Below are 55,916 nucleotides of genomic sequence, written 5' to 3'. Positions count from 1 at the left end.
GACCTTGGTGTAGGCCAGGGACTGGCCGATGCCGTAGTACTGGCCCTCCTGGCGTTGCAGGCTGGTGCGCAGCGAGGCCAGTTGCGACTGCAACTCGTACAGCTCCTCGATGATCGGGTCGCTCTTGAAATACTGCTTGAACGTCTTGGTGTCGTCCCATTCCTCGGCCGGCTTGCCGACGATCCGGCATTTGTCGTCGCCGCAGCCGCGGCAGGTGACCTCCTTGAAGATCACCTCGCGGCCCATGAACGAGGAGGAGTAGCTGCAGGCATAGCCGAGCAGGGTCCAGCACACCGGGTCGTCCATAGGCCCCAGCTCGCTCTGGCAGATCTCCACTTCGAAGGAGTCGATCCACTCCACCTCGACATAGAAACGCCCGGCCTGGATGTCGATATCCACTTCGGTGGGGACCGCCTTGACCATGCCCTTGAGCGAGTGCAGTTGTGGACCGGCGAGGAAGATATCCTGTTCGCTGCAATGCGGACGCAGCTTGCGCGCCAGTTCGGCATCGCGCAGGCCGGACTGATAGCCCAGGCGCAGGAAGAAGCCCTTGGCCCGCTCGATACCGAGAATGCCCACCAGTTCTCGACGAAAGCTGGCCATGGCCGAGACTTGCAGCAGCAACATGCGCTGTTCGCCGAACCAGATCTTGCCTTCCAGGCTTTGAAAACGGATCTGTTTGCTCAGATCCTGAAAGTCCGAGTGTTGCAGTTGTGGCTTGTACCTGATTGCCATGGCAATAGGGCCCCATGATTGTTTTTTTAAGGGGAGAACCACCTCGAGCCGGTTAGCAGGCTGTCCATTCGACCTCTGAAAACGGCTGAAGATGTCTGCAAATAACCTGCTTTTCCCTGCATTTTCCGTCAATGGAAGGGTCCGGGGTGGTTGGCGGCCGAGGTCTGGGGCAGGGCCTCGTGGCTCGACTCGGCAGCCACCATATCCAGATCCATGCGCGTCTGGAAGTCAACCAATTGATGAAATTGACGCTGCTCGCCCCGTCCCGACGCAGCCCCTTCCCGGCGGCTGAGCATTTGCTCAAGCCGGCCCGTGGCGTTTGATCAAATCATCAAAAATCCCCCGATTGGCTTGACCATCACGCGCCGAGCGGTGCGCCTTTTGTCGTCATTAAATTATATATTTCTTTATAAATCATTGAGTTATAAGTTTTTTTTGAGCATTGGCACAGCCGTTGCGTTAGGCCTAGCACCCGCCACCAAGGGAGATGGCCCGAACATGAACACGCTTGAGCCCCGCTTTGAAGACCTGCCGCGTTACATCCGGGTGCGCAGCGAGCCTGGTGCCCGCTTCGTCGAGTTCGACTTCGCCATCGGTTACCCGGACCTGTTTGTCGAACTGATCCTGCCGCAAGCCGCGTTCACCCAGTTCTGCCAGCACAACCACGTGGTGGTGATGAGCCAAGCGATGGCCCAGGCAGTCGACGACGACATGGTCAAGTGGCGCTTCGGTGAAGTCGGCAGCCGCATGCCGGGTAAACACGACTAAGGGTTTGCCCACGGCAGCCACACACAACAACAACAGGTACGGTCGAGATGAGCATAGAAATCAAGACGAATACGGTGGCGCCGATCCGCCAGACCTTCAGCCATATCCGCAGGCGCTTCGGCGACAAGCCGGCCAGCCGCTATCAGGAGGCCAGCTACGATCTTGAGTCCAAGATCAATTTCCATTACCGCCCGCAGTGGCAGCCGGACAAGCTGCTCAACGATCCGAGTCGCACCTGCCTGGTGATGCGCGACTGGTATGCGGTCAGCGATCCGCGGCAGTACTACTACGGCACCTATGTGCAGACCCGCGCACGCATGCAGGAAACCACCGAGCATGAGTACGCCTTCTGCGAGAAGCGCGAGCTGTTGGCGCGCCTGAGCGACGAGCAGCGGGCGCGCATCCTGCGGGCACTGGTGCCGCTGCGTCACGCCGAACTGGGCGCCAACATGAACAATAGCGGCATCGCTGCCGACGCCGTCGCCTCCACCGTGACCCAGATGCACATCTACCACGCCATGGATCGTCTGGGCATCGCCCAATACCTGTCGCGTATCGGCCTGTTGCTCGACGGTGGCGGTACCGCGGCCCTCGAGCAGGGCAAGCAGCTATGGCTCGACGACCCGCTCTGGCAAGGCTTGCGCCGCTACGTCGAGGACAGCTTCGTGATCAAGGACTGGTTCGAGCTGAGTCTGGCGCAGAACCTGGTCAGCGATGGCCTGCTGTTCCCGCTGATCTACCAGCAGTTCGACGAAACCCTGAGCGCCGAAGGCGCCGGCGATGTCGGCCTGCTCACCGAGTTCATGCGCCAGTGGTTCGCCGAGAGCAGCCGCTGGGTCGATGCCATGGTCAAGACCGTGGCCGCCGAGAGCGAGAGCAATCGCCTGCAGATCGAAGCCTGGGTCGAGTACTGGCTGGCCCGTGCCATTGAGGCGCAGACACCGCTGGCCGAGATCAGCGCCGGCGGCGCCGCATTCGCCAGCGTGCGTCAGGACTTCCTCGCCCGGCTGAAAAAGCTCGGCCTGAACATTCAATAAGGATTCAGATCATGTCGCTCGTTTACCTCGTCCTGCAGGACAACGACAACGCCCGCTACCTGGTGGATGGCATCACCCATGACAACCCTCATGCGGTGGTCCAGCACCAGCCCGCGATGATTCGCATCGAGGCCGAAGGCCGTCTGGAGATCCGTCGCGACACCATGGAAGAGCGGCTCGGCCGCGCCTGGGACGTGCAGGAAATGCTGCTGGACGTGATCACCATCGGCGGCAGCGTCGACGAGGACGACGATGCCTTTGTCCTCGAGTGGAAAAATTAGGAGCCAAGCCATGACCGCTAACAAGAAAAAACTCGGCCTCAAAGACAAATACCGCTACCTGACCCGCGATCTGGACTGGGAGCCGAGCTACCAGGACAAGAAGGACATCTTCCCTCACGAGGACTTCGAAGGTATCAAAATTACCGACTGGGACAAGTGGGAAGATCCTTTCCGCCTGACCATGGATTCCTATTGGAAGTACCAGGCCGAGAAGGAGAAGAAGCTCTACGCCATTCTCGACGCCTTCGCCCAGAACAACGGCCAGCAGACCATCTCCGATGCGCGCTACGTCAACGCGCTGAAGCTGTTCCTCAGTGGTATCTCGCCACTGGAGTACCAGGCCTATCAGGGCTTCGCCCGAGTCGGCCGGCAGTTCAGTGGCGCCGGTGCGCGGGTGGCCTGCCAGATGCAGGCGATCGACGAGCTGCGCCACGTGCAGACTCAAGTGCACGCGATGAGCCATTACAACAAGCACTTCAACGGCCTGCATGACTTCGCCCACATGCACGATCGCGTGTGGTTCCTCTCGGTGCCCAAATCGTTCTTCGACGATGCGCGCACGGCCGGACCGTTCGAGTTTCTCACTGCCATCTCGTTCTCCTTCGAGTACGTGCTGACCAACCTGCTGTTCGTGCCGTTTATGTCCGGCGCGGCCTATAACGGCGACATGGCTACCGTCACCTTCGGCTTCTCGGCGCAGTCCGACGAGGCCCGGCACATGACCCTGGGCTTGGAAGTGATCAAGTTCATGCTCGAGCAGCATGAGGACAACGTGCCGATCATCCAGGGCTGGATCGACAAGTGGTTCTGGCGTGGCAACCGTCTGCTGTCGCTGGTCGGGATGATGATGGACTACATGCTGCCGAACAAAGTGATGTCCTGGGCCGAAGCCTGGGAGGTCTACTTCGAGCAGGCTGGCGGCGCGCTGTTCAAGGACCTGGAGCGCTACGGCATCCGTGCGCCGAAGTACGTCGAGCAGTCGACCATCGGCAAGGAGCACGTCTCCCACCAGGCTTGGGCGACCTTCTACCAGTACAGCCAGGCGACCAACTTCCACACCTGGATGCCCAACGAGGAGGAGATGGACTGGCTGTCGGCCAAGTACCCGAACACCTTCGACAAGTACTACCGCGAACGCTTCACCCTCTGGCGCGAGCAGCAGGAAAAGGGTGAGCGCTTCTACAACAACACCCTGCCGCAGCTGTGTCAGGTGTGCCAGATTCCGGTCATTTTCACCGAGCCGGACGACGCCACCAAGCTCAGCCATCGCAGCCATGTGCACGAGGACGAGCGCTACCACTTCTGCTCGGATGGCTGCTGCGACATCTTCAAGAACCAGCCGGAAAAGTATGTCCAGGCCTGGCTGCCGGTGCACCAGATCTACCAGGGCAACTGTGGCGGTGCCGACGTCGAATCGGTGGTCCGCGACTACTACAACATCAACATCGGCGAGGACAATTTCGAGTACCTAGGCTCGCCCGAGCACCAGCGCTGGCTGGAGTGGAAGGGCTTGAATCCGGCCGTCGCCCCGCTGCCCAAGGCGAGCTGAGCCGGCGCGGGACGGCAGCGCCGTCCCGCTCCTTCCCATACCAAGAACAAGAGGAACCTCTTCATGACTGTCAATTCCATCGGGTCTTATGACTTTCCCCCGCTCGACCTCGAAGCGAACTTCCACGGCAATCGCCTGCTGTTCGTGGGCTGGGATCGCCACTTGATGTTCTGCTCGCCGTTCGCCCTGGCGGTCAACCCGGCCATGGGCTTCACCGAGTTGTGCGAGCAAGTGCTGCGTCCGGCCATGGCCGCGCACCCGGATACCGCCAAGGTCGATTTCAGCGCCAGCGTCTGGTTGCTCAACGACGAGCCCTGGGAGCCGGATTTCGCCGCCAGCCTGGACGCCAACGGCCTGTGTCACAAGGACATGCTGCGTTTGCAAACCCCCGGCCTGAACGGCTTGGGCAACTCCGCGAGCTGAGGTGAGCACCATGAGTTACAACGTCACCATCGAGCCGACCGGCGAAGTGATCGAAGTGGAGGAGGGCCAGACCATCCTCCAGGCCGCCCTGCGTCAGGGCGTGTGGCTGCCCTTCGCCTGCGGCCATGGCACCTGTGCCACCTGCAAGGTGCAGGTGCTGGAAGGCGACGTCGAGATCGGCGCCGCCTCACCCTTCGCCCTGATGGACATCGAGCGCGAAGAGGGCAAGGTGCTGGCCTGCTGCGCCACCGTGCAGAGCGACGTGACCATCGAGGCCGACATCGACGTCGATCCCGACTTTCTTGGCCATCCGGTGGTGGATTTCCACGCCACGGTGACGGCTATCGTTGAACTGTCGCCGACCATCAAGGGCGTGCACCTGCGCCTGGATCGATCAATGGCGTTCCAGTCCGGGCAATACGTCAACCTCGACCTGCCAGGCATTGAAGGCAGCCGGGCCTTCTCCCTGGCCAACCCGTCGGGCCAGGCCCGCGAGGTTGAATTGCATGTGCGCCTGGTCGAGGGCGGCGCCGCCACCAGCTATATCCACCAGCGGCTCAAGGTCGGCGATCAACTGCAGCTGTCCGGCCCCTACGGGCAGTTCTTCGTGCGTGGTTCGCAGCCAGGCGACCTGATTTTCATGGCCGGTGGCTCGGGCTTGTCCAGCCCGCAATCGATGATCCTCGACCTGCTTGAACAAGGCGACAGCCGCCAGATCACCCTGTTCCAGGGCGCACGCAACGTCGCCGAACTGTACAACCGCGAACTGTTCGAGGGCCTGGCCCGCGAGCACCGCAATTTCAGCTATGTGCCGGCACTCAGCCAGGCCACCGACGATCCGACCTGGCAGGGCTTCAAGGGCTTCGTGCATGACGCCGCCAAGGCCCATTTCGATGGTCGTTTCAGCGGGCACAAAGCCTATCTGTGCGGGCCGCCACCGATGATCGATGCGGCTATCAGCACCCTGATGCAGGGCCGCCTGTTCGAGCGCGACATCTTTATGGAGCGCTTCCTCACCGCCGCCGATGGCGCCGCCGATGGCCAGCGTTCCGCGCTGTTCAAGCGGATCTGAGGGCCGCCGCCATGGGCAGACAACATCAAGTGACCGAGGTCAGCAGCGGCCAGCACTTCAACTGCGACGAGGCGCTGCCGGTACTGACCGCCATGGAGCAGCAAGGGCTGTTCTGCGTGTCGGTGGGTTGCCGGGGTGGCGGCTGTGGCCTGTGCAAGGTGCGGGTGCTGGCGGGTGACTACGAGTGCGGGCGGATGAGCTGCAAGCACGTCCCGACAGCGGCGCGCGAACAGGGCTACGCCTTGGCCTGCCGCCTGTTTGCCCGTAGCGATCTGTGTATCGAGCGTGACCAAAAACCGTGCAGCGAAAACACGGTCGACCCACAACAAAGACAAAAGGTGTCGTTATGAAAAAAGGTGTGATGCGTCCCGGCCACGTGCAACTGCGCGTGCTGGACATGGCTAAGGCCCTGGAACACTACGTCGAGTTGCTCGGCCTGGTCGAGGTCGACCGCGACGAGCAAGGCCGGGTTTACCTCAAGGCCTGGACCGAGACCGACAAATTCTCCGTGGTGCTGCGCGAGGCCGATGAGCCGGGCATGGATTTCATGGCCTTCAAGGTGATCGACGATGCCTGCCTGACCCGCCTGGCCGGCGAGTTGTTGGAGTTCGGCTGCCAGGTGGAGGAACTGCCGGCCGGCGAACTCAAGGACTGCGGCCGCCGGGTGCAGTTCACCTCGCCCTCCGGACACCGCTTCGAGCTGTTCGCGCACAAGCAGGTCACCGGCAAGTGGGGTCTCGCCGAGGTCAACCCGGAAGCCTGGCCGCGTGGCCTCAAGGGCATGCGTGCGATGCGCTTCGACCATTGCCTGCTGTACGGCGACGAGCTGGACGAGACCCTGCGGCTGTTCACCGAGGTGCTTGGCTTCACCCTCGCCGAGCAGGTGCTCGATGGCGGCACGCGCATCGCCCAGTTTCTCAGCCTGTGCATGAAGGCGCACGACGTGGCCTTCATCCTCCATCCAGAAAAGGGCCGCTTCCATCACGCCTCGTTCTTCCTCGAGACCTGGGAGGACGTGCTGCGCGCTGCCGACCTGATCAGCATGACCGACACCTCGATCGATATCGGCCCGACCCGCCACGGCTTGACCCACGGCAAGACCATCTACTTCTTCGACCCGTCCGGTAACCGCAACGAGGTGTTCTGCGGCGGCGACTACCACTACCCCGATCATCCGGTGGTGACCTGGACCGCCGACCAGCTGGGCAAGGCGATCTTCTACCACGACCGGGTGCTCAACGAACGTTTCCTCACCGTGCTGACCTGAAGGCCCGGCTCGACTTATTGCAGAGATTGCGCAGATGAAAGAGATCAAGCATTTCATTAACGGTGCTTTCGTTGGTTCGGCCAGCGGCCGCACCTTCGAGGACATCAACCCGGCCACCGGCCAGGTGATCGGCCATGTCCACGAGGCCGGTCGTGCCGAGGTCAACACCGCGGTCAAGGCTGCGCGTGCCGCGCTCAAGGGCCCTTGGGGCAAGATGAGTGTGGCCGAACGCGCGGAGATCCTGCATCGCGTGGCCGATGGCATCACTGCCCGCTTCGACGAGTTTCTCGACGCCGAATGCCTCGACACCGGCAAGCCGAAATCGCTGGCCAGCCACATCGACATCCCGCGCGGTGCGGCCAACTTCAAGGTGTTTGCCGACCTGCTGAAGAATGTCGCCAACGAAGCCTTCGAGATGGCCACCCCGGACGGTGCCGGCGCGCTCAACTACGCGGTGCGTCGGCCCAAGGGGGTGATCGGGGTGATCAGCCCGTGGAATCTGCCACTGCTGCTGATGACCTGGAAAGTCGGTCCGGCCCTGGCCTGCGGTAACACCGTGGTGGTCAAACCGTCCGAGGAAACCCCGCTGACCGCCACCCTGCTCGGCGAAGTGATGCAGGCCGCCGGCGTGCCGGAGGGCGTGTACAACGTGGTGCACGGCTTCGGCGGCGATTCGGCCGGCGCCTTCCTCACCGAGCACGCGGACGTCGACGCCTACACCTTCACCGGCGAGACCGGCACCGGCGAGCTGATCATGCGCGCTGCGGCCAAGGGCGTGCGTCAGGTGTCGCTGGAACTGGGTGGCAAGAACGCCGGCATCGTGTTCGCCGATTGCGACATGGACAAGGCCATCGAGGGCACCCTGCGCTCGGCCTTCGCCAACTGCGGCCAGGTCTGCCTGGGCACCGAGCGGGTGTATGTCGAGCGGCCGATCTTCGACGAGTTCGTCGCCCGCCTGAAGGCCGGTGCCGAGAGCCTGGTGATCGGCCCGCCGGACGACGCGAGCAGCAACTTCGGCCCACTGGTCAGCCTCAAGCACCGCGAAAAAGTCCTCAGCTACTACCAGCAGGCGGTCGACGAGGGCGCCACCGTCGTCACCGGCGGCGGTGTGCCGCAGATGGCCGCGCACCTGGCCGGCGGCGCCTGGGTGCAGCCGACCATCTGGACCGGACTGGCCGACGATTCGGCGGTGGTCACCGAGGAAATCTTCGGCCCCTGCTGCCATATCCGCCCGTTCGACACGGAAGAGGAAGCCATCGAACTGGCCAACAGCCTGCCCTACGGGCTGGCCTCGGCGATCTGGACCGAGCACAGCTCGCGTGCCCACCGCGTCGCCGGGCAGATCGAGGCCGGCATTGTCTGGGTCAACAGCTGGTTCTTGCGCGACCTGCGCACCGCCTTCGGCGGCAGCAAGCAATCGGGTATCGGCCGGGAAGGGGGTGTGCACTCGCTGGAGTTCTACACCGAACTGAAAAACATCTGCGTGAAACTTTGAGGCGCCCATGAACGTATCCCTGAAGGCACCCGTGGAGAGCCCGGAGGTGGGCCGCGAGATCCTCGCCGCCGGTTGGCGCACCAATGTGCTGGAGCAGGGCAGCGGCTTTCCGCTGTTGCTGATCCACGGCTCCGGTCCCGGCGTTACCGCCTGGGCCAACTGGCGTCTGGTCATGCCGGAGCTGGCCCAAAAGCGCCGGGTGATCGCCCCGGACATGCTCGGCTTCGGCTACAGCGAGCGCCCGGCGGATGCTCACTACAACCTCGACACCTGGGTGCTGCATGCCCTCGGCGTGCTGGATGCGCTGGGTATCGCCCAGGCCGACCTGGTCGGCAACTCCTTCGGTGGCGCCATCGCCCTGGCCCTGGCCGTGCGTCACCCCGAGCGGGTGCGCCGGTTGGTGCTGATGGGCAGCGTCGGCGTGCCCTTCGAACTGACCCCGGGCCTGGATGCGGCCTGGGGCTATACCCCGACGCTGGCCAACATGCGCGCGCTACTCGACTTCTTCGCCTTCGACCGCGGCCTGGTCAACGACGAACTGGCCGAGCTGCGTTACCAGGCCAGCATCCGTCCGGGCTTCCAGGAGTCCTTCGCCGCCATGTTCCCGGCCCCGCGCCAGCGCTGGATTGAGGCGCTGTGCAGCGACGAGCGGGCGATCCGCGCGCTGCCCCACCAGACCCTGGTGGTGCATGGCCGTGAAGACCAGATCATCCCCCTGGAAACCTCGCTGACCCTGGCCCACTGGATTGCCAACGCCCAATTGCACATCTACGGCCACTGCGGCCACTGGACCCAGATCGAACACGCCGGCCGTTTCGCCCGTCTGGTCGAGGATTTCCTCGACGAGGCCGCCCCCCTTTCCTGAGAGAGAGACAAGCATGGACCAGATATTGATCAACGAGCTCGGCGACGAGCTGTACCAGGCGATGCTCAACCGCGAGGCGATCGCGCCGCTGAGCGAACGCGGTTTCGCCATCAGCATCGACGACGCCTACCACATCTCCCTGCGCATGCTCGAACGCCGGCTGGCTGCCGGCGAGAAGATCATCGGCAAGAAGATCGGCGTCACCAGCAAGGCCGTGCAGAACATGCTGGGCGTGTATCAGCCGGACTTCGGTTACCTGACCGACGCCATGGTGTTCAACAGCGGCGAGGCCGTGCCGATCAGCCAGCGGCTGATGCAGCCCAAGGCCGAGGGCGAGATCGCCTTCATCCTCAAGAAGGACCTGATCGGCCCCGGCGTGACCAACGCCGACGTGCTGGCCGCCACCGAATGCGTGATGCCCTGTTTCGAGATCGTCGATTCGCGCATCCGCGACTGGAAAATCAAGATCGAGGACACCGTGGCGGACAACGCCTCCTGCGGCCTGTTCGTGCTCGGCGATACGGCGGTGTCGCCACGCCAGGTCGATCTGGTCACCTGCGGCATGCTAGTAGAGAAGAACGGCCAGTTGCTCAGCACCGGCGCCGGCGCCGCGGCCCTGGGTTCGCCGGTCAACTGCGTGGCCTGGCTGGCCAATACCCTGGGTCGTTTCGGCATCCCGCTGAAGGCCGGCGAAGTGATTCTCTCCGGCTCCCTGGTGCCCCTGGAGCCGGTCAAGGCCGGCGACTTCATGCGCGTCGAAATCGGCGGCATCGGCAGCGCCTCCGTGCGCTTCACCTGATCGAACAGAGGACAAACCCATGAGCAAGAAACTCAAGGCGGCCATTATCGGCCCCGGCAATATCGGTACCGATCTGGTGATGAAGATGCTGCGTTCCGAGTGGATCGAGCCGGTGTGGATGGTCGGCATCGACCCCAACTCCGACGGTCTCAAGCGCGCCCGCGAATTCGGCATGAAGACCACAGCCGAAGGCGTCGACGGCCTGCTGCCGCACGTACTGGACGACGACATCCGTATCGCCTTCGATGCCACCTCGGCCTATGTGCATGCCGAGAACAGCCGCAAGCTCAATGCGCTGGGCGTGCTGATGGTCGACCTGACCCCGGCGGCCATCGGCCCCTACTGCGTGCCGCCGGTCAATCTCAAGCAGCACGTCGGCCGCCTGGAAATGAACGTCAACATGGTCACCTGCGGTGGCCAGGCCACCATCCCCATGGTCGCCGCGGTATCCCGCGTGCAGCCGGTGGCCTACGCCGAGATCGTCGCCACCGTCTCCTCGCGCTCGGTCGGCCCGGGCACGCGCAAGAACATCGACGAGTTCACCCGCACCACTGCCGGCGCCATCGAGCAGGTCGGCGGCGCCAGGGAAGGCAAGGCGATCATCGTCATCAACCCGGCCGAGCCGCCGCTGATGATGCGCGACACCATCCACTGCCTGACCGACAGCGAGCCGGATCAGGCCGCGATCACCGCCTCGGTCCAGGCGATGATCGCCGAGGTGCAGAAGTACGTGCCCGGCTACCGCCTGAAGAACGGCCCGGTGTTCGACGGCAACCGCGTGTCGATCTTCATGGAAGTCGAAGGCCTGGGCGACTACCTGCCCAAGTACGCCGGCAACCTCGACATCATGACCGCCGCCGCGCTGCGTACCGGCGAGATGTTCGCCGAGGAAATCGCCGCCGGCACCATTCAACTGCCGCGTCGCGACATCGCGTTCGCGTGAGGAGTAACACCATGAATTTGCACGGCAAGAGCGTCATCCTGCACGACATGAGCCTGCGCGACGGCATGCACGCCAAGCGCCACCAGATCAGCCTGGAGCAGATGGTCGCGGTCGCCACCGGCCTCGACGCCGCCGGCATGCCGCTGATCGAGATCACCCACGGCGACGGCCTCGGCGGGCGTTCGATCAACTACGGCTTCCCGGCGCACAGCGACGAGGAGTACCTGCGCGCGGTGATCCCGCACCTCAAGCAGGCCAAAGTCTCCGCCCTGCTGCTGCCCGGCATCGGCACCGTCGACCACCTGAAAATGGCCCTGGACTGCGGCGTCTCGACCATCCGCGTGGCCACCCACTGCACCGAGGCCGACGTCTCCGAGCAGCACATTGGCATGGCGCGCAAGCTCGGTGTCGACACCGTCGGCTTCCTGATGATGGCGCACATGATCAGCGCGGAAAAAGTCCTGGAACAGGCCAAGCTGATGGAAAGCTACGGCGCCAACTGCATCTACTGCACCGACTCGGCCGGCTACATGCTGCCCGATGAAGTCAGCGAGAAGATCGGCCTGCTGCGCGCCGAGCTGAACCCGGCCACCGAGGTCGGCTTCCACGGTCACCACAACATGGGCATGGCCATCGCCAACTCCCTGGCCGCGATCGAGGCCGGTGCGGTGCGCATCGACGGCTCGGTCGCCGGCCTCGGTGCCGGTGCCGGCAATACCCCGCTGGAGGTGTTCGTCGCGGTGTGCAAACGCATGGGCGTGGAAACCGGCATCGACCTGTACCGGATCATGGACGTCGCTGAGGACCTGGTGGTGCCGATGATGGATCAGCCGATCCGCGTCGATCGCGACGCCCTGACCCTGGGTTATGCCGGGGTGTACAGCTCGTTCCTGCTGTTCGCCCAGCGCGCCGAGAAGAAATACGGCGTGTCGGCCCGCGACATCCTGGTCGAACTGGGCCGTCGCGGCACAGTCGGCGGCCAGGAAGACATGATCGAAGACCTGGCCCTGGACATGGCCCGGGCCCGTCAGCAGCAGAAGGTGAGCGCATGAACCGTACCCTGACCCGTGAACAGGTGCTGGCCCTGGCCGAGCACATCGAAAACGCCGAACTGCATGCGCATGACATCGGCAAGGTGACCAACGACTTTCCCGAGATGACCTTCGCCGACGCCTACGACGTGCAGTGGGAAATCCGTCGGCGCAAGGAGGCCCGCGGCAACAAGATCGTCGGCCTGAAGATGGGCCTGACCTCCTGGGCGAAGATGGCGCAGATGGGCGTGGAAACGCCGATCTATGGCTTCCTCGCCGACTACTTCAGCGTGCCGGACGGCGGTGTGGTGGATTGCGCCAAGCTGATCCACCCGAAGATCGAGGCGGAAATATCGGTGGTGACCAAGGCGCCACTGCGTGGCCCGGGCTGCCATCTCGGCGACGTGATCGCGGCGATTGATTACGTGATCCCGACCGTCGAGGTGATCGACTCGCGCTACGAGAACTTCAAGTTCGACCTGATCAGCGTGGTCGCCGACAACGCCTCCTCGACCCGCTTCATCACCGGCGGGCGCATGGCCAGTTTGGAGGAGGTCGATTTGCGCACCCTCGGCGTGGTCATGGAGAAGAACGGTGAGGTGGTGGAACTCGGCGCCGGTGCGGCGGTGCTTGGCCATCCGTTGTCCAGCGTGGCGATGCTGGCCAACCTGCTGGCCGAGCGCGGCGAGCACATCCCGGCCGGCACCTTCATCATGACCGGCGGCATCACCGCCGCCGTGCCGGTGGTGCCGGGCGACAATATCACCGTGCGCTACCAGGGCCTCGGTTCGGTGTCTGCGCGCTTTATCTGAAACCCCGCGGCCAGCCTGCACAGGCGGGCCGCCCCTATTTTTGGAGGACGAGGCCATGCCCATCGCCCAGTTGTATATCCTCGAAGGTCGCAGCGACGAGCAGAAGGAAACCCTGATCCGCGAAGTCAGCGAGGCCATGGCGCGCTCGCTGGACGCGCCGATCGAACGGGTGCGGGTGATCATCACCGAGATGCCGAAAAACCACTTCGGCATTGGCGGCGAACCGGCGAGCAAGGTCAGGCGCTAGCAGTCTTGGCGTTAACTGCAGAGACCGCTGCGCTCATCCTGGGTGCTAGATTGCCGTTGTGGTGGCGACGGCAATTGATAAAAGTATCGCGTGCCCTGTAACGCCAAGCCGCGACCTCGCTCTAGTTGAGTACCGGCGTGCAAAACCTTGCGGCGACCGGCACTCTCTAACAATTTGAGGATTACCCCATGACTACCAAGACTATGGCTACCGGCGCTGCCCTGGCATTTGCTGCCGCGACCCTGTTCGCCGGCCTGACCAGCACCGTCGTCGTGGCTGAAGAAGCCGCAGTTCACTGTTACGGCGTCAACGGCTGCAAGGGCCAGAACGATTGCAAGACCGCCAACAACGCTTGCAAAGGCCAAGGTGCCTGCAAGGGCCAGGGCTTCAAGAGCATGACCCTGGCCGAGTGCAACAACGCCAAGGGTTCTGTCGGCGAGTGACGGCACGCGGAGTGGCCGTACTTCGGCCACTCCGGTCCTGCGGATATTCAAGGAGCCTGGCATGTCCGTCGAATCATCCAGCCTGGGCTATGGCCTGGGTCTGCGTACCCCCTATTACCAAGCGATTCTCGAGCAGCGACCGCACGTCGACTGGTTCGAGATTCTCTCGGAAAACTACCTGGTCGAGGGCGGTAAACCGCTCTATTACCTGGACGCCATCGGTGAACACTACCCGCTGGTGATGCATGGCGTGTCGCTGTCGATTGGCGGCCCGCATGAGCTGGATCGTGACTACCTGCGCCGTCTCAAACACCTGGCGCAGCGGGTGCAACCTGCATGGATCTCCGATCACCTGTGCTGGAGTCGCGGCAACGCCCACCAGATGCACGACCTGTTGCCGCTGCCCTACACCGAGGAGAGCCTGCAGCACGTCGCCGCGCGGGTGCGCCAGGTGCAGGACGTGCTCGAGCGGCCGCTGGTGCTGGAGAATGTTTCCAGCTACCTGCGCAGTGCCGACGATCAGTTCACTGAATGGCAGTTCCTCGCCGCGCTCAGCGAGCTCAGTGGCTGCGAGTTGCTGCTCGACGTCAACAACGTCTATGTCAGCGCGCGCAACCATGGTTTCGAGCCCTGGGACTTCATCAGCGGCCTGCCCAAGCAGCGTATCCGCCAACTGCATCTGGCCGGGCACAGCGATTACGGCAGCTACCTGATCGACACCCACGATCAGCCGGTCAGCGATCCGGTCTGGCAACTGTACCAGCGCACCCTGCGTCACCTCGGCCCGGTTGCCACCCTGCTGGAGCGTGACGACCACTACCCGCCATTGGAGGAGTTGCTCGCCGAACTGGACCAGGCCCGTGCCTATGCCGCCGTGGCTCTGGAGGGCGCGCCGACATGCGCCTGAACGACTGGCAGCGCGAGCTCGAGGCCTACCTGCTCGGCAGCGACCCGACAGCCAATCCGGCATTGCGTGCCAGCCTGCTGGGTAGCCCGGCGCTGAGCGCCGAAGACGGCTTGGCGATTTACCACAACGCCTACCGCGCGCGCCTGCTGGAAGCCTTGCGCGGCGATTACCACGCCGTACATGGCTGGCTGGGCGATGAGGAGTTCGACGCGCTGGCTGGCGCCTATATCGAGGCTCATCCTTCGCAGCACTTCAGTTTGCGCTGGTTGGGAGCGCGCCTCGCGAGTTTTATCGAGGGCTATCTGGTGGCCGAACAGAGCGCGCCGCTCAGCGAGCTGGCACGGCTGGAGTGGGCGTTCAGCCTGGCCTTCGATACGCCTGCGGGCGATCCCTTGAGTTTGCAGCAGATGGCCAGCCTGCCGGCCGAGGACTGGCCGACCCTGCAGGTGCGTCTGCTGCCCAGCGTGCAGTGGCAAAGCTGCCGCTATAACAGCGTGGCGGTCTGGCGCGCACTCAAGGATGACACGGCGTTTCCTGGCAGCCTGGCGCTGGAGCAACCGCAGGTCTGCCTGATCTGGCGGCAGGGTTTGATCAGCCAGTACCGCAGCCTGGAGCCCGGCGAAGCCGCGGCCTTGCACGGTATGGCCGTGGCCGGCTGGAGCTTCGCCGAACTCTGCGCGCAGTTGAGCGACCTTGGCGACAACGCGCCGCTGCAGGCCGCCACCTGGCTGCGCCAGTGGCTGAGCGATGGTCTGCTACAGCGATATGGCATATAGCCACTTGTTATGGAACCGAATAGCTGACAACCGAGTCATCTGAACTACCTTTTCAATTATTTTTAAAGGTGGAGGTTCCTATGCTCGCGTATCTGCCGCCGAACCTGCGTGACCTGCAACTGCCCCTGCGCCTGCGCCTATGGGACGGCACAGAGTTCGACCTCGGCCCTGAGCCGCGGGTGACTATGGTGGTCAAAGACCCGAGTCTGGTGGCGCAGCTGGCCCATCCCAGTCTGGATGCCTTGGGCGGTGCCTATGTCGAGGGGCGGGTGGAACTGGAAGGGCCGATGAGCGAAGTGATTCGCATCGGCGATGCCCTCAGTCAGGCGCTGGCGGATGATGATCCCAGCGAGCGATCGCGCGTGCCCCACGACAAGGACAGCGATGCGGCGGCGATCAGTTACCACTACGACCTGTCGAACGACTTCTACGCACTGTGGCTGGACCCGCAGATGGTCTATTCCTGCGCCTACTTCGAGACCGGCGCGGAAGACCTCGAGCAGGCGCAGCAGGCCAAGCTGCGCCACCTGTGTCGCAAACTGCGCCTGCAGCCGGGCGAACGGCTGCTCGATGTCGGTTGCGGTTGGGGCGGGCTGGCGCGCTTCGCCGCGCGTGAATTCGGCGTCGAGGTGCATGGCATCACGCTCAGTCGCGCGCAGCTGAAATTGGCACGTAAGCGAGTCAAGGACGAGGGCCTGGGTCAGCAGGTGCGCCTGGAACTGCTGGACTACCGTGACCTGCCGCAGGACGGTCGATTCGACAAGGTGGTCAGCGTCGGCATGTTCGAGCACGTCGGCCATGCCAACCTGCCGCTTTATTGCCAGCGTCTGTTCGGCGCGGTGAAGGCCGGAGGCCTGGTGATGAACCATGGCATCACCGCGAAATTCACCGATGGCCGGCCGGTGGGGCGCGGCGGTGGCGAATTTATCGGGCGTTACGTCTTCCCCGAAGGCGAGTTACCGCACCTGGCGACCATGACCGCGCACCTCAGCGAAGCAGGCCTGGAGGTGGTCGATGTGGAAAACCTGCGGCTGCACTATGCGCGCACCCTGGAGCACTGGAGCGCGCGGCTGGAGGAGCGCTTGGACCAGGCAGCACAGCTGGTGCCGGAGCAAGCCCTGCGCATCTGGCGGCTGTACCTGGCCGGCTGCGCCTACGGTTTCGCCCGTGGTTGGATGAGCCTGCATCAGATCCTGGCGGTCAAGCCGCACGCCGATGGCAGCCACGGCCTGCCCTGGACCCGTGCAGATCTGTATCGCTGAGGTTAGGACGCCGTCTATACGCGCGGTAATGAATGTAGGCAGCCCCATGCCTTGAGCAGGGCAGTTTCCTTCAATACCGCGCCTTTCACGCCTGTCAGTCTGCGCCTTCTCTCTGGCGATGCTGGCAGGTATGCGATGACTCTTCTGCTTTCCATGGCGGCCTTTGCCCTGGCTTCCTCGATTTCCCCTGGCCCGGTCAACCTGGTGGCGCTCAGTTCCGCTGCCCGCTATGGCCTGCGCGCCAGCTTGCGGCATGTGACCGGCGCGACCCTGGGCTTCACCCTGTTATTGCTGGCCATGGGCCTGGGGCTGCACCGCCTGTTGCAGCAGTGGCCGGTGCTGGCGGCGCTGATCCGCTGGGCCGGCGTGGCCTTTCTGCTCTATATGGCCTACGGCCTGGCGCGGGACGATGGCTGGCTCAATAGTGGCAAGGCGCAACAGCCACCCACCCTGCTCACTGGCGCGGTGATGCAGTGGCTCAACCCCAAGGCCTGGCTGGCGGCCCTGGCCGGCATGGGCGCCTACGCGGCGGACGGCGAACTGGGCGTGGTCGGGCAGTTCGCCGCGTTGTATTTCGTCATCTGTTATCTGTCTCTCGCCTGCTGGGCCTATGCCGGCGCGTTCCTGCGCCCATATCTGGAGCAACCGCCGCGCATGCGCCTGTTCAATCGCGCCCTGGCCCTGCTGCTGCTGGCGTCTGCGTTCTATCTGCTGTGGTCGTGATCAGACCGCGCGGCGGTATTGGCCGGGGGTGGCGGCGAGCAGCTGCTTGAAGGTGCGCTGCAAGTGCGCCTGGTCGGCGAAACCGGCAGCCAAGGCCACCTCGGCGATCTCGCCGCCCTGTCGGAGTCTGGATTGGGCGTATTGGATGCGGCTGTTGATCAGGTAGGCGTGGGGCGTCATGCCATAGCCGCGGCGGAAGCTGCGGGTCAGGTAGGAAGGGGAGAGTCCGGCCGCCGCGCAGATGTCTTCCAACTTCAACGCCTCGGTGCAGTGCGCGCGAATGAACTCGGCCGCCAGGTGCACGCGTGGATTGTCCTCGCGGCGGCTGCGGGGCGCCGGGGCGAGGCGACGCTGCAGTCCGGCGAAGAACTCCAGCAGGGCGCAGTGCTTGCGCAGGCTGTCGGCCTGTTGGTCGCAGAGCAGGTCATACAGGCGATTCAGCCCGACGTAGAGCATCGGATCCTGGCTGAGGATGGTCGAGAAGGCGTGTAGCGGCTGGTTGCGGCTGAAACCCAGCTGTTGCTGCAGTTCGGTCAGCCAGGGCACATCCACATAGAACATGCGATAGGACCAGGGCTGGCCCTCCAGCGGGTTGCAGGCATGCACGTCACCGGGGTTCATCAGCACCACGCTGCCGGCACCGATTCGTTCGCGCGCCTTCTCGTTGAGGTAGGTGCTGCGACCGTGGGTGATGGCGCCGATCGAGAAGCATTCATGGGAATGCCTGGCGTAGCACAGCTGGCGCCCATCCAGCACATCCCTCACCTCGACGAACGGCAGGGCCGGGTCGCGCCAGAAGCGTGGGGTGGTCGGCTGATCCACTGTTGCCATGTTGCCTGCCCGCTGACTGATTCAGACCAAGGCTCCGACTATAGCCGGCTGCGCCAGCGGCACAACCCCTCGCGCGCCTGCAATGGGCTGCGCTTTGCCTTACCATGCCGGGATTGGGTCGAGTCGAGCCGTGCATGCCAGCCTTTTTTCAGCGTTTTCGCGTCATCCTGATCGTGCTGCTGATCCTCCTCGGCCTGCTCGTCAGCATGTGGCTGGCCGGGCGATATGCCGAGCAGCGCGCCTGGCAGGAGCGCAGCGTCGAGGCGCGTGGCCAATTGCAACTCTATGCCCAGTCGATTCATACCCTGGTCGAACGCTTCCGTTCGGTGCCCGAGGTGCTGGCGCTGGACAGCGATATCAAGTCGCTGCTGCATGCGCCGGACGATCGCCTGTTGCGCGAAAAACTCAATCAGCGCCTGGAGCAGTTGAACACCGCCGCCGGCTCCACCGTGCTCTACCTGCTCGACAGCCAGGGCGAGACGCTGGTGGCAAGCAACTGGCGCGACTGGAGCAGCTTCGTCGGCAACAACTACGCCTTCCGCCCGTACTTTCAGGATGCCGTGCGCCAGTCTTCCGGGCGCTATTTCGCAGTGGGCGTGACCACCGGGGTTCCCGGTTATTTCCTTTCCCATGTGGTGCGCGACGATGACGGCGCGGTGCTCGGCGTGCTGGTGGTCAAGCTCGAACTGGAGGCGTTGCAGCGCGAGTGGGCCGGCCAGGCCGGGGTGTTGCTGGTGGCCGACAGTTACTCGGTGGTGATTCTCAGCAGCCGCCCGGCCTGGCGCTTTCTTGCCCTGCAAGCGTTGAGCGAACAGGCCCGTGACGAGCTGGTGGAGGTGCGCAAGTATGCCGAACAGGCGCTGCAACCGCTGCCCAGCGAACTGCGCCGGCGCATCGGCGCGGACAGCGAATGGCGCCGGGTCGATGGCCCGGACGGGCGCCGCGATTACCTCTGGCAACGCCTGGCGCTGCCCGAGGAAGACTGGACCCTGCACCTGCTGGTCGAGCCGCAGACCCTGGTCAATAGCGTGCGCAGCTACCGCCTGGCCGCCGCCGGGGTGTGGATGACTCTGGCGTTCCTGTTGCTGTTCCTGGCCCAGCGGCGCAAGAACCAGCGCCTGCAGGCCGGCATTCGCGAGCGCCTGGAGCGCGAGGTGGCGCTGCGCACCGCCGAGTTGCGCGAGGCCCAGGATGGCCTGGTGCACGCGGCGAAGATGGCCGCGCTGGGGCAGATGTCGGCGGCCATGGCCCATGAAATCAATCAGCCGCTGACCGCCATGCAGATGCATCTGGGCAGCTTGCGCCTGCTGCTCGACAGCGGTCGCCAGGCCGATGTGCACGAAGGCTTGCGCCGTATCGATGGCTTGCTGCAACGCATGGCCGGGCTTACCGGGCACCTGAAGACGTTCGCCCGCAAGAGCCCGGCCGGCCTCAGCGAACGCTTGCGCCTGGGCGATGTGCTGGAACAGGCGCTGCAACTGCTGGGGCCACGCCTGCGCGGCGAGCAGGTTGAATTTCGCAGCGATATAGACAGCAACGCGCTGGTGCTGGGCGATGCGATTCGACTCGAGCAGGTGCTGCTCAATCTGCTGAACAACGCCCTGGATGCCATGGCCGGTGCCGAGCAGCGGCTGCTCAGCGTGTCGATCCAGCGTCAGGGCGAGCAGTGCCTGCTGAGTATCATGGACAGTGGCGGCGGCATTGCCGATGAAAACCTGACGCGCGTGTTCGAGCCGTTCTTCACCACCAAGCCGGTGGGCCAGGGCTTGGGCCTCGGCCTGGCGGTGTCCTACGGCATCGTCCGTGAGCTGGGTGGCAGCCTGGGCGTGAGCAATGGCGCGACGGGTGCGCTGTTCACCATCAGGTTGCCGGCGGCGTCGAACCCGTGACAACCCGTAGGATGGGTTAGCGGCGCAGACCAGAATAGGTAAAGACAACGAGGCTATTCGAGCGCCGCGTAACCCATCAGGTCGTGATGCAGAGGGACGCCATTGGTGGGTTACGGCGCGTCGGGCATCGGCGCGCAGGCGCGTTACTATGCGCCTAACCCACCCTACGAAAATACCCAGGCGCTACACTGCCGCCGTCGAGAAAGGAGGTGCTATGAGCGGTCAGGTAATAGTGGTCGATGATGAGACGGCGATCCGCGAGGCGGTGCAGCAGTGGCTGGAGCTCTCGGGGTTTCGCGTACAAAGCTGCGCCAATGCGGCACAGGCCCTGGCGCTGATCGACCGCGACTTCCCCGGAATCGTCATCAGCGACGTGCGCATGCCCGGTACCGATGGCTTGCAACTGTTGGACAAGCTGCTGGAACTGGACCGCGACCTGCCGGTGATCCTGGTCACCGGCCACGGCGATGTGCCCATGGCGGTGCAGGCCCTGCGCCAGGGCGCTTATGACTTTATCGAGAAACCCTTCACCCCCGAGCGTTTGCTCGACAGTGTGCACCGCGCCCTGGACAAGCGCCGGCTGGTCTGCGAGAACCGCCAACTGCGTCAGCAGTTCGCCCTCAAGGACCATATCGAGGCGCAACTGCTCGGCGTCTCACGACCGATGGAGAGCCTGCGCCGGCAGATTCTCGAGCTGGCTGGTACCTCGGTGAATGTCCTGATTCGCGGCGACACCGGCAGCGGCAAGGAGCGGGTCGCCCGTTGCCTGCATGATTTCAGTTCGCGGGCCGGCAAGCCCTTCGTCGCCCTCAACTGTGCGGCGATCCCGGAGCAACTGTTCGAGAGCGAGCTGTTCGGCCACGAAAGCGGCGCCTTCACCGGTGCCCAGGGCAAGCGCATCGGGCGTATCGAGCATGCCGACGGCGGCACCCTGTTTCTCGACGAGGTGGAAAGCCTGCCGCTGGCCCAGCAGGTCAAACTGCTGCGGGTACTGCAGGAGAAAACCCTGGAGCGGCTCGGTTCCAACCGCAGTATCCAGGTCGATCTTCGGGTGATCAGCGCGGTCAAGCCGGATCTGCTCGATGAAGTGCGCGCCGGGCGTTTCCGCGAGGATCTGTACTACCGGCTGAACGTCGCCAGCCTGCGCATTCCACCGCTGCGCGAGCGGCGCGAGGACATTCCCCTGCTGTTCGAGCACTTCGCCAGCCAGGCCGCCCAGCGCCACGGCCGCGAGCTGCCGCCGCTGTCGCCAGCCGACTTGACCCGGTTGCTCGGTCACGACTGGCCGGGCAATGTGCGCGAGCTGATCAACGCCGCCGAGCGTCAGGCACTGGGTCTGAGCACCCCGGTTGAAGATGCTGGCGAGTTGCCGGCGCAGTCGTTGGCCGAGCAGATGGAAACCTTCGAGGCGCAATGCCTGCACCGTGCCTTGCAGCACTGCCAGGGCAATATCGCCGAGGTCATGGCGCTGTTGCAGCTGCCGCGACGCACCCTCAACGAGAAGATGCAACGCCATGGCCTGCAGCGCAGCAGCTATCGCCCGGCGGGCAGTGGCGACGAGGATTGAGGTCGGCCCGATAAACGCCGCGCACTCCGCGACAGCCTTAGAATTTATCCGGGCGCAGCACCTCCACCTGCGCCAGGTAGCAGACCATGGCGAAGTTGGCGTAGTACTGGTCCTGCAGGTGGGCGGCCAGGCGTTCGGCGATGTCCCGGGTACAGATGATCTCCAGACGGATATTGCCCTCGGTGTCCCAGTCGGCGCTGCGCACGCCATGGCCACCACGGCCACGGGCGTCGGAGATGGTCCAGCCGGGAGCACCGAGCTGTTGCAGGTCGGCCAGCAGCTTCTTCTCCAGCGCGGCTTCGCAGATCACGGTGAGCAGGGTACGGGTGTGTGCGTTCATCTCAGAGTCCCCAGGCGATCAGTTGTTCGGCCAGCGCCAGATACAGCGGAATGCCGATCAGGATGTTGAAGGGAAAGGTGATCCCCAGCGAGGCGGTCAAGGATAGCGAAGGATTGGCCTGCGGTAACGCCAGACGCAGGGCCGCCGGCACCGCGATATAGGAGGCGCTGGCCGCCAGGGTGGCGAGCATTGCGGTGCCGCCGAGAGACAACCCCATAAAGCGCGCCAGCAGCGCCCCGACCAGCGCCCCGAGCAGTGGCATGAACAGGGCGAAGCCGACCAGGCGCAGGCCGAACTGCTTCAGCGAGCCCAGCTGGCCGGAGGCGATCAGGCCCATCTCCAGCAGGAAGAACGCCAGCACCGGCTTGAACATGCTGGTGTACAGCGGCTCCAGCGGCTTGATCGCTTCCTTGCCGGCCACCGCACCGATGATCAGGCCGCCGAGCAGCAGCATGATGCTCTTGCCGAGGAAGATCTCCCGCCCCAGTTCGCGCCAGTCGGTATCGCGGGCCAGGCCCTTGGCCAGGAGGATGCCGACCAGGATTGCCGGAATCTCCAGAATCGCCACAAACAGCGGCATATAACTCTCGAACTCGATGCCACGGGCCAGCATGAACGCCACCACCACGGCAAAGGTACCGGCGCTGACCGAGCCATAGTGCGCCGCTACTGCCGCCGCATTGACCCGATCAAAGCCCAGACCACGCAGCACGGCAAAGGCCAGCAGTGGCAGCGCCACACCCAACCCCAACACCAGCGCCGCCTGGCCGAGCAATTGCCAGCTGGCCTGTTCGGCCAGTTCCACGCCGCCGTGCAGACCAATGGCCAACAGCAACATGATGGACAGCGTTTCATACAGGGCTGGCGGGAGCTTCAGCTCGCTTTTCAGCAGGCCGGCACACAGACCGAAGAGAAAAAACAGCACCACCGGGTCAAGCCCCATTACCGCCTCCAACACCCATGACAGCCCGGCGTTCAGTTAAAAAAAGGGAGCCTTGCGGCCCCCCGAGGTAAACAGTTGCGGCGTCCTGAGCCCATCAGGGGATGGGCTTCAGTGACCCGACTTTACTCGATCTCGATCAGCACTTCGCCCGGATTGACCCGGTCGCCCTTGGCTACATGCACGGCCTTGACCGTACCGGCGATCGGCGCCTGCACTTCGGTCTCCATTTTCATCGCCTCGCTGATCAATACCGCCTGGCCGGCTTTCACCGTGTCGCCTTCCTTGACCAGCACATCGACGATATTGCCCGGCATGCTGGTGCTGACGTCGCCCGGCGCACTGGCCTGCTTGCGCTTGCCGCCGGTACCCGCGACGAAGTCGTTGAGCGGCTCGAACACCACTTCTTCCGGCATGCCGTCGATGGACAGGTAGAAGTGGCGCTTGCCCTCGCCCTTGACGCCGACGCCGGTGATGTCGACCCGGTAGCTTTCGCCGTGCACGTCGATGACGAACTCGGTCGGCACCCCGGCGCCCCCGGCAGCGGCCACGCTACCGCCCTCGGGAATCGGCAGCAGTACTTCCGGGGTCAGGCTGCCGGCCTCACGTTCCTCGAGGAACTTGCGGCCGATGTCCGGGAACATGGCATAGGTCAGCACGTCCTCTTCGGACTTGGCCAGGGCGCCGATTTCGCCGCGCAGCTTGCTCATTTCCGGCTTGAGCAAATCGGCCGGACGCACGTCGATCACGTCTTCGTTGCCGATCGCCTGCTTGCGCAGTTGCTCGTTGATTTTGCCCGGCGCCAGGCCGTAGCGGCCCTGCAGATAGAGTTTTACCTCGTTGGTGATGGTCTTGTAGCGCTCGCCAGCCAGCACGTTGAACACCGCCTGGGTGCCGACGATCTGTGAAGTCGGGGTCACCAGCGGCGGAAAACCGAGGTCTTCGCGGACCCGCGGAATTTCCGCGAAGACCTCGTTGATCCGGCTCAACGCGCCCTGTTCCTTGAGCTGGTTGGCCAGGTTGGACATCATCCCGCCCGGCACCTGGTTGACCTGCACGCGGGTATCCACCGCGGTGAATTCGCTCTCGAACTGGTGGTACTTCTTGCGCACGGCATAGAAGTACAGGCCGATCTCCTGGATCAGCGCCAGGTCCAGGCCGGTGTCGTATTCGCTACCCTTGAGCGCGGCGACCATCGACTCGGTGCCCGGATGGCTGGTGCCCCAGGCGAAGCTGGAGATGGCGGTGTCGATATGCTCGGCACCCGCCTCGATGGCCTTGAGCTGGCACATCGCACCCATGCCCGAGGTGTCATGGCTGTGGATGAACACCGGCAGGTCGACCTCGGCCTTCAGCGCCTGGACCAGCTCGAAAGTGGCATAAGGGGTGAGCAGGCCGGCCATGTCCTTGAGCGCCACCGAGTCGATGCCCATGTCCTGCATGGCCTTGGCCTGAGCGACAAAGGCCTCGACCGTGTGCACCGGGCTGGTGGTGTAGGCGATGGTGCCCTGGGCATGCTTGCCGGCGGCCTTCACCGCGGCGATGGACACGCGCAGGTTACGCACGTCGTTCATCGCGTCGAAGATGCGGAACACATCGATGCCGTTGGCCGCCGCCTTGGCGACGAAGGCCTTGACCACGTCGTCGCTATAGTGGCGATAGCCGAGCAGGTTCTGCCCGCGCAGGAGCATCTGCAGGCGGGTATTGGGTAGCGCCTTGCGCAGTTCGCGCAAACGCGTCCAGGGGTCTTCCTTGAGGAAGCGCACACAGGCGTCGAAGGTCGCGCCGCCCCAGACCTCCAGCGACCAGTAACCAACCTGGTCGAGCTTGTCGCAGATCGGCAGCATGTCGTCCAGGCGCATGCGCGTGGCCAGCAGCGACTGGTGCGCGTCACGCAGGATGGTGTCGGTGACGGCGATGCGTTTCGGCTGATCGGTCTTGCTCATCTCTGTTCTCCTGACGCCCGGATAGGATCCGTGGCTGCAACTGCCGGACTGGGTCCGAGCTACGATTCGTTAGAGCCCGGCGTGGGCGGCGATGGCGGCGGCGATGGCCAGCGCCAGCTCTTCGGGCTTGCGCTTGATCGAGTACTGGGTCAGTTCCGGGTGGCTTTCGACGAAGCTGGTGTTGAACTGGCCGCTACGGAATTCCGGGTTGCGCAGGATCTCCTGATAATAGGCCGCGGTGGTCTTCACCCCCTGCAGGCGCATGTCGTCCAGGGCGCGCAGGCCGCGATCCATCGCCTCTTCCCAGGTCAGCGCCCAGACCACCAACTTCAAACACATCGAATCGTAGTAGGGCGGGATGGTGTAGCCGGTGTAGATCGCCGTGTCGGTGCGCACACCGGGGCCGCCGGGGGCGTAGTAGCGGGTGATCTTGCCGAAGGACGGCAGGAAGTTGTTCTTCGGGTCCTCGGCGTTGATGCGGAACTGCAGGGCGAACCCGCGGTGGATGATGTCCTCCTGCTTGACCGACAGCGGCAGGCCGGAGGCGATGCGGATCTGCTCGCGAACGATATCGATGCCGGTGATTTCTTCGGTGATGGTGTGCTCCACCTGCACCCGGGTGTTCATCTCCATGAAGTACACCTCGCCCTCGGCGAGCAAGAACTCCACGGTACCGGCGTTCTCATAACCCACCGCCTTGGCCGCGCGCACCGACAGATCGCCGATATAGGCGCGCTGCTCGGGGGTCAGCTGCGGGCTGGGGGCTATCTCGATGAGCTTCTGGTTGCGCCGCTGGATCGAGCAGTCGCGCTCGAACAGGTGCACCACGTTGCCGAAGCTGTCGCCGAGAATCTGCGCCTCAATGTGCTTGGGATTGACGATGCATTTTTCCAGGAACACTTCCGCCGAGCCAAAGGCCTTGGTCGCTTCGGAAATCACCCGCGGAAACGCCTGCTCCAGTTCTTCGCGCGAGTTGCAACGGCGAATACCACGGCCGCCGCCGCCGGAGGTGGCCTTGAGCATCACCGGGTAACCGATGCGCTCGCCTTCGACCAGGGCCTCGGTAATGTCGGCGACGTTGCCCTCGGTGCCAGGAGTGACCGGCACGCCGGCCTTGATCATGCTGCGTCGCGCTTCGGTCTTGTCGCCCATGCGGCGAATCACCTCGGCGGACGGGCCGATGAACTTGATCCCGCGCTCGGCGCAGATATCTGCCAGCTCGGCATTCTCGGACAGAAAGCCGTAACCGGGATGCAGGGCATCGCAGCCAGTTTCCACCGCCAGATTGACCAGCTTGCGCGGGTTCAGGTAACCGGCCAGGGGATCGGCACCAATGCCATGGGCCTCGTCGGCACGCTTGACGTGCAAGGCCATACGGTCGGCGTCGGAATAGACGGCCACCGAGCGAATGCCCATTTCGGCGCAGGCGCGCACGATACGGACGGCGATCTCGCCGCGGTTGGCAATCAGGATTTTCTTGATCACGCGTGCTTCCTCGACCCAGTGGACAGACAGGTAATCGCTAGTGGCTAGTCGCGACCACCCATGCACCCTACGCCTGCGCGTTGAATAATCGAAATCAATAATAATTTGCTTGGCTATAAGTCATAGCTTATACACTCGGCCGAAAGCCCCGCCGCAAGGCCCACCCGCAGCTAGCCGAACGAGGTATCCCGTGCGCAAGTCCTTGATGCGCATCACCCTGCGCCAACTTCAGGTGTTCCGCGCGGTGTGCCAACAGCGCTCCTACAGCCGCGCCGCCGAAGACATGTCGCTGACCCAGCCGGCGGTTAGCCTGCAAATCCGCCAGTTGGAAGAGCTGCTCGGCCAACCGCTGTTCGATTACGTCGGCAAGAAGCTCTACCTGACCGACGCCGCCGAGGCCCTGCAGCGGGCTAGCGCGGATATATTCGGCCGCCTGGAAAGCCTCGACATGCAGCTGGGCGACCTGCAAGGCTCCCTGCAGGGGCAGTTGAGCCTGGCCGTCGAGTCCAGCGCCAAATACTTCACGCCGCACCTGTTCGCCGCTTTCCGTCGCCAATACCCGGAAGTCAGTTTGCAGCTGGTGGTGACCAATCACGCCCAGGCACTCAAGCGCCTGAGCGCCAACCGCGATGACTTGCTGATCATGTCGCAGGTGCCGACGGACCTGAATCTGGAGTTCTTGCCCTTCCTCAATAACCCGATCATCGCGGTAGCGCCAGCGCCGCACCCGCTATGCCAGCAGGGCGCACTGACCTTGCAAGACCTCACCGCCTGGCCGCTGCTGGTGCGCGAGCGGGGTTCGGGCACCCGTCAGGCCGGCGAGGAATTTTGCCATCAGAAACGCGCGCACTTCGCCCAGACCCTGGAGGTCGGTTCGACCGAGAGCCAGCTCGAAGGGGTGCTCGCCGGCCTCGGCCTGGCGCTGTTGCCACGCCACGCCGTGCGCCGCGAACTGGCGTGCGGCGCATTGCGCGAATTGCCGGTGGCGGAGCTGCCATTGCTGCGCAGCTGGTGCCTGGTGCATCCGCGCGGTAAATACCTGTCGCCGGTGGCCCAGGCGTTTTTCGCCTTCGTGCGCGATCAGCGCAGCCAGATCAACGCCCTGGCTGAGCGCTTCGCCGAGCCGGCGCCTGAGCGGCCGCCAGGTAGTTAGCGGCGACCAGCTCCGGGTAATCGGCCAATTGCTCCTGCAACTGCCGGTGTTCGGCGTAGCTTTCGATGGCGCGGCGGTATTCCATACGACGCTGGTCGAGCAGCTTGCGCCGGCTTTTCGCATCAGTGTTGACGTGTGACTGCGCTTCATTCGAATAACGAGGCATCTCAGGTCTCCCAGGCTGAACAACGGGAATGACAGGATCGGCCTGGGATGTGACGCTTTGTGGGCAAGGCGATGAAGGTGCGATGAACTTGAGACGTTGTCGTCCGTATATGGACTCTGCCGTTGCGCTGCCGGTTTCGCGGATTGCGCCAAGGCTTATCCGGCTACGAGAGCTGGGCAGGGAGGATGCTGCAGAACGTGCCCATTGATCGAAGGGGCAGGGCTCTGGGTTCGCTAATCCTCGTGCGGCTTCACTGACTTGGGCGACAGGCGCAGGCTGCGTAAGCTGCGCTTGACGCTCTTCAGGTGGTTGACCAGGCTCGGGCCGCGTGACATGGCGACGCCCATGGCCAGCACATCGATCACCACCAGGTGGGCGATCCGCGAGGTCAGTGGGGTATAGATCTCGGTGTCTTCCTGCACGTCGATGGCCAGGTTGATCGTGGCCAGGTCGGCCAGCGGGGTCTGGCTCGGACACAGGGTGATCAGCGTGGCGCCGGATTCACGCACCAGGTTGGCGGTGATCAGCAGGTCCTTGGAGCGGCCGGACTGGGAGATGCAGATGGCCACATCGGTGGGCTTCAGGGTCACCGCCGACATCGCCTGCATGTGCGGGTCGGAGTAGGCGGCGGCAGTCAGCAGCAGGCGGAAGAACTTGTGCTGGGCATCCGCCGCCACCGCGCCGGAGGCGCCGAAACCATAGAACTCCACGCGCTGGGCCTGAGCACAGGCGGCAATGGCACGCTGCAAGGCCTGTGTGTCGAGATTCTCGCGCACCTCGATCAGGGTGTGCAGGGTGGTGTCGAAGATCTTCAGGCTGAAGTCGGCGACCGAGTCGTCTTCATGGATCGCGAACTGGCCGAAGCTGGCGCCAGCGGCCAGGCTCTGCGCCAGTTTCAGCTTCAAGTCCTGGAAACCGCTGCAGCCGATGGCCCGGCAGAAGCGCACGATGGTTGGCTCGCTGATGCCGACGCTGTGGGCCAGGTCGGCCATGGAACTGTGCATCACCGCGGCCGGGTCGAGCAGCACATGGTCGGCCACCTTGAGTTCCGACTTGCGTAACAGATGGCGCGACTGGGCGATGTGCTGCAACAAATTCACGGGCATGGGCTCGGGCTGAAAGATGACGAATACGTTGTGCCATCTTCAGCCGAGAGACGACTCGGTTATGATCGGGGCACGCCGTGGGTGTAGTGACTTTGTAGTTATACTACATGGCCGACGCCCCCGCACGGCTAAACCGAGTCGGAGTTCCCGCTTTGAGCATTCCCTGTGACATGCTGGTTTTTGGCGGCACGGGCGATCTGGCCCTGCACAAGCTGCTGCCTGCGCTCTACCACCTGCACCGCGTCGGCCGGCTGCACGCTGACGTGCGTATCCTTGCCCTGGCGCGCAGCCCCCATAGCCGTAGCGCCTACCAGGCCCTTGCCGAACGCCACTGCCGCGCCGAAGTGGCCCGCGCCGACTTCGACAACGACACCTGGCAGAGCTTCGCCGCGCGCCTCGATTATTTCGCCATGGACGCCAGTCAGAGTGCCGACTTCGGTCGCCTGGCCAAGCACCTGGGCGCCGCTGGCGAACGCGTGCGGGTCTACTACCTGGCCACCGCCCCCGACCTGTTCGAGGACATCGCCTCGCACCTGAAGATCGCCGGCCTGGCTGGGCCTCACGCGCGCATCGTGCTGGAGAAGCCGATCGGTCACTCGCTGGCGTCGGCGCAGGCGATCAACGCGGCGATCGGTGCGGTATTCGACGAGTCGCGGGTATTTCGCATCGATCATTACCTGGGCAAGGAAACCGTGCAGAACCTGATGGCGCTGCGCTTCGCCAACGCCCTGTTCGAGCCGGTGTGGCGCGCCGGGCACATCGACCACGTGCAGATCAGCGTGTGCGAGACCCTCGGCGTGGAAAATCGCGGCGCCTACTACGACAACGCCGGCGCCATGCGCGACATGATCCAGAACCACCTGCTGCAACTGCTCTGCCTGGTGGCCATGGAGGCGCCGGTGCGCTTCGACGCCGAGGCGGTGCGCAACGAGAAGCTCAAGGTGCTCGAGGCGCTGAAGCCCATCTCCGGCCTCGACGTGCGCGACAAGACCGTGCGCGGCCAGTACAGCGCCGGCAAGATCGGCGGGCAGGAAGTGCCGGCCTACTACTTCGAGAAGAATGTCGACAACGACAGTGATACCGAGACCTTCGTCGCCCTGCAGGTGGGAGTCGAAAACTGGCGCTGGGCCGGCGTGCCCTTTTACCTGCGCACCGGCAAGCGCCTGGCGAAGAAAACCTCGGAGATCCTGATCCAGTTCAAGCCGGTGCCGCACCAGCTGTTCGGCGACGGCGAGGCCAATCGCCTGCTGATCCGCCTGCAGCCGGAGGAGTGCATCAGCCTGCAACTGATGGCGAAGAACCCCGGCAAGGGCATGCAGCTGGCGCCGGTGGAGCTGGACCTCAACCTGGCCCAGGCGTTTCACCAGAAGCGCCGCTGGGACGCCTATGAGCGCCTGCTGCTGGACGTGATCGAAGGCGACTCGACGCTGTTCATGCGCCGCGACGAAGTCGAAGCGGCCTGGAGCTGGATCGATCCGATCATCAATGGCTGGCAGCAACACCACCAGAGCCCGCGACCCTATGCGGCCGGCAGCAGCGGGCCGGAGCAAGCCAACCTGCTGCTGGAACTGGCGGGACGCAAGTGGATGGAGTGAGCCGACGCACACGGCGCCGACCCACCGGGAAGGTGCCGTGCGGCAGATCGGCGGGTTGCGCTGTGACGTTGCAACCCAGTGACCAGTGGCTTACTTCAGTGAACGCAGGAAGCTGATCAGGTAATCCTGTTCAGCCGGGTCGGTAATGGATACGTGACGCATGCGCGTGCCCGGCACCAACGCCTCGTTGTCGCTAATCCACTTGCGCAGGTTGTCTTCGCTCCAGGTGATCCCCGAGGCCTGCATGGCGTTCGAGTAGGCAAAGCGGGGCACGGAAGCCGCCGGGCGACCGACCACACCGAACAGGCTGGGGCCGAAGGCGTTCTCGCTGCTGTCCAGCGAGTGGCACGCCGTGCAGTGGTGACTGAACAACTGGCGTCCGGCCGCTTCCATGCCGCCCTCTGCAGCCTGGACCAACGGGGCCGCAGCCAATGCAGTGCATAACAACGCTAATGATGATGACAGGCGCATTTTCATTCTGTAATTCCCTCTCTGATGACTAGGCAAAAACAGTATATTTTGTAGGGCTTTTGTTCGGCTCTTGTACAAAAGCCGCAATTGCATGGCACCAAAGTACTTTTCTGCATGACGCCATGAACGGGTCTCGGCTCGAACGGGGCGCGGGCGCAGGCGCTGCTGGCCCTGAACCCGCGACGGGCAACTTTGCCAAACTACCGAACGGCGAAAGATAGAGTGGCTAATCGCGCGACGAGCAGTTGCCCAATATAGCCGTGAGCAATTTCCGGACCTGGTCGATATATCCACTAGCCATTGAATTTTATTTAGCACCGCCCGCGCCCTGTAATCAACCCCCCTCTGTCACCGTGCATCTTCCCCGCGCTGGGCAGGTATTCTACGAAAGATCCGGGAGATTCAGGCGCGTCATATCCACCCGCATATTCCAGCGGATATCAGCCGGATATCTGACAACATTACGCCCGTCTGCGCAGGCAATCGCCGGCACTCGGTAAAAATGCGCAAAACCCTTGAAAGTAGCGGCCTTCAGCCAGAATCAGGGTTCATTGTCCAGGCGCTTTATCATCGGGGAAATATAACTACTGCAACGGTGAAATTGGCATCCGGCAGAACCGCCAGACGAGGCGCAAATATGCAGCGAAATTCCTGTCCCTATCGACAAGTGCAACTCGCTAGTTACTGGAACTTAAACTAAGGCACTCTAAGCTAATTCTCACGCCGCGATTAAGGCGAATATCCGGATTGCGGGTTGAGAAAGCTCCCGCAGTATGTGTAACCTAATAGGGATTTGCACAACTTCAAGGATTCTTGATTTGAGTTTTGCCCCCGTCACACTCCGTCGTCCAACCGACGGCGACGGATATTCGCTGCATCAATTGGTAGCCCGCTGCCAACCCCTGGATACCAATTCCGTGTATTGCAATTTGCTGCAATGCGCCGACTTCGCCGATACCGCCATTGCCGCCGAGAACACTGACGGCCAACTGGTGGGATTCATCTCCGGTTACCGTCCTCCCTCGCGCCCAGACACGCTATTCGTCTGGCAGGTCGCGGTGGATACCTCGCTACGCGGTCAGGGTTTGGCTCTACGCATGCTGCTGGCGCTGACCGAGCGGGTCGCCGCCCAGGGCGTAGATTTTCTGGAAACCACCATTTCGCCGGATAACGGCGCCTCCCAGGCGCTGTTCAAGCGGACTTTTGCCCGCCTGGGCGTCGACTACGAGACGCGCACCCTGTTCTCCCGCGCCGGGCATTTCGCCGGCCAGCATGAGGACGAAGTGCTCTATCGCGCCGGCCCGCTCAACGCCTCCGTCTTGGCAGAAACACATAAGGAAAATGCATGAAACTCTTCGAACAGAATGAATCGTCCGTCAGGAGCTATTGCCGCTCATTCCCCGTGGTATTCGACCAAGCGCGCGGTTCTGAACTGATCACCCGCGACGGCAAACACTACATCGACTTCCTCGCCGGTGCCGGTACGCTCAACTACGGGCATAACCACCCGGTGCTCAAGCAGGCGTTGCTCGACTACATCGGCAACGACGGCATCACCCACGGCCTGGACATGTATTCCGATGCCAAGGAGCGATTCCTCGAGACCTTCAGCCGCTTGATTCTCAAGCCGCGCGGCATGCACGACTACGTGATGCAGTTCACCGGGCCAACCGGCACCAACGCGGTGGAAGCCGCATTGAAGCTGGCGCGCAAGGTCACCGGGCGCAGCAATATCATCAGCTTCACCAACGGCTTCCACGGCTGCAGCATCGGCGCCCTGGCCGCCACCGGCAACCAGCACCATCGCGGAGCCGCTGGCGTGCCACTGACCGACGTCAGCCGCATGCCCTACGCCAACTATTTCGGCGACAAGGTCAACACCATCGGCATGATGGACAAGCTGCTCAGCGACCCGAGCAGTGGCATCGACAAGCCGGCCGCGGTCATCGTCGAAGTGGTGCAGGGCGAAGGTGGGCTGAATGCCGCTTCCGCCGAGTGGGTGCGCAAGCTGGAGAAGCTCTGCCGCAAGCACCAGATGCTGCTGATCGTCGACGACATCCAGGCCGGCTGCGGGCGCACCGGCAGTTTCTTCAGCTTCGAGGAAATGGGCATCAAGCCGGACATGATCGCCCTGTCCAAGTCGCTCAGCGGCTTCGGTCTGCCGTTCGCCATGCTGCTGCTGCGCAAGGAGCTGGACCAGTGGAAGCCGGGCGAGCACAACGGCACCTTCCGCGGGAACAACCACGCCTTTGTCACCGCCGCCGCCGCCATCGAGCACTTCTGGCGCGACGACGAGTTCGCCAAGAGCGTGCGCGCCAAGGGCAAGCGCATCGCCGATGGCATGAACAAGATCGTCCGTCGCTATGGCCCGGATTCGTTGTTCATCAAAGGTCGCGGCATGATGATCGGCATCAGCTGCCCGGATGGCGACACCGCGTCCGCCATCTGCCGCCATGCCTTCGAGCACGGCCTGGTGATCGAAACCAGCGGCGCCCACAGCGAGGTGGTCAAGTGCCTGTGCCCGCTGATTATCAGCGAAGCGCAGATCGACAAGGCCATGACCATCCTCGACGCGGCCTTCGCCGCCGTGATGGCCGAACAAACCGCCAACCAGGCCTCTAAGGCCTCTTGAGGAGCTGAATATGATCGTACGTACCCTCGCCGACTGCGAGCAGTCCAACCGCAAGATCGTCAGCGAAACCTGGGACAGCACGCGCATGCTGCTCAAGGACGACAAGATGGGCTTTTCCTTTCACATCACCACTATCTACGCCAACACCGAGACCCACATCTGGTACCAGAACCACCTGGAATCGGTGTACTGCATCAGCGGTGAAGGCGAGATAGAGACCATTGCCGACGGCAAGATCTACCCGATCGCCCCCGGCACCCTGTACATCCTCGACCAGCACGACGAGCACCTGCTGCGCGGCACCACGGAAATGCAGATGGCCTGTGTGTTCAATCCGCCGCTCAACGGCAAGGAAGTGCATGACGAAAGCGGTGTCTATCCGCTGGAGGCAGAACCCGTCGCCTGATCAGACTCGGAGGAGTCACCCGTGCAGACCGATCTATACCCTTCGCGCCAGCAGGAACAACCGAGCTGGCAGGACCGCCTGGACCCGGTGGTCTACCGTAACGACCTGGAAAATGCGCCGATCAGCGCCCAGCAGATCGAGCGCTACGAGCGCGACGGCTACCTGGTGCTGCACGACGTGTTCAGCGCCGACGAGGTGGCGGTGTTGCTCCAGGAGCTCGACCGCGTACGCCGCGACCCGGCGCTGGCGGACTCCGCCAAGACCATCAGCGAACCGGAAAGTGGCGCGGTGCGCTCGGTGTTCGCCGTCCACAAGGACAACCCGCTGTTCGCCCAGGTTGCCCGCGACGAGCGCATCGCCGGCATCGCGCGCTTTTTGCTCGGCGGCGAGCTGTACGTGCATCAGTCGCGGATGAACTTCAAACCGAGCTTCACCGGCAAGGAGTTCTACTGGCATTCGGATTTCGAAACCTGGCACGTCGAGGACGGCATGCCGCGCATGCGTGCGCTGAGCTGCTCGATCCTGCTCACCGACAACGAGCCGCATAACGGCCCGCTGCTGCTGATCCCCGGCTCGCACAAGCACTACGTGCGCTGTGTCGGCGCCACGCCGGAGAATCACCACCAAGAGTCCCTGCGCAAGCAGCAGTTCGGCGTGCCGGATGACCACAGCCTGAGCGAGATGGCTGGCCGCTACGGTATCGACACCGCCCTCGGCCCGGCCGGCAGCGTGGTGTTCTTCGACAGCAACATCCTCCACGGCTCCAACAGCAACATCACCCCCAGCGCGCGCAGCAACCTGTTCTATGTCTACAACCAGGTGGACAACGCGCTACAGGCGCCCTTCTGCGCGCACACACCACGCCCGGCCTTCGTCGCCGAGCGCGAGGATTTCTCCGTGCTGGATATCCGGCCGCAAGAATACCTCTGACCCACAGACAGGCCCGCAACAGCGGGCCTGTTCTCTTTCTGGGTGGGCGCTTGTCGGCCACCCGCCGAAATCACCACGATCGGAGTCTCATGCATACCGTAGAAAAAATCGGCGGCACCTCCATGAGCCGCTTCGAGGAAGTGCTCGACAACATCCTTATCGGCCGACGACAGGACGACCAGCTGTATCAGCGGGTCTTCGTCGTTTCGGCTTACAGCGGCATGACCAACCTGTTACTGGAGCACAAGAAGACCGGCGAACCCGGTGTCTACCAGCGCTTCGCCGACGCGCGCAGCGAAGAAGCCTGGAGCGAGGCGCTGGCAACGGTGCGCCAACAGATGCTGGCGCAGAATGCCGCGCTGTTCGACGGCGAATTCGAGCGGCATGCGGCCAACCAGTTCATCGGTTCGCGCATCGACGATGCCGGCGAATGCATGCGCAGCCTGCAACGGCTGTGCGCCTACGGCCACTTCCAACTGAGCGAACACCTGATGAAGGTGCGCGAGATGCTCGCCTCGTTGGGCGAAGCGCACAGCGCCTTCAATACCGTGCTGGCGCTCAAGCAGCGCGGGGTCAACGCCAAGCTGGTCGACCTCACCGGCTGGCACCTGGATGCGCCACTGGCATTCGAGGCGATGATCGGCAGTCGCTTCGCCGAGGTCGACCTGAGTCGCGAACTGGCCGTCGCCACCGGTTACACCCATTGCCGCGAAGGGTTGATGAACACCTTCGACCGCGGCTACAGCGAGATCACCTTCGCCCAGATCGCCGCCGCCACCGGCGCCCGCGAAGCGATCATCCACAAGGAATTCCACCTCAGCAGCGCCGACCCCAAACTGGTTGGCGCAGGCCAGGTGGTGACCATCGGCCGCACCAACTACGACGTCGCCGACCAGCTGTCCAATCTGGGCATGGAAGCGATCCATCCGCGTGCGGCCAAGACCCTGCGCAGTGCCGGCATCGAACTGCGGATCAAGAACGCCTTCGAGCCCGAGCATACCGGTACCCTGATCAGCCAGAACTACCGCAGCGAGCGGCCCTGCGTGGAGATCATCGCCGGGCGCAAGGACGTGTTCGGCCTGGAAGTGTTCGACCAGGACATGCTTGGCGATGTCGGCTATGACGTGGAGATCACCAAGCTGCTCAAGCAGCTCAAGCTATACGTGGTCAACAAGGACTCCGACGCCAACAGCATCACCTATTACGCCTCGGGTTCGCGCAAGCTGATCAACCGCGCCGCGCGACTGATCGAGGAGCGCTACCCGGCCGCCGAGGTGACCGTGCACAACGTCGCCATCGTCTCGGCGATCGGCTCGGACCTGAAGGTCAAGGGCATCCTCGCCAAGACGGTGGCGGCGCTAGCAGAAGCGGGCATCAGCATTCAGGCGGTGCACCAATCGATCCGCCAGGTGGGGATGCAGTGCGTGGTCAACGAGGACGACTATGCTGCCGCCGTGGCCACGCTGCACCGGGCGCTGATCGAGCCGGAGAATCACGGCGATGTGATAGTCGCGGCCTGACCCAGGCCAACCTCGTTACTCCACCCGCGTCAGTTCGACCACGGCCAGCGGCGGCATCGATTGCGCCGGCAGGCCACGGCCCTTGCCCGGCACGTCCCGGGGGCGCGCAGCGACATCACCTCAGCGGGCGTCGGCCTGGTCGCGCAGAAACTGGGCGAATTGCTCGGCCGGCACCGGTTTGCTGATCAGGTAGCCCTGAATCTCGTCGCACTGGTGGGCCTTGAGGAAATCCATTTGCGCTTGGGTTTCCACCCCTTCGGCGACCACTTTCAGCTCCAGGCTATGGGCCATGACGATGATCGCGCGGGTAATCGCCGCATCCTCGCCGCCGAGCGCCAGGTCGCGGATGAAGGTCTGGTCGATCTTCACGTAGTCCACCGGGAAACGCTTGAGGTAACTGAGCGAGGAGTAGCCGGTACCGAAGTCGTCGATCGCCAGTTTCACCCCCAGGTCACGCAGCTGCTGAAAGGTGGTGATGACGCTTTCGACGTTGTCGAGCAACTGGCTCTCGGTCAATTCGAGCTCGAGGAACTGCGGCGCCAGGCCGGTTTCGTCGAGCACCTGGCGCACCAGGCTGGTCAGCTTGCCCTGGCGCAACTGATGCACCGACAGGTTGACCGACACACGGATCTGCGCCAGACCCTGCAGCTGCCAGTCCCGCGCCTGCTGGCAGGCGCGGCGCAGGACGAATTCGCCGATCGGTGCGATCAGTCCGGTTTCCTCGGCCAGACCGATGAAATCTCCCGGTGGCACCAGCCCGCGCTCGGGATGGCGCCAGCGCACCAACGCCTCGGCGGCATTCAGGCTGTCGTCGGCCAGGCACAGCTTGGGTTGATAGAACACCTCCAGCTGGTTCTCGTCGATCGCCTTGCGCAGCTGGGTCTCCAGCTGCAGGCGTTCCAGGGTGCAGGCCTGCAGGTTGTCGGTGAAGAACTGGAAGGTGTTCCCGCCTAGGTGCTTGGCGTGCTGCATGGCCATGTCGGCCTGACTGACCAGGGTGGAGATCTCCCGCGCGTTGTCCGGCAGCAGGCTGATGCCCACGGAAGCGCTGACCACCAGCTCCTGGCCGCCGACGGTCATCGGCAGGCGCAACTTGGCCAGCAGGCGGCTGGCCATGCGCGCCAGGGTCGAGAGGCTGCCGTAGGAATCGAGCAACACGGCAAATTCGTCGCCGGACAAGCGCGCAATGGTGTCGGCCTCGGGCATGGCCTGACTCAGGCGCCGGCTCATCTGCCGCAGTAATTGGTCGGCCACTTCATGGCCCAGGCTGTCGTTGAGCCACTTGAAACGATCCAGGTCGACGTGCAGCAGGGCCAGGCTGCGCCCGCTCTGCCGCGAACGTTGACTGGCCTCGTGCAGACGCGCCTTGAACAGGCTGCGGTTGGCCAGGCCGGTGAGGTCGTCGTAGTGCGACAGATAGCGCAGACGCTCCTCGGCCTCGCGCCGCGACGACAGGTCGGCGAAGAAGCCGACGATATGACTGACCAGCCCCCGCGCATCGCGCACCACCTTGAGTTGCAGCAATTGCGGGTAGAGTTCGCCGTTCTTGCGCGTCTCGATCAATTCGCCCTGCCAGTGGTCGCCGCGCTCCAGCTCCAGGCGGATCAGCTGATACTGGTGACGGGTGTCGCGGCTGCTGATCAGGCTGGCGACGCTCTTGCCGAGCACGTCTTCCTGGCGATAGCCGGTGACCTGGCTGAATGCCTGGTTGACTGCCAGCAGGCGGTAATCCGGGTCGAGGATGACGATGCCTTCGCTGGCCGCCTCGAACACCGTGGCGGCCAGCCGCTGTTGCTCTTCCTGCTGCTTGCGTGCGGTGATGGTGCGCCGCGTACCGAGCATGCGCAGCACCCGACCTCGGGCGTCGCGTTCCACCGCGCGGCCGCGATCCTCGACCCAGACCCAATGGCCATCGGCATGCTTGACCCGGTATTCGATCTGATAACCGTCGCTGCGGCCCTTCATGTGCTCGACCAGGGCCCGGCGCAGCAACGGCAGATCGTCCGGGTGCAGGCGCGGCTTGAGGTCGCGCAGCATGACCTGCACCGCCTCGGGTTCGAGGCCGAAAATTTCCTTGAGCTGCGAGTGGTGCACTTCATCGCTCTGCAGATTCCAGTCCCACAACCCCAGTTCGCTGGCCTCCAGGGCCAGGGCCAGGCGCGCCTCGCTCTTGCTCAGGGCGTGGGTGGTGGCGTCCAGCTCCAGGGTGCGCTCGGCCACGCGCATTTCCAGCTCATCATGGGCCGTGCGCAACTCGCCTTCGGCCCAGCTACGCTGCTCGACTTCGTGGGCCAGTTCGCCATTGAGCGCCTCGGCCTGTTGCCGGGCATGTTCCAGGCGGCCGATCAGCGCCTGATTCTGGAAGCGCTGCAACAGGCTGCGCTGCACCAGGCGGTTGACCTGCCAGACCACCACCAACAGGGTCACCAGCAGGATGCCGCCAAGCACGCCCCAGCCACGCAGCAGGCTATGTTCGCTGAGCAGCAGATACGCCACCGACGGCAGCAAGCAGGGCAAGGCGAAGGTCAGGAAGGCCGACAGGCTGACGGCATAGGCCACGCTGGCGGACAGGGTCGCCGCGGCGATCAGGCCGTAGACCAGGGCCTGCTGGTAGAACACATCGGCCGGCACCAGGGCGATGGCGGCGAAGGCCAGGGTCAGACCGGATGCGCCGGCGCCAAGCAGGAAGTTGCGCCGCCAATGCGCTTGCACCTGGCTGCTCGGCTGGGCGCGATTGAATGCGCTGACCTGGAGCAGGCGCAGAACGGCCAGCAGCACCAGCCAGATCAGCCAGCCGGAGAGCAACACACGGCTCGGCGGCGCCCAGAGCAAATAGGCACAGGCCGCGCCATTGAGCAGCATGAATAGCGTAGGCACCCACGAGCCTTGATACAGCAGGCGGGTCCGTTCGATGGCGATATCCGTGGCGAATTGCTGACGAATCTCGCGTGTAGTGTCCGGCGTCAATTCGGCAGCGGCGCTAGCGGTCTGGGTCATAGGCTATTTTCTTGGAATGGGTGCCTAGGTCGGCGGAGCATACCCGAGCTAGAGGCATCGCCCAACAATCATCTGTGCAAATTCATAGGCCCAGCAAGTGACTTTGCGCGACCAGGATGACCTGCAACAACCACCCGGCAAGGTGACTTGCCGGTCGTCCATTGGCCGCGCTGCTGGCATGCGCGGCTTACCCGGTTTGCCCTCGTTGCCGCCGCCCCCTAGAATGCCGCGATGCAAAATGACCCCGAACTCCTGATCGCCTCCCTCAACGATGCCCAGCGCCAGGCCGTAGCCGCCGGCCTGGGCCAGCAACTGGTGCTGGCCGGCGCCGGCTCCGGCAAGACCCGGGTGCTGGTGCACCGTATCGCCTGGCTGATCCAGATCGTCAACGCCTCGCCGCACAGCGTCCTGTCGGTGACCTTCACCAACAAGGCCGCCGCCGAAATGCGCGCGCGCATCGAACAGATGCTCGGCGTCAATCCGGCCGGCATGTGGGTCGGCACCTTCCACGGCCTGGCCCACCGCCTGTTGCGGGCGCACTGGCAGGAAGCCGGCCTGCAGGAAAATTTCCAGATCCTCGACTCCGACGACCAGCAGCGCCTGGTCAAGCGGGTGATGCGCGAGCTGGGCCTGGATGAGCAGCGCTGGCCGGTCAAGCAGGCGCAATGGTTTATCAATGGGCAGAAGGATGAAGGCCTGCGGCCGAAGAACATCCAGCCCGGCGGCGACCTGTTCCTCGCCACCATGCTGAAAATCTACGAAGCCTATGAAGCGGCCTGCGCCCGCGCCGGGGTGATCGACTTCTCCGAACTGCTGCTGCGCGCGCTCGACCTGTGGCGCGACAAGCCGGGCCTGCTCGAACATTACCAGCGGCGCTTCCGGCATATCCTGGTCGACGAGTTCCAGGACACCAACGCCGTGCAGTACGCCTGGCTGCGCCTGCTGGCCAGGGGCGGCGAGAGCCTGATGGTGGTCGGCGACGACGACCAGTCGATCTACGGCTGGCGCGGGGCCAAGATCGAGAATATCCACCAGTACAGCCGCGACTTCCCGGCCGCCGAAACCGTCCGCCTGGAGCAGAACTATCGCTCCAGCGCCGGCATCCTCAAGGCCGCCAACGCGCTGATCGCCAACAACCAGGGGCGCCTGGGCAAGGAATTGTGGACCGAAGACGGCGACGGCGAGCCGATCAGCCTGTACGCCGCCTTCAATGAACACGACGAAGCCCGCTACGTGGTCGAGACGATCGAAGACGCCCTGCGCAAGGACGGCCTCAAACGCAGCGAAATCGCCATTCTCTACCGCTCCAACGCCCAGTCGCGGGTGCTCGAAGAGGCGCTGCTGCGCGAGAAGATTCCCTACCGCATCTATGGCGGCCAGCGCTTCTTCGAGCGCGCCGAAATCAAGAACGCCATGGCCTATCTACGCCTGCTCGACGGCCGCGGCAACGACGCGGCGCTGGAGCGGGTGATCAACGTACCGGCGCGCGGTATCGGCGAGAAGAGCGTCGAAGCGATCCGCGCCTACGCCCGCGAGCATGACGTGGCGATGTGGGAGGCGGTGCGCCTGATGGTCGCCAACAAGGCCCTGCCGGCCCGTGCCTCGGGCGCCCTGGCCGGCTTTGTCGAGTTGATCGAGAACCTCGCGGCCAAGGTGCTGAGCATGCCGCTGCACCTGATGACCCAGACGGTGATCGAGCAGAGCGGGCTGATTGCCTACCACCAGGCGGAGAAAGGCGAAAAAGCCCAGGCGCGCATCGAGAACCTGGAGGAACTGGTCAGCGCCGCGCGCACCTTCGATAACGGCGAAGATGACGAGCAGTCGCCGTTGCAAGCCTTCCTCGGCCACGCCTCGCTGGAAGCCGGCGACACCCAGGCGGCGGAAAACGAAGACAGCATCCAGCTGATGACCCTGCACAGTTCCAAGGGCCTGGAGTTTCCCCAGGTGTTCCTGGTAGGCATGGAAGAAGGCCTGTTCCCGCACAAGATGAGCCTGGAAGAACCCGGCCGGCTCGAGGAAGAGCGGCGCCTGGCCTATGTCGGCATCACCCGCGCCATGCAGAAACTGGTGATCAGTTACGCTGAAGTCCGCCGCTTGTATGGCAATGAAACGCGTAACTCGATCTCGCGCTTCGTCCGCGAAATTCCAGCGGAGCTGATCCAGGAAGTGCGCCTGTCCAATAGCGTCAGCCGGCCCTTCACCGGGAACAGCCGCAGCATGAGCGGCAGTAGCATGTTCGCCGGCAGTGCCATACCAGACACCGCGTTCAGCCTCGGCCAACGCGTGCAGCATGCGCTGTTCGGCGAAGGCACCATCCTCAACTTCGAGGGCTCCGGCGCCCAGGCACGGGTGCAAGTGAATTTCGAGAGCGAAGGCAGCAAATGGCTGATGCTCGGTTACGCCAAGCTGGATGCGTTGTGATGCACATTCCATAGGCTGCACATTCAAACAATAAGGACGCCCCGATGAACCGCCGTAACCTCTTCACCGCTGCCGTGGCGCTGCTCGCCGCCCTTGGCCTGGCCGGCTGCAATGACGAAAAAGCCGGTAGCGAACAAGCCGCCGTCGAACCGGCGCAGAGCTTCCAGTGGAAGATGGTCACCGCCTGGCCGAAGAATTACCCAGGCCTGGGCACCGCCGCCGAGCGTTTGGCTGAGCGGGTCAAGACCATGAGCGCCGGGCGCCTGACCATCAAGGTGTATGCCGGCGGTGAGCTGGTGCCGCCGCTGGAGGTGTTCGATGCGGTCTCGCGCGGCACCGCCGAGCTGGGCCATGGCGCCGCCTACTACTGGAAAGGCAAGGTGCCGGCGGCGCAGTTCTTCACCGCCGTACCCTTCGGCCTGTCGACCTCGGAAATGAACGCCTGGCTGAGCAAGGGTGGCGGTCAGGCGCTGTGGGACGAGGCCTATGCACCTTATGGGGTCAAGCCGGTGGTGGTGGGCAATACCGGCATGCAGATGGGCGGCTGGTACAACAAGGAAATCAACTCGCTGGACGACCTCAAGGGCCTGAAGATCCGCATGCCGGGCCTCGGTGGCGAAGTCCTGAGCAAGCTCGGTGCGACCACCGTCAACCTGCCCGGCGGCGAGGTGTTCAGCGCTCTGCAGACCAACGCCATCGATGCCACCGACTGGGTCAGCCCTTACAACGACCTGGCCTTCGGCCTGCATAAAGCCGCCAAGTTCTACTACTACCCGGGCTGGCAGGAACCCCAGGCGGTGCTCGAACTGCTGATCAACCAGCAGGCCCTCGACAGCCTGCCGGCCGACCTGCAGGCGATTCTCACCGAGGCTGCCCGCGCCGCCAGCCAGGACATGCTGGACGACTATGTCTACCACAACGCCCTGGCCCTGGACGAACTCAAGCAGCAGGGCACCCTGCTCAAGCGCTTCCCCGACGAAGTGCTCGACGCCATGCAGCGTGAATCCGAAGTGGTGCTCGGCGAACTGGCCGCACAGAGCGAGCTGAACGGACGTATCTGGGCCTCGATGAAGGCCTTCCAGGCCCAGGCCAGCCAGATGCACAAGCTGTCCGAGAAAGAGCTGTATAACTGGCGTTGAGAAAATATTTGGAGGACGGGTTAAGCCGTACTCAACCCATCCTACGGCGGTTTCTGCACCTCTGCAGCACAGCACAAACGGAGCCCTCGGCTCCGTTTGTCGTTTGCAGCCACCGCTATCCCACTGCCGGCCCATACTCGAGTGCGAGGTGAGCCGATGAAAAAACCGACCGTTAAAGCCGAACAGATCCTCGATTCGGCGCTGCAACTGGCCGACGCCTGTGGCTGGGAGTGCCTGCACCTGTTCGATGTGGCCGCGCACCTGAACGTTGGCCTGGACGCCATCGCCGGCCACTACCGGGACAAGGATCAACTGGTCGACGCCTGGTTCGACCGCGCCGACCGCGCCATGCTGGTGCGCAGCAGCGCCGCCGACCTCGGTGCACTGGAGCCGGCCAAGTGCCTGGAAGAGCTGCTGGTCGCCTGGCTCGACAGCCTGGCCGCGCACCGCTCGGTGACCGGGCAGATGTTGCTGTACAAACTCGAGCCCGCGCATCTGCACCTGCAGGTACTCGGCCTGCTGCGCATCAGTCGCACCGTGCAATGGTGGCGCGAAGGTGCCCGGCGGGAAAGCCGCCACCTGCAACGCATCGCCGAGGAAAGCCTGCTGACCGGCGCCTACTTGCGCAGTTTCATCCACTGGTTGCGTCACCCCGAGGAAGACCCCGCCGAGTTCCGCGCCTTCCTGCGCCGGCAGCTGCGCTACGGGCCGCTGCAGATGCTGTTGCGCCGGTAAGTGGCGGCGCCGAGGTCATACCGTTGAGCGAAAAGCAAAAGCCCGAAACACTCTATGACTGGTTTTCCGCGCGGCTGGCGGGCAAGATGCCGCGCAGCGTTCCAACCACCAAGAGACAGCTAAACATGCAGCGTTTCCTCAGCATTGCCCTGGCCATGTGCCTGAGTTTGGGCCTTACCATGAGTTTTGATGCCGAAGCCAAGCGTTTTGGCGGTGCTAAATCCTTCGGCTCCGCACCGAGCCACCAGACCCGCCAGACCTCGTCGCCAACCTCGAGCAGCGCTAGCACGCCGACCGCCGGTCGTCAGCCTGCGGCGGCCAGCGGCGCGTCGCGCTGGCTTGGTCCATTGGCCGGTCTGGCTGCTGGCGGCCTGCTCGCCTCGATGTTCATGGGGGATGGCTTCGAAGGCCTGCAGATCATGGACATGCTGATCTTCGGTCTGATCGCCTTCCTGCTGTTCCGCTTCCTCGCCTCCCGGCGCAAGCAGGCCGGCCCGCTCAGCGCCAATGGCGCGCCCATGCAGCGCGAGATGCCTGCTCAGGCGGCACCGACCTCGATCTTCGGTGGTGGCAGCGCCGCTGCGCACAAGCCAGTGATCAATGCCCCGGCCTGGTTCAACGAACAAAGCTTCGTCAGCGCCGGCCGCGAGCACTTCCTCAGCCTGCAGCAGCACTGGGACGCCGACGAGATGGACAAGATCGCCGAGTTCGTCACCCCGCAGCTGCTCGAGTTCCTCAAGGGCGAGCGCGCCGAGCTGGGTGAGGGCTTCCAGTCCACCTACGTCGACAACCTCGACGTGCAACTGGATGGTGTCGACGACCTGAGCGACAAGACCGTCGCCACCCTGACCTTTACCGGTGTGGCGAAGACCTCGCGCTTCGACCAGGGCGAAGTGTTCAGCGAAAGCTGGCGCCTGGAGCGTGAAGCCGGTGACAGCCAGCCTTGGCTGGTAGCCGGTATCCGCCAGAACGGCTAACGAGCCGCTGGCTTCACACACAACCCGGGCTTGTCCCGGGTTTTGTGTTTCCCAGGAGCCAATCCCTCTTGTTCGGTCAGGCCGGGCAGAGTAAAAAGCCAACGCGGGAGAGCCTCTTCGCTGCATAGCGCGGGGCTCACCGTCGCTACCCCCGTCATTCTGCCTTGCTGCTGGAGTCCACCCCGTGGAAGAAGTCATCGAACAACTGCGTGAAATGAACGAACCCGTACCGGTCGCCCTGGAGCTGCCGGAAGAAGAACTGCTGGTGGAGATTGAGGAGCAGATCCTGATCAACCTGCCGTTCGAGCTGCGCGAATTCCTACTCAAGGTCAGCGACGTGGTCTACGGCCGCCTCGAGCCCGTCACCGCCGCCGATCCGCAATCACACACCTACCTGCCGGAAGTCGCCTCGGTGGCCTGGTCGCTGGGTGTATCGCGTGAGCTGGTGCCGATCTGCGAGGATCGCGGCAACTACTACTGCGTCGAACAGGACGGCACCGTAGTGCTCTGGGAAGGCGACACCGGCGAGCAGAGCGAAGAAGAAACCTGGGACTCGGTATGGCACTGGGTACGCGATGTCTGGCTGGAGAACTGAGTCCTCACAAAGTCACCCAGTCGGCGTCAGAGCGCAGGCGTGAGATAGGTTGCGTCCCGCCTTCAACCGTGGCTCAGGCGACCGCTTGAATCTGTCGATTCTCCGTCAGTACATTTCGATATTAAAAGGCCATCTATTTAGCTAGTATGCGCCGGCTTCCTTGTGCAGCGCTCTGTCGCCTGGCATAGCCGGTGACAGACCGCTCGTAATAGATGCCTCGTAAGGAAGCGACCAGTTTTAGCACGATAAAGTACCCAAGGAAGAAATCATGTCGTCTGCCTCTTTCCGTAAAACCCTCCTCGCCCTGGCCGTGACTGGCGCTGCTCTGCCGGTATATGCGCAGAGCCTGGAGCTGACCAATGCCGGGCTATACATAACCGATAAAATCTATAGTGAAACCGTTGAAATAACTGGATCTTTCACTAGTGAAAATAGCGAATATGAAGTCGTTGAGATCGACAGTACGACATTTGAAAAAGACTTAATATTTAACTCCACGGTCAATGCAAGCGGCAGTCATATCCAAGCCTTGGATCTAACCAATGGTTTCAGCTCCACAGAGATTCTTGGCAGCCTGATCAATAAAGGCAGCATCGCAGTTAACGGTGGCGGTTCCGTCGCCATACTTATTGATCCCGCAGTGATTCACGGCGATCTGATCAATGAAGGCACCCTGAGTGCAAAAGGTGGTACTCAAGGGGGAGAGGGCATCCGCGCCCTGGAGTTTTCCGGCCAATCCGAACTGCATGGCGACCTGATCAACGCCGCCAGCGGCAAGATCATGGCCGAAGGCGGCAATGCTACCGGCATCCTGCTGATGGGCGGCGAAATCGACGGCAAGCTAGTCAACCACGGTCTGATTCAGGTCAGCGGTGTAGAAGCCACGGCCATCGATGCCACCTCCAATGAATTCGGGACGTGGAGCAATCGGGTCGATCTCGGTGGTGTCGAAAACCACGGCAGCATCATCGCCCAAGGCGAAGACGCCGTAGGCCTGATGCTCGACGGCGTAAGTTTCGCCAGCTCGGCGGCCCAGGTGATCAACACCGGTTCGATCCAGGCCGATGACGCGGCGATCCAGATCGGCAGCTTCGATATTAAGGGCGGAGACGACCGCTACCCGCTGAGAATCCGCAACAGCGGCACTATTATCTCCCAGGACGAGGCCATCGACGCCTCCGAGGCCAGCGGCCCGGTCTACCTCAGCTGGGACGCCGGCACCATCACCGGCAACCTGATCGACCTGAGCAATATCGAGATCAATGGCAATGTGACCTTCAACGGCACCGACGCCAGCGCCGACGGCGCCAATATCCGTATGAAGGACAATAGCTGGATCGACGTGGGCAGCACCTCCGATCAGATCGTCGGCCACCTTGAGCTGGGTCAAACTCACACCAGCATCGACGGCAACCTATACGTCTCCGGCAACTCCTCGCTGGGCATGAGCCTGAGCAGCGCGACCGATGCGAACAAGGCCATCCTCGATGTTTCCGGTACGGCCGAATTCAGTAAGGGCGCGCAAATCAAGCTGGCCGCCAAGGGCAGCGACTTCTCCGCCAAGGGCAGCGACTACAAGTTGATCACGGCCGGCAGCATCGAGAACAATGGCCTGAGTGTGGTCAGCAGTTCGTCCCTATTGAAGGTCGATACCTATGCCGTTCAAGGCAATGAAATCATCGCAAAGGTGACCGGCAAGAGTGTTGGCGAGATGAGCACTGCCATCGCTCAGTCTGGCGGCTCACGCAATGCCCAGGCCGCCGGTGCGACCTTCAGTCAGCTGGTACTTAACCAGTTGGCCCTAAGCAATCCCAGCGACCCGGTTCGCCTGGCCTTTATCGCCGCCTCGGAAAATCCAGCGGCGCTGGCCAAACTCTCAGAGCAGTTGGCGCCACAAGTCAACGGTGGCTCTACCTCTGCTGCCGTTAGCGGCCAGAACCTGGTCAGCAACGTCACCGGTAACCGCACCAGCAGCGTGCGCCAGGGCCTGTCCTCGGGTGACGCCTTGACCGAGACCGGTGTCTGGGTTCAGGCGCTGTACAGCGATGCCAACCAGGATCTGCGCGACGGCATCGCCGGCTACAACGCCTACAGCCGCGGCATCGCCGTGGGTGCCGACGGCAAGCTGAACGACCAGCTGACTCTGGGTCTGGCGTACAGCTTCCTCAACACCGACGTCAACAGCAATACCGGCAACGATACCGAAGTGGAAGGCCATGCCTTCACCCTGTACAGCGGCTATGAGCTGGGCAACTACTTCCTCGACGGCAGCCTGACCTACGGCGTCAACGACAACAGCAGCGAGCGCCATATCGCCACCACCAAGGCCAAGGGCGACTACGACAGCAATCTGCTGGGTGTGAACCTGGTCGGCGGCTACAGCTATCACCTGAGCAACGAGCTGCTGATCGAACCACGCCTGGCCGCTCGCTACAGCCAGGTGGAGATCGATGGTTATCGTGAAAAGGGCTCTTCTGCCGCCTTGAAAGTAGAGGGCCAGCGTTATGAAGTCGGCGAACTGGGTGCCGGCATTCGCCTGGCAGGCAGCTTCGCCGTAGGCCAAGGTACCCTGGAGCCGCAAGCCAAGCTGATGGCCTACCATGACTTCATCGCGGACCAGGCTGCCAGCACATCGACCTTTGTCCTGGGCGGAACGCCTTTCACCACCTTCGGCGCCAAGCCGGCCCGCAACAGCTATGAAGCGGGTGTGGGGCTGGACTATCACCTCGGCGCTGTGACCCTGGGCGCCAGCTATGACTATGTCGGCAAGAGCGACTTCGACGCCGACACCTTCACCGCCAAAGTGCGTTACGACTTCTGATGAAGACGGCAAACCTCGGCCCGCTCCGGCGGGTCGGTGTTTGGCTGCAAGGCGCGGCACTGCTACTCGGTGCCGCGTTGAGCGGTTGTCAATCACCCCATCAGGCATTGCAGGCACTCGCCAGCCGCCATGCGGTACAACTGGAGACGCTCCCCACACTGCCCTTTCCCCTGACCGTCGGCATCCCGCCGCTGCGTCCGATGCCATCCCGAATTCGGATTTACCTAGAAGGTGACGGCCGCGCCTGGGCCACTTCCACGCAACCCAGCCTGGATCCCAGTCCACGCCACCTGCTCGTCGCCGGCCTGGCCTTCGGCGATCCAACGCCCAGCCTTTATCTTGCGCGTCCCTGCCAGTTCGTCACGCCCCTCGATTGTCGCAGCGCGCTCTGGACCGACCGGCGCTTCTCCAAGGAAGTGCTCGACAGCCTCGACCAGGCACTAACACTGATTAAAACTCGCTATGGCAATCAGGATTTCGAGCTGGTCGGTTATTCAGGCGGTGCAGCCTTGGCACTGCTGCTGGCCGTCCGCCGTGACGATATTGCTTTGGTGCAGACCCTAGCCGGCAACCTAAGCCCACGCCAATGGGCCAGCCTGCACGGGCTCAGCCCACTGAACGGCTCGCTGGAACCGCTCGATCAACGCCAACGTCTGGCGCAGATACCCCAGCGCCATCTCTTCGGCGCCGATGATCGAGTCGTGCCACCCGTACTACTCCAGCGTTATCGTGAAGCTATGGGTACTGGAGTCTGCTTGCAAAGTGCCGTACTTCCCGAGGTCAGCCATAGCCTGGGCTGGGAACAAGTCTGGCCCGCTTGGCGCGAGCAGCCACTGGACTGTGTCCGCGATTAAAGCCGGCCAGAACGGTGAAAGTGGCAAGACAAAAACTCGGTGTCAGCGATTTAATTGCGCGCCTGTACCCCACCACTTTCCAGCCCTAGCAGGTTGAGCAGGTACTCGTCGAAGTAACTCAGGTCCTGCTCCATCGCCGCGCGCGCCGCCTTGCCGTCACCGGCCTGCAACGCCTTGAAGGTGGCTTCGTGGAAGTCATTGAGGTGCAGTAACTGATTCGTGCCGGTAAACAAGCGGTTGAAGAAAGGCCCGATTTGCAGGCGCAGCGATTCGATCATCCGCAGCAGGATCGGGTTGGCGCAGGCGCGATACAGGGTCAGGTGGAACAGGCTGTTGTCTTGCAGGTAAGCAGGTACATCGCGCCGCTCCAGCGCCTGCTCCATGCGCAGGATACAACCCTGCAACAGGTCGATTTCGGCGCTACCCAGGCGCGGTGCGGCCAGTTCGACGGCCAAGCCCTCCAGGCTCAGGCGCACCTGGGTGATCTGCAGGAAGCGCTCGCGGCTCATCGTCGGCACTCGCGCGGAGCGCTGCTGTTCGCCCTCCAGGGCGCCCTCGGTAACCAGGCGCTGCAAGGCTGCGCGCACCGGCATCGGGCTGGTGCCCCAGGCAGCGGCGAGGTCGCGAATTTTCAGGCGCTCCCCTGGCTGGAAACGACCGGCCAGCAAGTCACTGCGGATCCGCTGGTAGAGTTGTTCCTGAAGGTTATCCGCCATCTGAGTCTGACCTTTTCTCCAGCCGGCAAGCCGGGCAGGGCGAGGTGAACGAGCGTGAGCCGGGCAGCGCGCTACCCGCTAGCATGAGGGTGGGCACTGAACCGCAAGGGCCGGCACAGCAGGCATCCGTGGTATCTCCGCCGTCAGGCGCGAACCGCGCTCATCATCGAATATTTACCCCGGCATTGACATGTCTATGATCACAAAACCATGATGTGCAAGAAATCGAACGCTATGTTCAATAATTAGCTCCAGCAGTATCGCCACATCTGCCGGCAGCGCCTCGATCGCCCGAGAGCGGCAACGCTTCAGCGCACAGTGCCCGCAATTCGTGGCGCTGGCCGAGCAAGCCCGCAACGGCCTGGCCCACGCCCCCCCCAAAAGTTACGCAGAGCCCAACCTTACCTACACTGAATTAACCAACCACTCTTGAGGAGCACTGCTATGAGCACCCCCGTTATCCTGATCACCGGCGCCGCCGGCGGCCTCGGCAGCGCCATCGCCAAGCGCTTCTCGCAGAGTCACTGGCGGGTCGCCGCCACCGATATCGACAAGGACAACCTGCATGGGTTGAATGCTCAGGTGCCGCTGGAATTCAGCGCCACCGCCGACCTGCGCAGTGCCACCAACTGCCGCGAGCTGATCGCCGAAGCCTTGGTCGCTACCGGCCGCCTGGATGCGGTGGTCAACGCCGCCGGGGTCTGGCGCAGAGGTCCGGTGCAGCACTTTAGCGAGGAAGATTTCGACCTGATCATGGGCGTCAACCTCAAGGCGGCGTTCTACATGAGCCAGGCGGCGATCCCGCACCTCAAGGACAGCCGCGGCTGCATCGTCAACATCGCTGGCAGTACCGGGCAACAGGCGCACCGCGGCTCGGCGGCCTACTGCGCGAGCAAGGCGGCGTTGGTGATGCTGAGCAAGACCCTGGCCCTGGAATTGGCCGAGTTCGGCGTGCGGGTCAATACGGTGTCGCCCGGCGACATCGCCACGCCGATGCTCGACTACCAGGCCGAGCGCTACGGCAAGGGCAACCCCAATGCCTACAAGCGCGAACTGCTAAGCCTCTACCCACAGGGCCGCGAAGCGCGCTTCCTGCGTCCCGAGGAAGTCGCCGAGCTGGTCTGGTACCTGTGCCAACCCGAGGCCGAGGCCATCACTGGCGCCGACCTGGCGATCGACTTCGGTCTCTCGGCCGGCAAGTAACCAAGGCCTCACATGCCGCTGGCGAAGGCCGGCGCGATGGCCGTGCGTAGCGGGCGCATGGCCTGGGCGTAGTGCACCAGCACCTCGAGCGTCCAGTCGGCACGGCTGCGGATCCGCGCATCGGCCTCGTCGACCGCCGTCTCGCCATTGAGCAGCGTCTCGACCTGGCGCACGATCAGCTGCTCGGGCAGGTAACACAGCCGGCAGTTCTTGTAACTGGAGGCGCGCAGTTCGCTCAGCGGGTAGGCGCCGCCCGTGCCGGCCGAAACACCGACCAGTAGCCCAGGCTTGTGCCCCAGCTCGCGGCGCCCGGCGTAGACGAAGAAGTTCTTCAGTGCCGGGCTGGCCATGCCGTGCCACTCGGGGCTGACCAGCACCAGGCCGTCCGCCTCGCGCAGCAGCGCCGCGCAATCGGCCCAGGCGCCAGCATGGTCATGCGCCGGCCACAACGGCAGCGGGGTGGCGCCGAGATCGATCAGGCTGAGGTCCGCCGCCGCGCAATGGCCCAGTTGCAGCAGGCGCCGCTGCAGGTAGGCGGCGACCTTTGCCGATTGGCTGGACGGCTGACTGGAGCCGGCCAGCAGCACCAGTTTCAGACTCATTGGCCGGCCCCCTCGCCCAGCGGGCCGGGCTCGGTGGCCTTGCCCGGCATGCGGCTGCGCACCAGCGGCCAGAACAGCTCATGCTGCCAGCTGACCGGGCGCAGGTTTTCCACGCCGAAGGCCTGGGGCCGGCGCCGGGTGATCTTGGCCGTGCCGAACAGCACGTCCCAGAAGAACAGCAGGTTGCCGAAGTTGCCCTTGTAATGGGTCACGCCATCGGCGGCGTTCTGGCCGTGGTGGGCGGAGTGGGTCGCCGGAGTCGAGATGGTCCGCTCGAGGATCCACATCAGCGGACGCAGGGCGCGAATACGGTACAGCCGGTCGTCCCAAGCGACGCTGCTGTGGGCGCCGAAGATCACCGCCATCTTGACGATCAGATAGCCGTAATAGACCTCCGCCAGACCCAGGTAGACCAGCACGGCGGACAGCCAGAGTCCCGGCATCAGCAGGTAATAGAAGCTGTTGTTGCGGTAGACGATGCGGATGCTCATGTACTGCGCCGAGTGGTGCGCGCGGTGCAGCGCGTACAGCCAGGGCAGCCGGTGCGCCAGACGGTGCCACCAGTATTGGGTCATGTCGTCGCACAACAGCAACAGACCGACGCCGGCCCACCAGGGCAGCTCACTCAGCACGCCGCGCACCTGCGGCGCCCAGTGTTCGAGCAGGGCATTGCAAAGGAAGAAGATCAGCGGAAAGGTCAGGCCGAGCAGCAGGCTCGAGCCGAGCACCTCGATGGCGACATCGCGCCACTGGCCCTTGGCCTGGCGCAAACAACCGCAGGCCAGCTCCAGCAGGATGAAGCCGAAAAAGATCGCGCCGACCACGAGTGAGGGATTGTTGGCGATTGTTGTTGGATTCATGGCAACCTCGACTGGGCCCGGCAGACGCACCGGGCGACAGCCCCATAAGAAGCCACCTAGGCCCGAGGCAACATGCGCGAACTGGACAAAAACACCCGAGAACGGGCCAACTTGCCGGCCCGACGCTTCCACCGCGGCCCCCTCGGCCAGGTGCTGGAGCGCTTCCTGCACAGCCGTGCCAGTGCCTCGCCGGACTTCAGCCTGGTCGAGCTGGAGCAACTGTGGCTGGCCGCCGCCGAGCACGACCCGGCCATCGGCTTGCACCTGTTCGCCCAGTTCAGCCCCCAGGACTGGCACGTACTGGCCCACCTCTGCCTATTCTGCGCCGACGTCGCCGAGTCAAGCCGCTGCTGGGCGCGCTATGCCAGCCTGGCTGCCGACAGCGACCAGCTGCGGATAGTCGAGGAAGGCGAGGGCGCGGGCGTCGAACTGACGATCGACGCCCCACCGCAGCTGGCCCGCTACCTGGTCGAACACTACATGGTCATGGCCGTGACCCAGATGCGCCGCGGCACCGGCCAGTCGGTGCTGCCGCTGCGTGCGCGCTTCCGTCATGCCCGCCCGGCCTACCACGAGCAGTACCGGCCCTGGTTCGGCGAGCGGGTCGAGTTCAATGCCGAGCACAATCGGCTGCTGTTCGATCAGCCCACCCAGGCCCTGCCGATGCTCAACCGCCATGCCGGTATGGTCGAGCTGCTCTGCCAGGAACTGGATCGCCGCCTAGCGCAGCGCCGCCAGCTTGGCGGCTGGGCTGGCAAGGTCGCCGCGAGCGCGCGTCAGGCGCTGGAACAGGGCCTGCCGGCGAGCCTGGAAAGTGTCGCCGAATCCCTGCACCAGAGCCCGCGTACCCTGCGCCGACGCCTGGAGGAACAGGACCTGAGTTTTCGCCAGGTGCTCGACCTGCTGCGCGGCGAACTGGAACAATACTACGAGCTGCAAGGGTTCAGTCGCGCGCAGATCGGCGAACGGCTCGGCTACAACGACAGCGCCGCTTACCTGCACGCGCGCAAACGCTGGCGTGACTCGCCATCGGCCTGAGTCGTTATGATAGGCAGGGCCGTGCGATGCCCGAAGCCGCCCTACCTCAACTATAAGAGTGCCCCCATGGAACCCGGAAACGCCCAACTGTCGATGACCGTATTGATGACCCCGGATATGGCCAACTTCTCCGGCAATGTCCACGGTGGCACCCTGCTCAAGTACCTCGACGAGGTGGCCTATGCCTGCGCCAGCCGCTACGCCGGCTGCTACGTGGTGACCCTGTCGGTGGACCAGGTGACCTTCCGCGAGCCGATCCACGTCGGCGAGCTGGTGACCTTCCTCGCCTCGGTCAATTACACCGGGCGCAGCTCGATGGAAATCGGCATCAAGGTGATCACCGAGAACATCCGCGAGCGCTCGGTGCGCCACACCAACAGCTGCTTCTTCACCATGGTCGCGGTCGATGACGGCGGCAAGCCGATAGCGGTACAGGTACGCCAGCCGCAGACCTCCGAAGAACAACGGCGCTTCAAGCAGGGCCACCAGCGCCGGGCGATTCGCCAGGAACTGGAGCAGCGCTACCGTGACCTCAAGCACGATGGTTGAGTGCTCGGGCAAGACAGCCCGCAGCGGGACTGGCAGAATGGCGTAACGCTCCTCGACACACGCCGCGCTCCGACCAAGCCCGCCTGGAACCCGCAATGCTGACCCTCGGTAATATTTTCGTTCTGATGCTGCTGGCCACGGCCGGCGCCTGGCTCTGGCACGCCCACGGGTTGCGTGAGCGCGCCCTGGCGCAAGTCAAACAGCACTGCGCGAAAGCCGACATCGAACTGCTCGACGGCAACGTCGCGCTACGCAAGATCACCCTGCTGGCCGATGCCCGCGGGCGTAAACGTCTGGCGCGGGTGTATGGCTTCGAGTTCACCGTCACCGGCGAACAACGTCATGTCGGCAGCATTGTCATGTTCGGCCAGCAGGTCGGACGCATCGAACTGGCGCCCCATCCGTTCAGGACGCCACCGGCAGAAAGCCCTCAGGTCATCGAGCTCAATGCGTGGCGGAGCGAACATCAGCCGCCCGAGGACTGAGGCGCGTCTACTGCGCAGAAAGCCCGCGGCAGCGCGGCTTGCGGCTGACCTCAGGCATATTGCGGTAAGCAGAAATCGCGCACTCGAATGGCGGCGTCCTCGGGCTGCTCCTGCATAAAGCAGTGCCCGCCAGCCACCACCTGAGCATGAATGTGCGGATTGCTGGCGCACCAGCGCGCGACTGACTTGGCGACAAAGGGGTAGCTGCGCTGGCCATACAGCACCTGAGTCGGCGTCACCACCTTGGCCAGCGACGGCCACAGGCGCCTGGGAAAAGAGCCGAAGATTTCCGCTTCGCGGCTCGGCCGACACTTGAGTTCGACGCCGGCGTCACTGTCTCTCAGGGCATTAGCGATATAGGCCTCGAACGCCGTCTCGTTCCAGCCGCGGAACATCCCGCGACCATGCAGCGCTGCATGTGCCGCCGCGCGATCCGGCCATTCGTGGCGGCGTTTGCGCGCCTTGCTCGCCATAGTGTTGCGTGAACTTAGACCGACCACATCGGAGAGCGCCATCACCCCGATCATCGCTGGAGTGAACAGCACCGGGTCGAGCAGCACGGCGCGCTGGAACAGCTGCGGCTGCTGGGCCAGCATCAGGCTGGTCAGAACCCCACCAAAGCTGTGGCCGACGGAAAACAACGGCACCTCGGCAAAGTGCTTGCGGCCCTCGGCGAACGCCTCCAGCGCCAGCTCGGCGCTGCGGTTCCAACCATGGAAACGACCGCCATGATCGCTGTCGCCATGGCCCTGGGCATCGCACAGCCAGAGGTCGAAATCCGCGGCCAGACCAGCCAGCAGGGGCTCGTAGACGCGACCGCAATAGCCGTTGCCGTGGAGAAAATGCAGCAGCGGCTTGCCCGAAGGCGGCGAATGCCAGCCGCGCAGGGTGAAACCGGCGGAACAGGCGTGGGACCAGGATTCTAGTTGCATGCACAAGCTCGCTGTCGACTGGGCGGCCAGTTTACTGCGCTGGCCGCCTGGAGCCGAGCGAGGAATAAAAAGGCTATGTACCCTTTAACTGTTGCATGGGCCGGCCCACCGCCTCCTGCAGACAAAACTCTGGCTGAATGCGCTTTGTGTACCGCTCCAACATGCGGCGCCAACCCAGGTAGTTAACGAGGTACTTGGTCGCAACCCCATGAAAGCGCGCCATCCAGCCCTTCAGCCGACTGTGATAAGCGTTGACGTTCTGGATATGAAAAGCCGCTTCCTGGACGCGTAACCCCGGCCTCGCATACACCACCTTGTGGGTGATCCCGTTGCGGCGTGCAAATGCCGCATAGATTGCTGCGCCATCAGAACAGAGCACCGACGCTTTATCCACCAAAGGCCTTAGCGCGGCACTTACATGGGCGGCGTCGAGCTTCTCCAACTGAAAGTCAGCGGTATGTCCTTCACGGTCGCGAACAACCAAAACGGGTATCTGATCCGGCCCCGTTCCGCGTGTCTTGCCCACACCCCCGCGTTTACGGGGTGGGCGCGGCATCTCGCGCTGACCTTTGAATGACTC

Annotated in this window: 56 protein-coding genes (2 of these 56 running past the window's edge); 41 read left to right on the top strand and 15 right to left on the bottom strand. The window is 63.7% G+C overall.

The window, feature by feature from the left end; genetic code table 11:
* Nucleotides 1-735, bottom strand: partial view of a sigma-54-dependent Fis family transcriptional regulator gene (locus tag VCJ09_RS24420; RefSeq protein ID WP_324732560.1) — the start only. Its footprint begins 951 nt before the window's first position; only the first 735 of its 1,686 coding nucleotides appear in the window; the start codon lies at nt 733-735; its stop codon lies beyond the left edge, outside the window.
* Nucleotides 736-914: 179 nt separating this feature from the next.
* Here VCJ09_RS24420 and VCJ09_RS24415 point away from each other — a divergent pair, with 179 nt between their 5' ends.
* The 21 genes from VCJ09_RS24415 (at nt 915) to VCJ09_RS24315 (ending at nt 17,435) form a co-directional block, all read left to right on the top strand.
* Nucleotides 915-1,058: a hypothetical protein gene (locus VCJ09_RS24415; RefSeq protein ID WP_324732559.1), complete on the top strand. Its 144-nt coding sequence runs from the start codon at nt 915-917 to the stop codon at nt 1,056-1,058.
* 175 nt (nt 1,059-1,233) lie between these two features.
* A complete protein-coding gene (locus tag VCJ09_RS24410) occupies nt 1,234-1,503 on the top strand; it encodes a phenol hydroxylase subunit (protein WP_324732558.1) in 270 nt (89 codons plus the stop codon).
* Between the two features lie 47 nt (nt 1,504-1,550).
* A complete protein-coding gene (locus VCJ09_RS24405) occupies nt 1,551-2,540 on the top strand; it encodes an aromatic/alkene monooxygenase hydroxylase subunit beta (protein WP_324732557.1) in 990 nt (329 codons plus the stop codon).
* Between the two features lie 8 nt (nt 2,541-2,548).
* Nucleotides 2,549-2,821 (top strand): MmoB/DmpM family protein, encoded by a 273-nt coding sequence (locus VCJ09_RS24400; protein WP_407693057.1) that lies wholly within the window; start codon nt 2,549-2,551, stop codon nt 2,819-2,821.
* 10 nt (nt 2,822-2,831) lie between these two features.
* The gene (locus VCJ09_RS24395; protein ID WP_324732555.1) at nt 2,832-4,370 is read left to right on the top strand and encodes an aromatic/alkene/methane monooxygenase hydroxylase/oxygenase subunit alpha; all 1,539 of its coding nucleotides are present in this window, start codon (nt 2,832-2,834) and stop codon (nt 4,368-4,370) included.
* Between the two features lie 63 nt (nt 4,371-4,433).
* Nucleotides 4,434-4,793, top strand: coding sequence for a phenol hydroxylase subunit P4 (locus tag VCJ09_RS24390; protein WP_324732554.1), 360 nt, complete (start codon nt 4,434-4,436; stop codon nt 4,791-4,793).
* A gap of 10 nt (nt 4,794-4,803) precedes the next feature.
* On the top strand, nt 4,804-5,865 hold the full coding sequence (locus VCJ09_RS24385; protein WP_324732553.1) for an NADH:ubiquinone reductase (Na(+)-transporting) subunit F: 1,062 nt from the start codon (nt 4,804-4,806) through the stop codon (nt 5,863-5,865).
* Between the two features lie 11 nt (nt 5,866-5,876).
* Entirely contained in the window at nt 5,877-6,215 is a 339-nt protein-coding gene (locus VCJ09_RS24380) for a 2Fe-2S iron-sulfur cluster binding domain-containing protein (RefSeq protein WP_324732552.1), read from the top strand.
* Nucleotides 6,212-7,132 (top strand): catechol 2,3-dioxygenase, encoded by a 921-nt coding sequence (locus VCJ09_RS24375; RefSeq protein ID WP_324732551.1) that lies wholly within the window; start codon nt 6,212-6,214, stop codon nt 7,130-7,132. The genes VCJ09_RS24380 and VCJ09_RS24375 overlap by 4 nt, the downstream gene beginning before the upstream one ends.
* Before the next feature lie 34 nt (nt 7,133-7,166).
* Nucleotides 7,167-8,627: a 2-hydroxymuconic semialdehyde dehydrogenase gene (locus VCJ09_RS24370; protein WP_324732550.1), complete on the top strand. Its 1,461-nt coding sequence runs from the start codon at nt 7,167-7,169 to the stop codon at nt 8,625-8,627.
* Nucleotides 8,628-8,646: 19 nt separating this feature from the next.
* Entirely contained in the window at nt 8,647-9,492 is an 846-nt protein-coding gene (locus VCJ09_RS24365) for an alpha/beta fold hydrolase (protein WP_324734729.1), read from the top strand.
* Between the two features lie 13 nt (nt 9,493-9,505).
* Nucleotides 9,506-10,291, top strand: coding sequence for a 2-oxopent-4-enoate hydratase (dmpE, locus tag VCJ09_RS24360; RefSeq protein ID WP_324732549.1), 786 nt, complete (start codon nt 9,506-9,508; stop codon nt 10,289-10,291).
* Between the two features lie 19 nt (nt 10,292-10,310).
* On the top strand, nt 10,311-11,234 hold the full coding sequence (locus VCJ09_RS24355; RefSeq protein ID WP_324732548.1) for an acetaldehyde dehydrogenase (acetylating): 924 nt from the start codon (nt 10,311-10,313) through the stop codon (nt 11,232-11,234).
* Nucleotides 11,235-11,245: 11 nt separating this feature from the next.
* Complete coding sequence (dmpG, locus tag VCJ09_RS24350) at nt 11,246-12,286, top strand: 4-hydroxy-2-oxovalerate aldolase (RefSeq protein ID WP_324732547.1); 1,041 nt, start codon at nt 11,246-11,248, stop codon at nt 12,284-12,286.
* The gene (gene dmpH / locus VCJ09_RS24345; protein WP_324732546.1) at nt 12,283-13,077 is read left to right on the top strand and encodes a 2-oxo-3-hexenedioate decarboxylase; all 795 of its coding nucleotides are present in this window, start codon (nt 12,283-12,285) and stop codon (nt 13,075-13,077) included. The genes dmpG and dmpH overlap by 4 nt, the downstream gene beginning before the upstream one ends.
* Nucleotides 13,078-13,132: 55 nt before the next feature.
* Entirely contained in the window at nt 13,133-13,324 is a 192-nt protein-coding gene (locus VCJ09_RS24340) for a 2-hydroxymuconate tautomerase (protein WP_324732545.1), read from the top strand.
* A gap of 188 nt (nt 13,325-13,512) precedes the next feature.
* A complete protein-coding gene (bufA2, locus tag VCJ09_RS24335) occupies nt 13,513-13,767 on the top strand; it encodes a BufA2 family periplasmic bufferin-type metallophore (protein ID WP_324732544.1) in 255 nt (84 codons plus the stop codon).
* A gap of 61 nt (nt 13,768-13,828) precedes the next feature.
* A complete protein-coding gene (gene bufB / locus VCJ09_RS24330) occupies nt 13,829-14,674 on the top strand; it encodes an MNIO family bufferin maturase (RefSeq protein WP_324732543.1) in 846 nt (281 codons plus the stop codon).
* Complete coding sequence (locus VCJ09_RS24325) at nt 14,665-15,450, top strand: DNA-binding domain-containing protein (RefSeq protein ID WP_324732542.1); 786 nt, start codon at nt 14,665-14,667, stop codon at nt 15,448-15,450. The genes bufB and VCJ09_RS24325 overlap by 10 nt, the downstream gene beginning before the upstream one ends.
* An 80-nt stretch (nt 15,451-15,530) precedes the next feature.
* Nucleotides 15,531-16,712: a C17 cyclopropane fatty acid synthase CfaB gene (cfaB, locus tag VCJ09_RS24320; protein WP_324732541.1), complete on the top strand. Its 1,182-nt coding sequence runs from the start codon at nt 15,531-15,533 to the stop codon at nt 16,710-16,712.
* Nucleotides 16,713-16,847: 135 nt separating this feature from the next.
* On the top strand, nt 16,848-17,435 hold the full coding sequence (locus VCJ09_RS24315; RefSeq protein ID WP_324732540.1) for a LysE family translocator: 588 nt from the start codon (nt 16,848-16,850) through the stop codon (nt 17,433-17,435).
* On the opposite strand, the gene VCJ09_RS24310 is transcribed toward VCJ09_RS24315, so the two are convergent.
* Nucleotides 17,436-18,266, bottom strand: a complete 831-nt coding sequence (locus tag VCJ09_RS24310; protein WP_324732539.1) for an AraC family transcriptional regulator — start codon at nt 18,264-18,266, stop codon at nt 17,436-17,438.
* 134 nt (nt 18,267-18,400) lie between these two features.
* On the opposite strand from VCJ09_RS24310, the gene VCJ09_RS24305 reads away from it, so the two are divergent.
* Nucleotides 18,401-20,155, top strand: a complete 1,755-nt coding sequence (locus tag VCJ09_RS24305; RefSeq protein WP_324732538.1) for a sensor histidine kinase — start codon at nt 18,401-18,403, stop codon at nt 20,153-20,155.
* 214 nt (nt 20,156-20,369) lie between these two features.
* Nucleotides 20,370-21,722, top strand: a complete 1,353-nt coding sequence (locus VCJ09_RS24300; RefSeq protein WP_324732537.1) for a sigma-54-dependent transcriptional regulator — start codon at nt 20,370-20,372, stop codon at nt 21,720-21,722.
* 37 nt (nt 21,723-21,759) lie between these two features.
* On the opposite strand, the gene VCJ09_RS24295 is transcribed toward VCJ09_RS24300, so the two are convergent.
* The 4 genes from VCJ09_RS24295 to VCJ09_RS24280 form a co-directional block, all read right to left on the bottom strand.
* Nucleotides 21,760-22,062: a P-II family nitrogen regulator gene (locus VCJ09_RS24295; protein WP_324732536.1), complete on the bottom strand. Its 303-nt coding sequence runs from the start codon at nt 22,060-22,062 to the stop codon at nt 21,760-21,762.
* A 1-nt stretch (nt 22,063) separates the two neighbouring features.
* Entirely contained in the window at nt 22,064-23,005 is a 942-nt protein-coding gene (locus VCJ09_RS24290) for a sodium-dependent bicarbonate transport family permease (RefSeq protein ID WP_324732535.1), read from the bottom strand.
* Between the two features lie 122 nt (nt 23,006-23,127).
* The gene (gene oadA, locus VCJ09_RS24285) at nt 23,128-24,948 is read right to left on the bottom strand and encodes a sodium-extruding oxaloacetate decarboxylase subunit alpha (RefSeq protein ID WP_079204018.1); all 1,821 of its coding nucleotides are present in this window, start codon (nt 24,946-24,948) and stop codon (nt 23,128-23,130) included.
* A gap of 69 nt (nt 24,949-25,017) precedes the next feature.
* Nucleotides 25,018-26,433, bottom strand: coding sequence for an acetyl-CoA carboxylase biotin carboxylase subunit (locus tag VCJ09_RS24280; RefSeq protein ID WP_079204017.1), 1,416 nt, complete (start codon nt 26,431-26,433; stop codon nt 25,018-25,020).
* A gap of 190 nt (nt 26,434-26,623) precedes the next feature.
* Between VCJ09_RS24280 and VCJ09_RS24275 the strand changes: the two genes are divergently transcribed.
* Entirely contained in the window at nt 26,624-27,586 is a 963-nt protein-coding gene (locus tag VCJ09_RS24275; protein ID WP_324732534.1) for a LysR family transcriptional regulator, read from the top strand.
* On the opposite strand, the gene VCJ09_RS24270 is transcribed toward VCJ09_RS24275, so the two are convergent.
* Nucleotides 27,528-27,752 (bottom strand): PA3496 family putative envelope integrity protein, encoded by a 225-nt coding sequence (locus VCJ09_RS24270; protein ID WP_079204015.1) that lies wholly within the window; start codon nt 27,750-27,752, stop codon nt 27,528-27,530. The two genes, VCJ09_RS24275 and VCJ09_RS24270, sit on opposite strands and share 59 nt — an antisense overlap.
* 233 nt (nt 27,753-27,985) lie before the next feature.
* Nucleotides 27,986-28,852, bottom strand: coding sequence for a transcriptional regulator HexR (gene hexR / locus VCJ09_RS24265; protein WP_324732533.1), 867 nt, complete (start codon nt 28,850-28,852; stop codon nt 27,986-27,988).
* Between the two features lie 113 nt (nt 28,853-28,965).
* On the opposite strand from hexR, the gene zwf reads away from it, so the two are divergent.
* On the top strand, nt 28,966-30,453 hold the full coding sequence (zwf, locus tag VCJ09_RS24260) for a glucose-6-phosphate dehydrogenase (RefSeq protein ID WP_324732532.1): 1,488 nt from the start codon (nt 28,966-28,968) through the stop codon (nt 30,451-30,453).
* Nucleotides 30,454-30,543: 90 nt separating this feature from the next.
* On the opposite strand, the gene VCJ09_RS24255 is transcribed toward zwf, so the two are convergent.
* Complete coding sequence (locus VCJ09_RS24255) at nt 30,544-30,846, bottom strand: c-type cytochrome (protein WP_324732531.1); 303 nt, start codon at nt 30,844-30,846, stop codon at nt 30,544-30,546.
* 896 nt (nt 30,847-31,742) lie between these two features.
* On the opposite strand from VCJ09_RS24255, the gene ectA reads away from it, so the two are divergent.
* From ectA to VCJ09_RS24230, 5 genes are all read left to right on the top strand, one after another.
* Complete coding sequence (ectA, locus tag VCJ09_RS24250) at nt 31,743-32,273, top strand: diaminobutyrate acetyltransferase (RefSeq protein ID WP_324732530.1); 531 nt, start codon at nt 31,743-31,745, stop codon at nt 32,271-32,273.
* On the top strand, nt 32,270-33,556 hold the full coding sequence (ectB, locus tag VCJ09_RS24245) for a diaminobutyrate--2-oxoglutarate transaminase (RefSeq protein WP_324732529.1): 1,287 nt from the start codon (nt 32,270-32,272) through the stop codon (nt 33,554-33,556). Before ectA ends, ectB begins: the two co-directional genes overlap by 4 nt.
* A 10-nt stretch (nt 33,557-33,566) precedes the next feature.
* Nucleotides 33,567-33,962 (top strand): ectoine synthase, encoded by a 396-nt coding sequence (locus VCJ09_RS24240; RefSeq protein ID WP_324732528.1) that lies wholly within the window; start codon nt 33,567-33,569, stop codon nt 33,960-33,962.
* Between the two features lie 21 nt (nt 33,963-33,983).
* Nucleotides 33,984-34,892 (top strand): ectoine hydroxylase, encoded by a 909-nt coding sequence (gene thpD / locus VCJ09_RS24235; RefSeq protein WP_324732527.1) that lies wholly within the window; start codon nt 33,984-33,986, stop codon nt 34,890-34,892.
* Nucleotides 34,893-34,981: 89 nt separating this feature from the next.
* On the top strand, nt 34,982-36,412 hold the full coding sequence (locus VCJ09_RS24230; RefSeq protein WP_324732526.1) for an aspartate kinase: 1,431 nt from the start codon (nt 34,982-34,984) through the stop codon (nt 36,410-36,412).
* Between the two features lie 120 nt (nt 36,413-36,532).
* Here VCJ09_RS24230 and VCJ09_RS24225 read toward each other — a convergent pair whose 3' ends face one another.
* Nucleotides 36,533-39,409 (bottom strand): putative bifunctional diguanylate cyclase/phosphodiesterase, encoded by a 2,877-nt coding sequence (locus VCJ09_RS24225; protein WP_324732525.1) that lies wholly within the window; start codon nt 39,407-39,409, stop codon nt 36,533-36,535.
* Between the two features lie 231 nt (nt 39,410-39,640).
* On the opposite strand from VCJ09_RS24225, the gene uvrD reads away from it, so the two are divergent.
* The 7 genes from uvrD (at nt 39,641) to VCJ09_RS24190 (ending at nt 48,951) form a co-directional block, all read left to right on the top strand.
* Complete coding sequence (gene uvrD, locus VCJ09_RS24220; protein ID WP_079204006.1) at nt 39,641-41,830, top strand: DNA helicase II; 2,190 nt, start codon at nt 39,641-39,643, stop codon at nt 41,828-41,830.
* Nucleotides 41,831-41,874: 44 nt separating this feature from the next.
* Entirely contained in the window at nt 41,875-42,969 is a 1,095-nt protein-coding gene (locus VCJ09_RS24215) for a TRAP transporter substrate-binding protein (protein WP_324732524.1), read from the top strand.
* A 156-nt stretch (nt 42,970-43,125) separates the two neighbouring features.
* Nucleotides 43,126-43,704, top strand: a complete 579-nt coding sequence (locus tag VCJ09_RS24210; RefSeq protein WP_324732523.1) for a TetR/AcrR family transcriptional regulator — start codon at nt 43,126-43,128, stop codon at nt 43,702-43,704.
* A 125-nt stretch (nt 43,705-43,829) separates the two neighbouring features.
* Complete coding sequence (locus VCJ09_RS24205) at nt 43,830-44,681, top strand: Tim44 domain-containing protein (protein ID WP_324732522.1); 852 nt, start codon at nt 43,830-43,832, stop codon at nt 44,679-44,681.
* A gap of 184 nt (nt 44,682-44,865) precedes the next feature.
* Nucleotides 44,866-45,276 (top strand): SMI1/KNR4 family protein, encoded by a 411-nt coding sequence (locus tag VCJ09_RS24200; protein WP_324732521.1) that lies wholly within the window; start codon nt 44,866-44,868, stop codon nt 45,274-45,276.
* A 268-nt stretch (nt 45,277-45,544) separates the two neighbouring features.
* On the top strand, nt 45,545-48,097 hold the full coding sequence (locus VCJ09_RS24195; RefSeq protein WP_324732520.1) for an autotransporter family protein: 2,553 nt from the start codon (nt 45,545-45,547) through the stop codon (nt 48,095-48,097).
* Nucleotides 48,097-48,951, top strand: a complete 855-nt coding sequence (locus tag VCJ09_RS24190; protein WP_324732519.1) for an alpha/beta hydrolase — start codon at nt 48,097-48,099, stop codon at nt 48,949-48,951. The genes VCJ09_RS24195 and VCJ09_RS24190 overlap by 1 nt, the downstream gene beginning before the upstream one ends.
* Before the next feature lie 50 nt (nt 48,952-49,001).
* On the opposite strand, the gene VCJ09_RS24185 is transcribed toward VCJ09_RS24190, so the two are convergent.
* Nucleotides 49,002-49,667, bottom strand: a complete 666-nt coding sequence (locus VCJ09_RS24185; RefSeq protein ID WP_324732518.1) for a GntR family transcriptional regulator — start codon at nt 49,665-49,667, stop codon at nt 49,002-49,004.
* A gap of 444 nt (nt 49,668-50,111) precedes the next feature.
* On the opposite strand from VCJ09_RS24185, the gene VCJ09_RS24180 reads away from it, so the two are divergent.
* Nucleotides 50,112-50,870, top strand: a complete 759-nt coding sequence (locus VCJ09_RS24180; protein WP_324732517.1) for an SDR family NAD(P)-dependent oxidoreductase — start codon at nt 50,112-50,114, stop codon at nt 50,868-50,870.
* 8 nt (nt 50,871-50,878) lie between these two features.
* On the opposite strand, the gene VCJ09_RS24175 is transcribed toward VCJ09_RS24180, so the two are convergent.
* Entirely contained in the window at nt 50,879-51,472 is a 594-nt protein-coding gene (locus tag VCJ09_RS24175; protein ID WP_324732516.1) for an NADPH-dependent FMN reductase, read from the bottom strand.
* A complete protein-coding gene (locus tag VCJ09_RS24170; protein WP_324732515.1) occupies nt 51,469-52,332 on the bottom strand; it encodes a sterol desaturase family protein in 864 nt (287 codons plus the stop codon). Before VCJ09_RS24170 ends, VCJ09_RS24175 begins: the two co-directional genes overlap by 4 nt.
* A 72-nt stretch (nt 52,333-52,404) precedes the next feature.
* On the opposite strand from VCJ09_RS24170, the gene VCJ09_RS24165 reads away from it, so the two are divergent.
* The 3 genes from VCJ09_RS24165 to VCJ09_RS24155 all read left to right on the top strand — a co-directional run bounded on the left by VCJ09_RS24165 (nt 52,405) and on the right by VCJ09_RS24155 (nt 54,404).
* On the top strand, nt 52,405-53,370 hold the full coding sequence (locus tag VCJ09_RS24165) for an AraC family transcriptional regulator ligand-binding domain-containing protein (RefSeq protein ID WP_324732514.1): 966 nt from the start codon (nt 52,405-52,407) through the stop codon (nt 53,368-53,370).
* 66 nt (nt 53,371-53,436) lie between these two features.
* Nucleotides 53,437-53,919, top strand: coding sequence for an acyl-CoA thioesterase (locus VCJ09_RS24160; protein ID WP_324732513.1), 483 nt, complete (start codon nt 53,437-53,439; stop codon nt 53,917-53,919).
* A gap of 95 nt (nt 53,920-54,014) precedes the next feature.
* Entirely contained in the window at nt 54,015-54,404 is a 390-nt protein-coding gene (locus tag VCJ09_RS24155; RefSeq protein ID WP_324732512.1) for a DUF3301 domain-containing protein, read from the top strand.
* A 50-nt stretch (nt 54,405-54,454) separates the two neighbouring features.
* Here VCJ09_RS24155 and VCJ09_RS24150 read toward each other — a convergent pair whose 3' ends face one another.
* Both VCJ09_RS24150 and VCJ09_RS24145 read right to left on the bottom strand, forming a co-directional pair.
* Complete coding sequence (locus VCJ09_RS24150; RefSeq protein ID WP_324732511.1) at nt 54,455-55,336, bottom strand: alpha/beta fold hydrolase; 882 nt, start codon at nt 55,334-55,336, stop codon at nt 54,455-54,457.
* A 73-nt stretch (nt 55,337-55,409) separates the two neighbouring features.
* Nucleotides 55,410-55,916, bottom strand: the 3' portion of a protein-coding gene (locus tag VCJ09_RS24145; RefSeq protein WP_324732510.1) for an IS1595 family transposase. It continues 459 nt past the right edge of the window; 507 of the gene's 966 nt are visible here — the last part of the coding sequence; the start codon falls outside the window, past its right edge; its stop codon occupies nt 55,410-55,412.

It is taken from the genome of Pseudomonas paeninsulae (assembly GCF_035621475.1).
Lineage (GTDB): Bacteria > Pseudomonadota > Gammaproteobacteria > Pseudomonadales > Pseudomonadaceae > Aquipseudomonas > Aquipseudomonas paeninsulae.
The sequence above is the reverse complement of the archived record's forward strand: the minus strand, read 5'-3'. Positions and strand labels throughout refer to the sequence as shown.

Coding starts and splice junctions, on each gene's coding strand:
- uvrD (WP_079204006.1), top strand. CDS start 39,641: ATGCAAAATGACCCCGAACTCCTGATCGCCTCCCTCAACGATGCCCAG.
- VCJ09_RS24355 (WP_324732548.1), top strand. CDS start 10,311: ATGAGCAAGAAACTCAAGGCGGCCATTATCGGCCCCGGCAATATCGGT.
- VCJ09_RS24180 (WP_324732517.1), top strand. CDS start 50,112: ATGAGCACCCCCGTTATCCTGATCACCGGCGCCGCCGGCGGCCTCGGC.
- VCJ09_RS24410 (WP_324732558.1), top strand. CDS start 1,234: ATGAACACGCTTGAGCCCCGCTTTGAAGACCTGCCGCGTTACATCCGG.
- VCJ09_RS24375 (WP_324732551.1), top strand. CDS start 6,212: ATGAAAAAAGGTGTGATGCGTCCCGGCCACGTGCAACTGCGCGTGCTG.
- VCJ09_RS24325 (WP_324732542.1), top strand. CDS start 14,665: ATGCGCCTGAACGACTGGCAGCGCGAGCTCGAGGCCTACCTGCTCGGC.
- dmpG (WP_324732547.1), top strand. CDS start 11,246: ATGAATTTGCACGGCAAGAGCGTCATCCTGCACGACATGAGCCTGCGC.
- VCJ09_RS24290 (WP_324732535.1), bottom strand. CDS start 23,005: ATGGGGCTTGACCCGGTGGTGCTGTTTTTTCTCTTCGGTCTGTGTGCC.
- ectB (WP_324732529.1), top strand. CDS start 32,270: ATGAAACTCTTCGAACAGAATGAATCGTCCGTCAGGAGCTATTGCCGC.
- VCJ09_RS24340 (WP_324732545.1), top strand. CDS start 13,133: ATGCCCATCGCCCAGTTGTATATCCTCGAAGGTCGCAGCGACGAGCAG.
- VCJ09_RS24310 (WP_324732539.1), bottom strand. CDS start 18,266: ATGGCAACAGTGGATCAGCCGACCACCCCACGCTTCTGGCGCGACCCG.
- VCJ09_RS24270 (WP_079204015.1), bottom strand. CDS start 27,752: ATGCCTCGTTATTCGAATGAAGCGCAGTCACACGTCAACACTGATGCG.
- VCJ09_RS24195 (WP_324732520.1), top strand. CDS start 45,545: ATGTCGTCTGCCTCTTTCCGTAAAACCCTCCTCGCCCTGGCCGTGACT.
- VCJ09_RS24295 (WP_324732536.1), bottom strand. CDS start 22,062: ATGAACGCACACACCCGTACCCTGCTCACCGTGATCTGCGAAGCCGCG.
- VCJ09_RS24315 (WP_324732540.1), top strand. CDS start 16,848: ATGACTCTTCTGCTTTCCATGGCGGCCTTTGCCCTGGCTTCCTCGATT.
- zwf (WP_324732532.1), top strand. CDS start 28,966: ATGGCCGACGCCCCCGCACGGCTAAACCGAGTCGGAGTTCCCGCTTTG.
- VCJ09_RS24240 (WP_324732528.1), top strand. CDS start 33,567: ATGATCGTACGTACCCTCGCCGACTGCGAGCAGTCCAACCGCAAGATC.
- VCJ09_RS24165 (WP_324732514.1), top strand. CDS start 52,405: ATGCGCGAACTGGACAAAAACACCCGAGAACGGGCCAACTTGCCGGCC.
- VCJ09_RS24390 (WP_324732554.1), top strand. CDS start 4,434: ATGACTGTCAATTCCATCGGGTCTTATGACTTTCCCCCGCTCGACCTC.
- VCJ09_RS24230 (WP_324732526.1), top strand. CDS start 34,982: ATGCATACCGTAGAAAAAATCGGCGGCACCTCCATGAGCCGCTTCGAG.
- bufA2 (WP_324732544.1), top strand. CDS start 13,513: ATGACTACCAAGACTATGGCTACCGGCGCTGCCCTGGCATTTGCTGCC.
- oadA (WP_079204018.1), bottom strand. CDS start 24,948: ATGAGCAAGACCGATCAGCCGAAACGCATCGCCGTCACCGACACCATC.
- bufB (WP_324732543.1), top strand. CDS start 13,829: ATGTCCGTCGAATCATCCAGCCTGGGCTATGGCCTGGGTCTGCGTACC.
- VCJ09_RS24215 (WP_324732524.1), top strand. CDS start 41,875: ATGAACCGCCGTAACCTCTTCACCGCTGCCGTGGCGCTGCTCGCCGCC.
- VCJ09_RS24210 (WP_324732523.1), top strand. CDS start 43,126: ATGAAAAAACCGACCGTTAAAGCCGAACAGATCCTCGATTCGGCGCTG.
- VCJ09_RS24380 (WP_324732552.1), top strand. CDS start 5,877: ATGGGCAGACAACATCAAGTGACCGAGGTCAGCAGCGGCCAGCACTTC.
- VCJ09_RS24370 (WP_324732550.1), top strand. CDS start 7,167: ATGAAAGAGATCAAGCATTTCATTAACGGTGCTTTCGTTGGTTCGGCC.
- VCJ09_RS24385 (WP_324732553.1), top strand. CDS start 4,804: ATGAGTTACAACGTCACCATCGAGCCGACCGGCGAAGTGATCGAAGTG.
- VCJ09_RS24175 (WP_324732516.1), bottom strand. CDS start 51,472: ATGAGTCTGAAACTGGTGCTGCTGGCCGGCTCCAGTCAGCCGTCCAGC.
- VCJ09_RS24170 (WP_324732515.1), bottom strand. CDS start 52,332: ATGAATCCAACAACAATCGCCAACAATCCCTCACTCGTGGTCGGCGCG.
- VCJ09_RS24300 (WP_324732537.1), top strand. CDS start 20,370: ATGAGCGGTCAGGTAATAGTGGTCGATGATGAGACGGCGATCCGCGAG.
- VCJ09_RS24225 (WP_324732525.1), bottom strand. CDS start 39,409: ATGACCCAGACCGCTAGCGCCGCTGCCGAATTGACGCCGGACACTACA.
- VCJ09_RS24305 (WP_324732538.1), top strand. CDS start 18,401: ATGCCAGCCTTTTTTCAGCGTTTTCGCGTCATCCTGATCGTGCTGCTG.
- VCJ09_RS24185 (WP_324732518.1), bottom strand. CDS start 49,667: ATGGCGGATAACCTTCAGGAACAACTCTACCAGCGGATCCGCAGTGAC.
- VCJ09_RS24160 (WP_324732513.1), top strand. CDS start 53,437: ATGGAACCCGGAAACGCCCAACTGTCGATGACCGTATTGATGACCCCG.
- VCJ09_RS24255 (WP_324732531.1), bottom strand. CDS start 30,846: ATGGAAGCGGCCGGACGCCAGTTGTTCAGTCACCACTGCACGGCGTGC.
- dmpH (WP_324732546.1), top strand. CDS start 12,283: ATGAACCGTACCCTGACCCGTGAACAGGTGCTGGCCCTGGCCGAGCAC.
- VCJ09_RS24405 (WP_324732557.1), top strand. CDS start 1,551: ATGAGCATAGAAATCAAGACGAATACGGTGGCGCCGATCCGCCAGACC.
- VCJ09_RS24205 (WP_324732522.1), top strand. CDS start 43,830: ATGCAGCGTTTCCTCAGCATTGCCCTGGCCATGTGCCTGAGTTTGGGC.
- VCJ09_RS24150 (WP_324732511.1), bottom strand. CDS start 55,336: ATGCAACTAGAATCCTGGTCCCACGCCTGTTCCGCCGGTTTCACCCTG.
- VCJ09_RS24190 (WP_324732519.1), top strand. CDS start 48,097: ATGAAGACGGCAAACCTCGGCCCGCTCCGGCGGGTCGGTGTTTGGCTG.
- cfaB (WP_324732541.1), top strand. CDS start 15,531: ATGCTCGCGTATCTGCCGCCGAACCTGCGTGACCTGCAACTGCCCCTG.
- VCJ09_RS24395 (WP_324732555.1), top strand. CDS start 2,832: ATGACCGCTAACAAGAAAAAACTCGGCCTCAAAGACAAATACCGCTAC.
- VCJ09_RS24155 (WP_324732512.1), top strand. CDS start 54,015: ATGCTGACCCTCGGTAATATTTTCGTTCTGATGCTGCTGGCCACGGCC.
- dmpE (WP_324732549.1), top strand. CDS start 9,506: ATGGACCAGATATTGATCAACGAGCTCGGCGACGAGCTGTACCAGGCG.